Origin of the sequence: Bacillus sp. AFS053548 (assembly GCF_002575105.1) — a bacterium.
Classification (GTDB): Bacteria; Bacillota; Bacilli; order Bacillales; family Bacillaceae_G; genus Gottfriedia.
In genome coordinates this window covers 1-57,671 of sequence record NZ_NUHI01000005.1, presented here as the reverse complement: position 1 = coordinate 57,671, position 57,671 = coordinate 1, and the positions used below count along the sequence as shown (strand labels likewise).

The window sequence follows — 57,671 nt, the reverse complement described above, 5'->3', positions numbered from 1 at the left end:
ATTTTACAGGTCAGCTGAATTTTGCAAATGGTTTTGTTGCTATGCCTCATTTACCAAAAGGAATTTTAGTATATAACCCAATTGATTCAGTGAAAGACATTATTGAATATGGACTTTATAGCGTAATTTTCTCATTCTTACTTGTTATGTTATTCGATACAACAGGAGCATTACTAGCAATCGTTAAACAAGCAGGTCTTATCAAAAATGGTAAGTTAGAAAAAGGAGGAAGTGCATTCTCTGCTGATTCAATTGGAACAATTGTTGGTGCAATGTTAGGAACAAGTCCGACTGCAGCAACAGTAGAATCCTCTGCTGGCGTTGGTGCTGGTGGAAAAACTGGTTTAACATCATTAACTGTTGTGGTCCTATTTATAATCGCAGCATTCTTTAGCCCAATGATTGGTTCAGTATCAGAAGTTGCCGCAATTACAGCGCCTAGCTTAATTATTGTTGGCTGTTTTATGATTAAAAGTATTTCGGAGATTAAATGGGATGATTTTGAAGAAGCATTCCCAGCATTTTTAGTCATCGTTAGTATGCCATTAACATCAAGCATTGCAAACGGTATTGCTTTAGGCTTTATTTCATATCCGATCATGAAAATCGTTAAACGTAAATTTAAAGACGTACACCCATTTGTTTATATATTTGCAGTATTATTCCTAGTTCAATTAGTATTTTTTGCACATAAATAATAGAAAACATAAAAAGCAGGTAAAAGATATTGAAGTCTTTTCCCTGCTTTTTATTAACCTTTAATCATACTTATATATTAACTTGCTTTATATTTTTCTTCGCTTCTAATAGTCGATTTTAGTCTCCAATAAACGGGTAAACCAACAATTGCAATACCAATTGATACAAGTGCATCTATTGGTGCATTTATAATCGTACTACCGATGATGTAAAGTGTACCTAAAATTGCCACAATCGGAGTGATAGGGTATAAAGGCACTTTATATAATTTATTTCGACTTTTATCTTTTTTACGTAATATGAAGATTGCATTAAATGCTAGTCCATAAAATAAGAAGACTGCAAATATAGCCATATCAGATAGTCGATCTGGGTTCCAAAATATCATCATTGCTAATGCTAAAACAATTTGAAAAACAGTTGAGCCTACTGGCGTATTAAATTTAGGGTGAATACTAGATAATACTTTTGAACCAGGTAGGAAGTTTCGTTCTGCCATCGCAAATGTAACCCTTGGGAATGTAAGAATTTTGCCATTTAAACAGCCAAAAATAGAAACTAAAATTCCGATGGCAAGAATTTTCCCACCAATACTACCAAATAGTGAAGAAGCTGCCGCAGTAGCTGCATTAGGACCTAATTCAACAATTTTACTTGCAGATAAAACATGTAACATTGCGATATTAACAGAAAGATAAGCTAAAATAACAATAACAATACCAGAAATAATTGCTCTAGGAAGGGTCTTTGAAGGATTCTTCATTTCTCCTGCCATAAAACCTACATTCATCCAACCGTCATATGCCCATAAAGTCGCTAATACTGCTGCGCCCATACTAAGTGCTTGAGTAGAACTACCACTCTCTGCATTAAAAACTGATACGTCCCCTTGAAGAATACCAAAAACAGCAATTAAAATAATAGGAACTAGTTTACCTGCAGTTGAAATCGTTTGAATAAATCCACCAAGTTGAGTGCCTAGTATATTTAGACCACCAAGTAATATAATCGTGATAATACCAATAACTTTGCTACTTCCCTGAAAACCGAAAAAATCTGCCAACAAAGAACCGAAATAAAGACTAAGAGCACCCATAACGGCTGGTCCATAGACGAGGGTTTGTACCCAACCGCATAAAAATCCCCACTTCTCACCATAAACCTCTTCTATGTAAGCATATAATCCACCAGTTCTCGGGATTTTTACACTTACTTCAGCAATCGTTAATCCACTTGCTAGTGTAATAACGCCACCGATAATCCACGCTAAAAGAGCCATAGTGGAGTTAGCAGTTGAAGACAGTACGATCCCAGGTTTCATAAAGATTCCAGAACCAATTACTGTACCGATTACTAAAGACGTTGATACGAAAAAGCCAATATTTTTCTTTAAATTTACTTCTTTTTCCACATTATACGCTCCTTCCAGGACTATATTTATAAAATTAGAAAGATTATAGCACATTAATTTTCTAATCTATTTTTTTCTGAAAAGTTAAATTTATGTCTTATATATTTTTGATATAGTGGATAAGACCTATTAACCCTAATAAATCTTTCATAATATATATTCGTTATGACTAGATAACATATTGATAAAAGGTTATTAGTCGTAAAGATAGAACACTATAATGTAGGTATTTCAGACCGATTTTTAGTTAATCATGGAATGCGATCTATTCTGGAGGTGAAGACGTGGAAGTTTCTTTCGAACGTGTGGTAAATAATATATACGCTTTAGCAATATGGGATACGGAATGGAAGTCATATAATAATTGCTATTTTATAATTCAAGATAATGGAGTTACTCTTATTGATTCAGGAAAAAAGATCCATACTAAGTATCTTAGGAAAGCTCTGGTTGAATTGGGTAAAACCCCAGAAGACGTCCATCTCTTTTTAGCTACACATGGACATAAAGACCATATTGAAGGTTCTAGTATTTTTAAAAATGCTAAGAAGTTTATCCATTCAAATGATAATGATTTGATTGATTCACTTGAATTAACTCAGTTTAGTAATGACCTGGAAGCTTTTGAAGTAATAAAGGAGTTTGAGTATGATTTAGTTGGATACCATACTCCAGGTTCGGTCGTTTTTTATCATCGCTCATCAAAAACAGTTTTTACGGGTGATTTCATATGTTTCTTCGGTGATCCTTTATCAAAAGATGGACTAGTCTCTAAAGGAGATGACCTTAGAAATGAGTGGGTAAATTATTTGAGAGATGGTGGAGTGTCAAAAGAACACTTAGATCATTTTCTAGATGGACTAAAAAAAATAAATCAGTTTGAAAGTAGTGTAATGTGTACTGGGCATGGCGGTGTCCTAGTAGGAAATATTAAAAAGTTTATAAGTGAACTAATTGATGTCGGAGTTCAATATGGTAAAAGAGTATCAGACTGTTGACCGATTAGATCAGTCTTTTTTATAGGAAGTAGTGTATAGAAAGAGCCTAATTTTGCACTTTAGAAAGGTTAGATTGGAATATTCTTACCAATAATAAACTATATAGACTGTAAAAGGGTTTCTTTCAAATACTTAAAATTACTTTAATGGGAGTGCATTGTAATGAGGTTAAAAACATTAATTGGACTATTATTAGGTTCATTGACAACATTCTTCATTTTAAGTCTCTTAAGTAATAAACTTACCAATAAAGAGTACTGGTTTTATGCAACAATTTATCTTGTCTTTATGGTTTTAGCGTACTTGGCAATTAACTTAATTAGAAAAGTTAAGTCATCAAAGAAGACTGATTCATTTTGAATCAGTTTTTTCAACGTGTTGAAATAAAACATAGTCAATAGTGAAAAACGGAAGTCTAAGTATGTAATTAAGCAAAATATGGAAAGAAACTTACTCATAGCAGGCTTTAGTGGAAATCAACCAATTGACTGCTAGTTGACAAACTCATTTTTCAACAGTTTTTTCTATTTACCTGTTTTATCAAATTTCCTACTATAAGAAAAATAAATAATGATAATATTGATAATAAGTAAATCTGATACTAGGAGATAGAGTATGGATCAAATTCTTTTAGTTTTTATGGCGGTCGCTGAAAAAAGAAATTTTTCAAGAGCGGCTGAAGAGTTACATATGACTCAACCATCCGTTAGTCAGCAAATTCAATTACTTGAGAAGCATATTGGTGCAAAGCTTTTAATTAGAACAAATAAATATGTTCAGCTAACGAAGGCTGGAGAAATTGTCTATTTGCATGCTAAGGAAATAACTAGTTTATACAAGCGGATGTCGACACTAGTGAATGATCTGATGAATGAGGCTAGTGGTCATCTTAAAATAGGTGCAAGTTATACTTTTGGTGAATATGTATTACCGCAAATTTTAGCGGAAATGAAGAGACTTTTCCCGAATGTCATTCCATCAGTACAAATAGGGAATACTCGAGAAATTGTTCAGGCCGCATTAAGTTATCAAATTGATATTGGTATAGTTGAAGGCGAAGCGACTCATACAAATTTAAATATACAACCTTTTGCAAATGATGAAATGTATATTATTGCTGGAACTAAGAGCGAAATATATGCTATTGAAGTTGTGACATTGAATCAAATTGAAAATGAAACATGGATTGTTAGGGAAGAAGGATCCGGAACAAGGGAAGCAACTGAACGATTATTTGAATTATTAAAGATACGTCCTAAAAACATAATTGAATTTGGTAGTACACAATTAATTAAAGAGGCCGTTGAAGCTGGTATGGGAATTACCTATTTATCTGAGCTAGCAATAAAAAAAGAAAAGCAGTTAAATACAATTGATTACCTAAAAGTAGAAGGGACACCTATTCAACGGAATTTTTCAATTATCACAGATAAAATCGAACTTCAAACGAAATCGTTGGAAATATTTATTGAGTTAGTTAAGAAATATTATGAGAAATAAAGTAGGAATCCTTTTTTTATATAGTTGAACATATAGTAAAACAAAAAGTGTTCAAACGATAAAAAGATAAAGGATAATCATAATGACATTCAAAAAACAAAAGGGTAAAACAGTATTAATTACTGGACCAACAGAAGGAATCGGCTATGAGTTAACAAAATTATTTGCAAAAGATCATTTCAACTTAGTATTAGTTGCTAGGAATAAAATTAAATTAGAAGAAATGGCTAATTCATTGATGAAGCAGTTCAATATAAAAGTACTGGTTGTTACAGAGGACCTTTCTAAAGTAAATTCTGCTAAGTCTATTTTTGATCAAGTTTCAAAATCACAAATGGAGATTGATATTCTAGTAAATAATGCTGGAGTTGCCCTATACGGAGACTTTGGTCGGACTGATTTAATGAAAGAGTTAATGATGCTTCAGCTAAATATTGTTACTTTAACAGAGATCGTAAAATACTTCTTACCAAATATGCTTCAAAAAAAAACGGGCCAAATTATCAATATTGCATCTACTTCAGCTTTTCAACCAGGGCCAAAAATGTCTGTCTATGCAGCTTCAAAGGCTTATGTACTATCATTTAGTGAAGCTCTTTCAGAGGAATTAAGACATACTGGAGTTACCGTAACAGCTGTTTGCCCTGGACCAACTAGAACGGGAATAATAAATTCATCCGGTGGAAATAATTCAAGGTTGTTTAAAGGTGAAATTATGACCCCAAAAAAAGTTGCGAAGTTAACTTATAAGGCAGTTAGTAAGAAGAAAACTGTTGTTATTATAGGTATTAAGAATAAAATATTAGCGCAATCTGTTCGATTCATTCCACGATCAATCGTTAGAAAACTTGCAAAAAAACTATTAGAAGAGAGATAAAAAAAATACAGTCTAATTGACTGTATTTTTTAGTTGCTATTTAATTATGCATTACCCATAATAATCTGTTCAAGTGTATTTGCTACATCTTGTGCACTATCTGAAACTGCTTCTAACATTTCATAAATTTCTTTGAACTGAATTATTTTGATTGGATCTTTTTCATTTTTAAAAAGCTCTTTAATGGAAGTGCGTAATAACGCATCACACTGTGACTCATAATCTTTTACTTGAATCGCATGTACGCGCATTTCTAATAATTTCTTCCGTGAAAGTAACTGAATTGCTTTTAAGATTTCATTGGCAGCACTGCGAATATTTTTAACAAACTTCACCATGAATTCATCAATTTGAACAATGGAGTACATTTCGAATGTTGCGGAACATTGCTCCATTCCGTCTAGTACATCGTCCATTTTATTAGCAAGTTCTAGTATATCTTCACGTTCGATTGGTGTAATAAATGTTTTATTTAATTCAACAATAATTTGATGAATATATGTATCACCTTTTGTTTCATAAGCCTTCATTTCTGCAGAGAATGTTTTTAAATCAGTAGCATTTTTTATTTTAAAGTCATCAAAATAAATCGAACATTCATTTACATTATTTGCAATATTTAAGAGCATTTCAAAGAATGTATCATTTTTTTTACCGAGTCTCAAGTAGGGTTCCTCCTAAAAAACAGATTGATTCTAATCCTTAATCCTTACATTATGTTGCTCAAGAGTATGAAATATTATAAATATGATTCTTAAAAAACAGGTCCAGTTCGATCAATTTTTACTTTTACGGAAGTTTTGAACTTAACATTTTTATATTCCTTTTCCCATTTTATTTTTTTCCATAGATCTGGATAAGAGCTAGATAAAATTCCTCCGATTCCTAATGCATCACAATTAGCTTCCAATAATGATTTAGTGATTTCATCAGACTGTTTAGTAAGAATTCGTGAAACATCCTTATTTAATTTGGCTTTGTTTAGCTTTTCGGCTATCTTTCCTGTATAGCTAATAATTGTTAAATCAAGTGTTAGATTTAGCTTACAAGTTATTTTCTTTGTCTTTTTATCTACTTTTACATCTAAATCCCTTTTCATATTTTTTACTCTATAAGAAATTGTTTTTCGATCCCCTAACTCTACAGCCATCTCACTATATTTAATTAGTCGATCCATTAGCAGCAATAAAAGACTTCCTTTTCCATTAGGTAAGCTAATTCCTGAAAATTTATCACCATTAAATAGGTCTATTCCACCGATTGTAATTTTATCATTTTCGTCTTTTTTTACAAAAGGTAAAACGATATCTCGACCTTTATCTGTAACTTGTGTCCATGCTGTAAAAGCAGTTACTTTCGGAATCTTTGTAGTATCTTCAGCTGCCTCTAGTCCTTTTAGTATGATAAATGCAATTGGGCTAGTTCCAGGATCGATTGTAATAAGGTCTGAAGCCTTATCTTCTGCTATAACAATTCTCGTAGAAACATAGGCTTGTCTAGGGCGATAAAAAAGTTCTAAAAAAGGGTAAATTCCTTTTCTAGCAAGGTCGCGCCCTATTAAGATTATATGTGCTTTACTTACATCAATTAGGCCAGGTAGTTTATTGTTAATATCAATTTCCATTCCTGATATAGCAGGTCGCTTTACTTTAACAAGTTCGTCCTTAACTTCAAACTGTCCTCCACCTTTGTTTTCAATATTTAATGCTCTAACTGTAGCTAATATATTATCGTCTTGATCTAAATCGAAGCTAATGCCATTAACCATTTTCTTATTTACCAATAGATTTTGATCCCAACAGCTAGCTAAAAAAAAGGTAAACAAACATAAGGTTATCAAAAATGATTTTCTTATAATTGTTCACTCCTTTCAGTTTTTGAAATGATGAAGGATAGACAAAACAGAATGAAGGGAAGTCCAAATACAACCACATAGCTTAAATAAGTGACATATTTATCAAAGATAGCTAGTTGATCTTCATCAAAAGGTATAATTGTTAAGAAAAAAATTAAGATTCCACTAATAACTACATTTTTTTTAAATGATTTTTCTTTACTAATACTTTTAGCTGATAAAAATAAGTAAAGGATTACAGAGGTCGTCATTGGCACAATCCAGACCGATAAAAAAATCAAATCTAAGCGGTCCATCATTTCAAATGAAAGGGCTTTAAATATATATAAAACAGGCTCCCTAATTTGCAAAAGTTGTGTTGGACTAAAGCTTAATAGGCAAATAAAGGTAAAATATGTATAGAATAATGTCACAGAGAAATTGGCAAGACTAACAGTTTTTAATATTCCTTTTTCAGTATCAAGCACAAAAGGAAAAATTAGTAAAAGACTTTCAAATCCTAATATCGAAAGTAATGATTTATGACTTCCTAAAATTATATTTTTTACTCCTGATTGACCGATTGGTAGAATATAGTGAAAATCTTTTGGTAAATAAAAGGTAAAGAACGATAGTAAAAATAAAAGGATGATTAGAACCGATGCTAATACAAAAAATCTTGCTATGATTCTTAGGTCGCTAATTGTTAAATAAATGCTTGATAAAATAATAATTAGTGATAGTACCCATGTTGGAGTTAACGGTAATAACCAAAGGGATATGCTTCTGATAAAAAGAGCACAAGCAAGACTTCCAATCATAATAAAATAGATATATATAAATAAGTTACAGAACTTTCCTAGATATTTACCTAAAATTTTTTTTGTAATATCTGTATATGTAGTATTTGGATATCTTTTTAGTAAAAACCAGTAAATAAATAATGTAATTTGAACAGCTACTCCTGCAATTAAGGTAGAGATCCACCCATCACCTTTGGCCGTACTTTGAACCGCATTTGGTAATGAGAGTAGTCCAATACCAATTTGACTCTGGACAATAAAAAAGTAGAGCTGTAATTTAGAAATCGAGTTACTATTTGTTATCATTTTTTCTTCCACACCCTAGATATTCTTTGCTGTACAATCTTTTGGGGACGTGTATCAGTTGGTCTTGTATTTTGCTTCCATGAAGGGAGTCTAAAGAAAGTATCCTTTATATCTTCCTTGCGAAAAGGTGCCATTGGAGAAAAGTAGGGCATGCCAAAAGATTTTAATTTGCACATATGCATAAAAATTAACATTAGTGTTAGTGTAATCCCAAAGAAACCTAGTATTGAAGCCATAATCATCGTCGGAAAGCCCAATAGCCTCATACTAGTACCCATCTCACTAACTGGTGCTACAAACGAAGCAATTGCTGTAAAACCAATTACGACGATCATCGTGTTTGATACTAAATGCGCTTCAACAACAGCGGTACCAATAACTAGACCACCAACTATACCAATTGTTTGAGCGATAGGAGAAGGTAGTCTAATAGCAGCTTCCTTTAGTAGTTCTAATATGATTTGCATTGCAAAAGCTTCAACGAGAGGGAGAAACGGTACAAACTCTAAAGAAACCCTAATTGAATAAAGAAGACCTAATGGTAGTACTTCAGAGTGGAAGGATACGATCGCAATGTATATAGCAGGTAAGCTAATTGCAACGATAAAGCTAAATACCCTAATAATTCGAAAAAATGAACCAATCAACCATCGATGATTATAATCATCGGGAGCTTGATAAAAAGCGAAAAAGGTAATTGGTACAATAGAAACTGTTGGATTCCCATCTACAAGTAAATTTATTTTTCCGTCTAAAAGATAAGAAGTAGCTCGGTCTGGTCTTTCTGTATTTAATACTTGTGGAAATGGTGAAAACGTACTATCCTCAATCAATTCTTCTAGTTGTCCAGTTGAACGAAGACTGTCTAATTCAAGACCTGAAATTCTTTCTTCTATGACCTCGACAAGTTTTCGATTTACAATGGAATCAATATAAACCATAGCAACTTTAGTATTCGTAATCTTACCAATCGTAAAATACTTAATCTTTAACTCAGGTGTACGAATTCTTTTTCTTAGTAATTGTATATTTGTATTTATATTTTCGACAAAACCATCGTGAGCACCATTAATATTTTGTTCATTAGCAGGTTCTTGAATTGCACGTTCTTTATCATCAGGAGCTGCTGCTAGTATTCCTTTTGAACAATTTTCTTCTAAAATTAGACAAAATCCGTTTAATAAACTATCTCCTAATTCAGAGATATTTGATGAGTTTTTAATCTCATATGATTTGACGATATTGCCTGTCTCATCTTTTTTTTCTCTTAGAATTGGTTCGATAATAAATGATTGAAGTGCTTCAATTTTTATCATCGATTCAAGAAACAAAACGGCAAAAATCTGAGTATTTTTATGAATAATCTTAACGACTAAATCTTCTGTATGCCTTAAATATTCTTGAATGATTTCAATATTATTTTTAAGATTATTTGATAAAACTTCTTTATTTGACTTAATTGTTGTTGTATCGGTTCTCATATTGATACCTCTTTGATGGAAGGTCTAATTGGGTTTGGGTTTATTCTTTCCAAAATTAGGTTGTGTATGCAATGAAGACTCGTATGAAAAATCATTTGCGATTCCGTTTTTTAGATTAACAAAAATGTAAAATATTAGTTTTCTAAAAAGAAGAAAAATCGAATCTTGTAGAAATAAACATGTTGACTTTTTATTTTTTGCATAATAATATAAGGACAATTAATTTAAATAAACATCCATAATTACTTTGCTTTGACGAAGAGTAGTAACGATTACGGAAACTAAAGAGAGCTGATGGTTGGTGCGAATCAGTGTGAAAGTAATCGCGAATGGACTTCCGAGCATTCAAACCGAACCTTAAATAAGTAGTAGGCTTTGGCGAGTAGTCTTCTCGTTACAAAAGACGGGTATTCAATAGAAAATTGATTGGATACCGACAAAGCGAGCTGTTAATCAGCTAATGAAGGTGGCACCACGGGTCTCTCGTCCTTTTTTAAGACGGGGGGCCCTTTTTGTATTTCTTAAAAATTAAATACTAATAAATCGCTGAGTAAGAAGAGTAAATATTGGTGAATGTCACAGAGAGTTAGACAATGGTGGGAGTCTAATACAGGAACCTTTATCGAATGGGCTTACGAGAGGCATCTTGAACATTAAAGTAGGGATGCACGGATTTCCACCGTTAAAAGGATAGGGTATCGGAATTATTTAAGTAACTAATTCCCGTATCCGAAAAGTGGGATTCAGATCAATCTGATCCAATCTGAGGTGGTACCGCGGTAGCAACTAATCGTCCTCTATATGCACAATCTTTGTGCGTATAGGGGACTTTTTTTATATTCATCATTAACTTTTGGAGGTCGAACAAATTGTCAGTACAAAACAAAGCAGAAATAATCATTGAAACGATAATGGGGGATTTGTTTACACCGATTTCATTATTTAAGAAATTGACCGCTAGCAAAAAGTTTTTATTTGAAAGTTCATTTAAGCATAAAGATTCTGGCCGTTATTCATTTGTTGGTTCAAAACCAGCTTTTGAATTGATTGGGACAAATCAAAATGGTCAAATCATCTATAAAAATGGTCAAAAAGAAGAGTTTGTTGGAAATCCTCTTTTAAAGCTGAATGAGTTAATACCAAAGCAGGATTACTTAAAGGTATTGGATATCCCTTTCATTGGTGGGGGAATTGGGTATGTAGGATATGATATGATTCGCCAGTTTGAAGAAATCGGTGATGAGCTGGAAGACGTTATCGGAATGCCAGATCTCCATTTAATGTTTTTTGAAGTCATTATTGTATTTGATCATTTGGAACAGAAAATTCATTTAGTTGGAACAAAGCTTTCCGATGAAACAACATTAGAAGATTTGAAGAGCGAAATTCAGAATTATAAGCAAGTAATTTTATCTAACTCAAATCAAGAGGAGCAAATAAAACCGGTTGTATTTTCTACTTTCGAGTCTGAAGTTAGTAGAGCTGACTACATTTCCAAAGTAGAAAAGGCAAAGTCATTTATTCAAAAAGGAGATATTTTTCAAGTCGTTCTATCACATCGAATGGGAGCAAAATTTGAAGGGAATCCATTTGACTATTATCGAAAATTACGAATCCAAAACCCGTCACCATATATGTATTATATCGATTTTGGTGATAGCGTTGTTGCTGGTACTTCCCCTGAAAGCTTAATAAAAGTTAAAGATAATCAGGTCATAACGAACCCAATTGCCGGTACGAAACGAAGAGGGAAAACGGTTGAACAAGACTTAATGATCGAAAGAGATTTATTACAGGATGAAAAGGAACTTGCCGAACATAAAATGCTTGTTGATTTAGGAAGAAATGATCTAGGCAAAGTTTGCGAGTTTGGAACAATCCAATTAGAAAAATATATGAACGTTGAGAGATACAAATATGTCATGCATATCGTTTCCGAAGTTAGTGGGCAATTTAAAAAAACACATACTTCACTTGATGCTCTTATTGCTTGCTTACCAGCTGGAACCGTATCTGGTGCGCCTAAAATTAGAGCAATGGAAATCATTAATGAATTAGAGAGTTCAAAGCGAGGGGTATATTCTGGTGCAGTCGGTTATGTATCCGTTAATGGAAACCTTGATTTTGCATTAGCTATTCGAACGATGATTTTAAAAAATCAAATGGCCTATATTCAAGCAGGAGCAGGCATTGTTTATGACAGCAAACCCGAATATGAATATGAAGAAACCATTAATAAACTAAAAGCTTTTTTGGAGGAAAATCATGATTTTAATAATTGATCACTATGATTCTTTTACTTACAATCTTTATCAATTTCTAGGAGAGCTTGGCGAAGAAATGAAAATCGCTAGATATGACAAAATTTCGATTGATGAAATAAAAGAAATGAATCCAAAAGCAATCATTCTTTCTCCGGGACCTGGCAAGCCCGAGGAGAAACAGGAAACGAATGAACTCATTAAAACTTTTCATAAAACAGTCCCAATACTGGGCATTTGCTTAGGGCACCAAGCAATAGGTTATGCATTCGGTGCAAAAATTATTAAAGCTATACAAATCAAACATGGCAAAACATCGAAAATTAGGCATGATGGTAGCAACTTATTTGCCTACATGTCACAACCGTTAGAGGTTATGCGATACCATTCACTGGTAATTGAAAAGGAAACGATACCGCCATTATTTGAAACTTTAGCATTTTCAATGGACGATCAAGAAATCATGGCCATCAAACACAGAAAATACCCAATCTACGGTATGCAATTTCATCCGGAATCTATTGGAACAGAATATGGAAAACAACTTTTATTAAACTTTTTAAATGAAATAAGGGAGGAATTAAAAGATGAAAGAGTACCTTCAACGCTTAGCTAATCGAGAGTCGTTTACAGTAGAAGAAATGCAAGTAGCTGTCGGTAGGATTTTACAAGATGATCAAATATCAGATAGTGAAATCGCAGCATTTCTAGTTGCTTTAAAAACAAAAGGTGAAACAGTAAACGAAATTGCAGGACTAGTAAACGCGATTCGAAATCATACGGTAGGATTTACTAGGAAGTTTCATAATGTCATTGATAATTGTGGGACAGGTGGAGATAATTCATCGAGCTTTAATGTGAGTACAACATCAGCGTTTGTTATTGCAGGAAGTGGAATTCCAATTGCAAAGCATGGAAATCGTAGCATGTCTAGCAAAACAGGTAGCGCCGATGTATTAGAACAATTAGGTGTGGAGCTATCGATTCCAACACAAGCTTCCGAGGAGCTTTTAGATGAAATAGGAATTACCTTTTTATTTGCTCCATATGTTCATCCAAGATTGAAAAAAGTTATGAAGGTTAGACGTGAGCTACAAATTCCGACCATTTTTAACTTAATTGGACCTTTAACAAATCCAGTTGAATTAGAGACCCAACTATTAGGAATTTACAGAAGAGATTATTTAGAAGTTTTTGCAGAAGTGCTAAATAAATTAGGACGTAAACGAGCGATTGTATTACACGGTGCAGGGCATTTAGATGAAGCATCGTTAGCTGGTGAGAATCATATCGTCCTACTAGAAAATAATGAGATGAAAAAGATGACACTTCATCCGGAAGAAGTTGGATTAACTTATTATCCAAATACAGAAATCAAAGGTGGAGATGCAAAGAGGAATGCAGATATTCTTCTTCGAGTACTAAAAGGAGAAAAAGGAGCTTTTAGAGATACGGTTTTATTAAATGCTGGTTTAGCAATTTATACTTCAGGGATTGTCAATCAAATTACAGATGGTATTAGGAAGGCTGAAGAGAGCATCGATTCTGGTGCAGCTTATGAGAAATTACAAAAACTAGTTGAAAAAACTAGCAAACTAAAAAGAGAGGTTATTTAAATGGAAACCATTTTAGATCGAATCATTTCTCAAAAACAAATCGAAATTAAAAGTTTAAGAGCGATTAGCCGGAAAATAACAGACCAAGCAAAGAATTTATCATTAATTGAACAATTAAAAGTTGCAGACCATTTATCGATTATTGCGGAATTTAAACGAGCATCACCATCAAAAGGTGATATTAATACAAATCTTAATCCAGCAGAACAAGCAAAGAAATATGAGGGAAATGGAGCAGCAGCAATATCTGTTTTAACTGATACGACTTTCTTTAAAGGTTCCTTTAAAGATCTGAAAATTGTGCGTGATTCCGTTAATATTCCGATATTGTGCAAGGATTTTATTATCGATCCAGTTCAAATAGATATCGCAAAAGAGCATGGAGCAAACATTATTTTACTAATTGCTGCTGCATTACCTTTTACAAAACTAAATCATTTATATCAATATGCGAAGCAGCAAAATCTCGAAGTATTGATGGAAGTACATGACGAGGAAGATTTAGAAAAAGCACTAAAAATTAGGCCCGATCTATACGGCATTAATAACCGAAACTTAAAAACATTTGAAGTGAATCTAGGTGTGACAGAAAGACTAGCACCACTTATTCAAGCGGATGGAGGTTTCATTATTAGTGAAAGTGGAATTTTCAATCAGTATGATGCAAAACGTGTAAGAGATGTTGGGGCAAACGGAATTTTAGTCGGAGAGGCATTAATGAGGAGCAATGAATTATCATCAAACATGAGCGAGCTGATGGTTCCTATTCTAAAGGAGGCTAAGCAGTGAAAGTGAAAATTTGTGGCATTACCGATTTAAAAACAGCTAAATGTGCAATAAATGCAGGAGCTGATGCCATTGGATTTGTATTTGCAGAAAGTAAACGTCAAATTGAAATTTCTGAGGCAAAAAAGATCATCGAGTTACTGCCAGATTCGGTGTTGAAGATTGGCGTTTTTGTAAATGAAACAAAGGAGACATTAGAATCCATCTATGAGGAAGTTGGTTTAACACATCTTCAGCTACATGGAGATGAAACGCCAGAATTTTGTCGTTCATTATCCTTTCCAGTAATCAAAGCATTACGAGTTCAATCGGAAAAGGACGTTGAAAAAATCGCAGAATATGATTGTGATTATATTTTAGTTGATAGCCCGAGTGGAAAATACCGTGGCGGAAATGGAACAACATTTAACTGGGACCTTGTTAAATCAAAGAAAATAGATAACTTGATTTTAGCTGGTGGATTGACGATTGAGAATGTAATACCTGCAAGTAGCGTCGTAAAACCAATAATGGTTGATGTAAGTAGTGGAGTCGAAACGAACGGGAAAAAAGATGAAGAAAAAATAAAAAGTTTTATAAAAAAAGTTAAATTAGGAGGAATTTAAATGTCTACGTACACACTTCCAGATGTAAAAGGTCATTTCGGTATGTATGGAGGGAAATATATACCTGAAACGCTTGTTCAAGCCATAACAGAATTAGAAGAGGCTTATTCAAATATTAAAGATGATCCAGCGTTTAATGAGGAAATTGAAAGCTTGTTAAAGGATTATGTAGGCCGCCAAACACCTCTTTACTTTGCAGAAAATTTAACTAAGCATGCTAACGGAGCTAATATTTATTTAAAACGTGAGGATTTAAATCATACTGGTGCTCACAAAATCAACAACGCAATAGGTCAGGCATTACTTGCGATTCGAATGGGGAAACGAAAAATTGTTGCTGAAACAGGAGCGGGACAACATGGCGTCGCAACTGCAACAGTTTGTGCTCTATTAAATTTAGAATGTGTTATTTTCATGGGTGCTGAGGATGTTCGAAGACAAGAGCTGAATGTGTTCCGAATGGAATTACTAGGCGCAAAAGTGATTAGTGTTGAATCCGGAAGTGCGACACTAAAGGATGCAGTAAATGAAGCCCTTCGTTACTGGGTTGCAAATGTAGATGACACTCATTATTTATTAGGATCAGTAATGGGGCCACACCCTTTTCCTATGATGGTAAGAGATTTCCAAAGTGTAATTGGAAAAGAAACAAGACAACAATTTTTAGCGAAGAAAGGTAAACTTCCTGATGCAGTAGTAGCTTGTATTGGCGGAGGAAGTAATGCAATTGGTATGTTCCATCCATTTATAACGGATGAAAGTGTAAAGTTATTTGGAGTAGAAGCCGCTGGGCATGGAATCAATACAGATAAGCAAGCAGCATCTTTAACAAAAGGCGTACCAGGCGTATTACACGGTGCATTAATGTATTTACTTCAAGATGAAGATGGTCAAATACAAGAAGCTCATTCTATTTCTGCGGGACTTGACTACCCCGGAGTAGGTCCTGAGCATTGTTATTTGAAAGATATTGAACGTGTAAAATACGAATCAATCACAGATGAAGAAGCACTTGAAGCATTCCAATTACTAGCAAGATTAGAAGGAATTATCCCAGCATTAGAAAGTGCACATGCAGTTGCATACGCAATAAAGCTAGCAGCAACGATGAAGAAGGATGAAAATTTAGTCATCTGTTTATCTGGTAGAGGCGATAAAGATGTTCATACCGTTCGTGAGCGATTAAAGGAGGGCAAATAATAATGAATCGAATTGAATTCCAATTTTCAGAACGACTAAAAAAAGGTGAAAAGCTATTTATTCCTTATGTAATGGCAGGAGATGGTGGTCTTGAAGTATTAGGGGGAAGACTTGCTTTACTAGAAAAATTTGGCGCATCAGCAATCGAAATAGGTATACCATTCTCAGACCCAGTAGCAGACGGACCAGTAATTCAACAAGCGGGAATTCGAGCATTACAAGCTGGTACAACATTAAAAGCTGTAATTGAAAAAATAAAAGAAGTTCGTAAATTAATTTCTGTACCTTTAATCGTCATGACATATATGAATCCCATTTTAGCTTATGGAATTGACAGGTTCGTATCGGACCTTCAGCAAGCAGGAGTGGACGGATGTATTATTCCTGACCTACCAATCGAAGAAGAAGAAATTATCATTCATCAACTTGAAGAATTTGGAGTAGAACTAATTCGTTTAGTCACAATGGCTACGCCAAAAGATCGAATCATTAAAATTGCTAAAAAAGGAAGAGGTTTCTTATACACAGTAACAGTAAAAGGGATTACTGGTGTTCGAAATGAGCTAGACGATAGCCTATCATCCTTTTTAAAAAGTGTTAAAGAAATTAGTAATAAACCTGTAATAGCTGGATTCGGTGTATCTACCCCAGAACAAGTAAAGGAATTAAGCCAAGATTGTGATGGAGTCATTGTTGGTAGTAAAATTGTTGATTTATTTAATCAAAATAAGATCAATGAAATTAAACTTTTAATGGAATCAAGTTTAGTAAGTGAAGAAGTAATTTAATAAAAAGTGAATCAGGCTATATTAATTAGTGGCCTGATTTTTTCATGTAATTTTTGGGGTATTTTATTGAACTTAACCTTGCTAAGCTCTGAAATATAACGGAATCTAGTTAATAATTAGTCTGTGTTAAGCTTTTTAGATGAAAAAGATTGATTAAGATTGATAATATCATCTGATTTTAGTGGGATTTCATCTAAAATACGGTAAGCGGTATGGGTATTATTAGCGTTTAATTGCGATTTTCATAATTTTAATTGCAGATTTACCAATTTTAATTGCAGATACAACATTTTTAATTGCGATTATCGAATTTTATTTGCAGTACCTCAAATATTTCAAAATGATCCAAAAGTATCCACAAAAAATAGACTGTTCCTAAAAAACTCAACTACAAACTATCCACTAATTTTACAGTTCTCAACATTTTTATGGGAAGTTTTCCACATAATAGCGGAGTATCCACAAAAAACTAACTCCAAAAAAATATAACTCCAAACTATCCATAGAAATTTATATAATTTAAAAAAGTTTTCCACAATTGAAGAGTATGTTCATTTTTCTCTCTAGGACATATGTCCTTCCCAAACAACCATCCAATATCGTTTAATAATGAAGAAATCAATATGACAGGAGAGAAAAATATGAAAGGAATTTTATTAGCAATTGTTGGTGGAGCATTCATTACACTACAAGGGGTTGCAAATTCACAAATTAGCAGTGATATTGGTACTTGGCAAGCAGCTACAATTACACAGTTTACAGGTTTTATTGTAGCTTTATTCGTACTACTATTAATAAAAGATAAAAAATTAGCTGAAGTTAAGAAAGTGAATCCAATTTATTTATTAAGTGGGGCACTTGGAGCATTTGTTATCTTTTGTAATGTGACATCAATTCATATTATTGGTGTGACATTTTCAATTTCTGTTCTTTTAATCGCACAGCTAAGTTTAACATTTATCATTGATAGTAGAGGGTGGTTCGGAGTCAAAAAGCTTACTATTAGTCCGTCACAATTTATTGGAATTGGTATGATGTTGATCGGTGTGATTGTGTTAGGTTCTTAAAAGTAAATTTACAGGAGGTGAAGTTAACTTGAAAATCACTAGTGATATTGAACAAATTAATCATTTTTTAGCTGAACATAATATTGAAGCAGTTTTTAATGAGGATTTAAAAGCTCATATGACTCTTAAACAATTCATGCAAGGAGACCTTATTTGTTCTCAAGGAGACTCACCAAAAAATTTGTTTATTTTAGTAAAAGGGAAAATCAAAGTTTATACTTCTTCAGCGGAGGGTAAAACATTAATTCTATCATTTAAGACGCCTCTTGAATTAATTGGAGATATTGAATATGTAAGAGGCTCTAACTATATAAATACGGTTGAAGCCATATCTGCGGTTGAGATGATTGCTGTAGATTATCACTGGTTAAAAAAATTTGGTAAAGACTATGCACCGTTTCTTCAATTCTTATTAGAAATCATAACGGAAAAGTTTCTTATTAAGTCGAATTCAATGAGCTTTAATTTAATGTATCCAGTAGAAGTTAGACTAGCAAGTTACTTATTATCGGTTTCATACCATGAAGCGAATTCTTTACAAAACGATAATTTAAATCCAATCAATCTTAAAGACGCAGCAAATCTAATCGGAACGAGTTATCGACATGTTAATCGAGTTATTCAACAGTTCTGTAAGGATGACCTAGTAGAGCGAAAAAAAGGGAGTATCCTTATTAAAGATCGAGCCGGTTTGAGTATTCTTGCAAGTAATAATATATACGAATGATAGTTTTAGGAATCATACAGAAATTTTTTGGAGGTGCAATTTATGCTTTATGGATTAATATTATCTTTAATAGCAGGATCACTAATTGGTTTACAAAATATATTCAATAGTAAAGTTAATGAACGGGCGGGAATATGGGTAACAACTACATTTGTATTAGGAATGGGCTTTTTAGCTTCTTTCGGAATGGGGCTTTTATTTGAAGGTAAGGAATTATTTGTTTTGCATAATATGAAAAATTGGTATTGGATTAGCGGAATAGTCGGTGTAGGTGTTGTTTTCTGCTTAACGAATAGTACTAAAATTCTTGGACCAACTTATGCGATATCAATTGTTCTCACATCTCAATTATTTTTTGCAATGTTATTTGATTCTATGGGATGGCTAGGTCTTGAGAAAGTTCCGTTTTCTCCTAAGCATCTAATTGGTGTTTTGCTTATAATAAGTGGTATATTAATTTTTAAATTAAGCGGAATAAGTTTCAAACGTATTAAGCTAGTTAAAAATCAATCTAGTAAAATATGAATTAAATAAATAGAGATGGGGAAATGTTATGAAAACATACAAAACATTATTATTAGATGTAGATGATACATTATTAGATTTTGGTGCAGCGGAAAAAGTAGCATTACAATCTCTATTTATAGATCAAAATATACCATTAACAGATGAAATCAAATCAAGGTATAAAGAGATTAACCATGGACTTTGGAAGTCATTTGAAGAAGGTAAAATAAGTCGGGATGATGTGGTGAACACACGTTTTTCAACCTTATTTAAAGAGTTTGGTATTGAAGTTGACGGTTTTCTGCTGGAACAATCTTACCAAAGTTATTTAGGAGAGGGAAATCAATTAGTTGAAGGTGCATATGAATTACTTACAAGTCTTCAGCATGAGTTCGAATTATATATTGTCACAAACGGAGTTTCAAAGACACAATATAAACGTTTGAATGCGGCGGGTATTTATCCTTTCTTTAAAGACATTTTCGTTTCTGAGGATACTGGTTATCAAAAACCGATGAAAGAATACTTTCAATATGTATTTGATCGAATTCCAAACATTGAATTAGATAAGACATTGATTATTGGAGATTCATTTAGCGCGGATATAATTGGTGGGGCAGGGTCAGGAATTGATACTTGCTGGGTCAATCCAAAAATGCTTTCAAATGACTCAGATGTAGTTCCAACCTATGAAATACAAAAACTAGATGAACTTTATAAAATTTTAAATATTGAACAGAAGGTTTTGGTTACTTCATCTAACTAATGACCGCTTAAAAGGCAAGGTTTTCAAACATTCTGAATATGATTTTGAACTGTATTACACACTGAAGCAAAAGGTTTTATCCTTTTTGCTTTTTTATTTTGCCGAATATTGATACAAACATTAAAAATAGTTAATAAAAATATGATTGACTAAAATCTGAAATAGCCTTATTATCAAGAGGTGATAATGATTATCATTTATATTTAAGGGGAAAATCAACGATGAAGCAGACTCTTATTAAAGTAACTTTAACAGCTTTACTATTACTAGTTTTACCATTTAAAACCTTTGCTGCAAGCCCTGAAGAGGATTTAACACATGCAAATTCTTTTGTAGAAAGTGCGATCCAATCTGCTCAAAAAGGAGATTTTAAATCTGCTGAGCAGGAATATAAAAAATTCAACGACGAGTGGCTTGATAAAGAGGATGGAATAAAAAATAAATCGATTGATGCGTATGGCAAAATCGAGGAAGCTATGGGAATGGTTCAGTATAACCTAGCTCAAAAAACAGTGAATCAAAGTGCACTTGTTACTGCACTTAAAGAATTAGAAGAGGTAAATGAAAAGTTTATTTCTCATCAGTTCGCTAGTTCAAAATTAGATTCAAAAAGTACTGGTAGTGTTGAAGATTTAATCGAAATATTAAACAAAGCATTATCAGATTTAAAAGATAATAATGTATCAGGAGCAACTTCGGAGATTGATCAATTTAGAAAATCTTGGATCAATATTGAAGGTGTTGTATTAACACAATCTCAAACAGTTTACACTGACGCTGAAAGAGATATGGTTACTTCATATGCAATGCTAACTGCTAAAACGCCTGATGTGAAAGCGGCTACAAAAACAATCACACATATGCGTGATTATCTATTACCATTAGCGTCTAAAACTAGTTATACAATGTTAGATGCTATAACAATTTTACTTAGAGAAGGCTTAGAAGCATTACTAGTAGTTGTAGCATTACTAGGTTTTATTAAAAAGTCTGGACAAGAAAAGAAAAGTAAGTGGATCTGGTTTGGTGTTGGAGCTGGATTAGGTGTCAGTATCATACTAGGTGTTATCGTAAACATTTTATTCTCAGCAGGTGCTTTTGGAAGTAATAACTTCTTAATCGCAGGCTGGACTGGAGTATTTGCTGCTGTCATGCTCTTATATATGAGTTACTGGTTACATAGCAAATCTAATACGAAGCAATGGCAACAATATATTAAAACTAAGAGTGATAAAGCATTAAATACAGGTAGTTTATTATCTTTGTCAATTCTTGCGTTTTTAGCAGTTTTCCGTGAGGGAACTGAAACTGTACTATTCTTTATTGGAATGGCATCTTCAATTAAGCTATCAACTTTATTAATAGGAATTGGGTTAGGATTTGCAATTTTAGCAATACTAAGCTACTTAATCTTAAAGGTTGGCCTAAAAATTCCAATGAGACCGTTTTTCCTTGTCTCAAGTATTTTAATGTTCTATTTATGCTTTAAATTTGCGGGTATGGGAATTCATGGTTTACAGCTATCTGGATTACTTCCGGCGACGCAAGCTCCTATTCCAACAATTGATTTCTTTGCGATTTATTCAACTTGGGAGAGCTTTATACCCCAAATGATCTTGTTATTAATAGCTTGTATTGCAGTGATTTATAATAGATTCTCAAATAAAAACAATAAAAAAAGTAGTAAAAATTCGGGGGGAACGAAAAATGTTATCTAACAAAAAACTAGTAGTAGCAATGGCTTTAGGACTATCTTTAACTTTATCTGCATGTGGAACGAAAACAGACGATGCAATTAAAACTGGTTCTGATGATATGATCAAAACGATTTCAGAATTAAAAACACAAATTTCGAATAATGATGAAGCAAAAGCGAAAGATAGCGGAGAAGCACTTGAAAAATCATGGGAAAAATTCGAAGACTCAGTAAAAGATAAAGACAAATCACTTTATGAAAAAGTTGAAACGCCACTTCATATTATTGAAGCAGGAGTAAAAGTAACCCCATTGAATGCAGATACACTTAACCAAGCTGGTGACGAATTAGAAAGTGTATTAAAAGAAGTTAAAGATCTAAAATAATAAACAATTAATTAATCATTGTTTTCCAAAAAAGCCTACATTGAATGATCTTTGTAGGTTTTTTCTTGGTTTTATTCACTCAATTTTGAGAATTTTTTCTTAAGTTAACCTTTTCATAAAAGCAGGTAGACAATTAACTTGACTTAACTTAAGATATAGATATTGATAAGGATTATCATTATTAATTGTTTATATATAATAAGTTTTGATCCGGGGGAATCACTTATGTTACTTTCAGAATTAAAAAAAGGCGAAAAAGCTAAAATAACAGATTTGTCATCACTAGGTGAGGCAGTGAAGAGACGTCTTTTAGATCTAGGGATAAGTGAAGGGTCTATGGTCTGCTTACAATGTACAATGCCGTTCAAGGGACCTTGTATGATTGAAAATTGCGGACAATCACTTGGCATTCGATTTCTAGATGCATCAGGGATAAAGGTAGAAAAAATATGTTAAATATAGCGCTTATTGGAAATCCAAATACAGGAAAAACTTCTCTATTTAATAATTTAACAGGTACATACCAATACGTAGGAAATTGGAGTGGGGTTACCGTTGAAAAAAAGGTAGGGACTATTAAAAATAAACTTGGAAATCTAATTGATTTACCAGGTATCTATTCTCTAAGCCCTCTTTCAAAAGATGAGGCCGTTGTTTCACATTTTTTTGTAAATGAAACATTTGATGGGATGATTAATATTGTTGACGCTGCTCAATTAGAGAGAAATTTAATGCTCACTCTTCAACTTCTAGAGTTTAATAAATCAATGATTATTGGTCTAAATATGGTTGATGTTGCTAAAAGGAGAGGGATTTCAGTTGATCCTTCTAGTATCTCAAAGATATTACAAGTACCAGTTATTCCAATTGATGCTAGATCGGGTAAGGGAACAAACGAGGTAAATGAATTAATAGAGACAATTCCTCAATCTGAAGTTGAGTTTGAAATTGATTATGGAATAATTATTGAAGACGGTATTAAAAATATTATGGCTCTATTACCTTCAACTTTATCTATTCCTAAAAGATGGACTGCAATACAAATCTTAGAGGACAATAAAGAGGTAATAGAATTTATAGCTTCATCCTACGATTTTAGTAAAATTGACCAAGTAATTAGCATAACAGAGGAACAATTAAACAGTGAACACGGCGTGTCACCTTCAAAATGGATTTATTCTGTAAGAAAAGAAGTGATTTCAAATTTAATTGGTAGATCTGTAGAGAAAGAATCTAATGAAGCAGTTACTTTAACTGATCGCATTGATCGATTTGTTACACACCCAATTTTGGGTATTCCTATTTTCCTAGTGACAATGTTTTTAATGTTTAAGCTTACTTTTGATTGGTTGGGGTTACCTTTATCTGACGCATTAGATGGTTTTTTATCAGGACATGTAACAGACTGGCTAACAAACGGTTTAAATGCAATACATGCATCAGATTTTATAAAAGCAGTTATTCTTGACGGTATTGTTGCCGGTGTTGGTGGAGTTTTAGTCTTTGTTCCACAAATTTTTATTTTGTTTTTATTAATATCATTCCTTGAAGATTTTGGATATATGTCTCGAGCGGCTTTAGTAATGGATCGCTCGATGGAAATGGTTGGTTTAACAGGAAAGGCATTTATACCTATGATTATAGGGTTTGGTTGTAATGTACCCGGAGTTATGGCTGCTAGAACGATTGAACAGCCTAGAGAGAGATTACTCACCATTTTGTTAACACCGTTAATGTCTTGTTCGGCGCGTTTACCAGTATATGCACTATTCGTTGGCGCGTTTTTTGCGAAAAATCAAGCAATAGTTGTTTTTTCACTGTATATACTCGGAATAGTAGTTGCATTAGTATTAGCTAAGGTCTTTTCATCTACTATATTAAAGGGTGAGTTTTCATTATTTGTCGTAGAACTCCCACCGTACCGTATGCCACAAGGTAAAGCTTTGTTTAGAAGCACATGGGATAAAGGTAAAGGGTTTATTCGAAAAGCAGGTACGTTTATTTTTGGTGGTTCTGTAGTAATATGGTTATTATCTTATATGGGACCAAGTGGTTTAGGTGTTTCGATGGATGATAGCTTTTTAGCAATGATTGGCGGAATACTTACACCAATACTGGCACCTTTAGGTTTCGGGACATGGCAAGCAGGTGCTTCTTTACTAACAGGATTTTTAGCGAAAGAGGTTGTCGTATCTGCCATGAATATTATCTATCATGTGCCGAATGCAAATTCTTTACAAGGAATATTGTCAACACAGTTTTCTGCACTTTCTGCTTTTAGCTTTATGGTATTTGTCTTATTGTATGTACCATGTCTTGCAACTGTAGCGACAATTCGTAAAGAGACAGGTTCAGCTAAATGGACGTATTTCTCAGTTGGATATGCATTAGTTATTGCGTATATATTAGCGCTAATTATCTATCAAGTTGGAAGTCTCTTAGGCTACTAAAGAAAGGGGTATCTACTTATGATTGTCAATATTATAATAGGGGCTCTTATTTTTGGATATGCAGGGTGGACACTTTTACGATATGTAAAGAAAACAAAAAAAGGTAAATGTGGTTCTTGCTCAATCGCAAAAACTTGTAGTTCAAATTGTGATACAAATTATTCAAAAATAGAAATATAGCGTTAACTAGAAAAGATTAAAATTAAAGTAATCTGTCTAAATACTTGAATAAAGTAGAAGGATTCATTAAGATGATAAAGTAATCAACTTAAAAAATTGAATAGTACTAGGGGTGCCGTAAATGTTCGGCTGAGATTAAGACACGGGAAGTCTTTGACCCTTTAACCTGATCTGGATAATGCCAGCGTAGGAAAGTGAACGGTAGAATGCATATTTTGTATTCATAACATTGATTTGTTCGAGCACAAGTCCTTATGGGATTTGTGCTTTTTTGTATTTAAAATCAAGTTTCATCTTCTATCTGTAAGATCAAAGAGTTCTATTCATGAAATAGGGGGAAGAAAATTGAAGAAAGTATTAACGATAGCAGGCTCTGATTCAAGTGGTGGTGCAGGTATTCAAGCGGATTTAAAGACGTTTTCAGCTCATCGTGTATTTGGAATGAGTGTTATTACAGCAGTAACAGCCCAAAATACGCAAGGAGTGTTTGCAGTACAAGATATGACACCAGAGATTATTGCTAGTCAGTTAGATGCAATTTTTACTGATATTGAAGTCGATGCTGTAAAAATTGGAATGGTATCTCAAATAGAGACGATTAAAGTCATTGCTGAGAAACTAAAGCAATATAAACCAAAGCAAATCGTAGTTGATCCAGTTATGGTTTCAAAAAGCGGATTTGACTTATTAAGTCTGGATGCAAAGGAAGTTTTAATTCAAGAGTTGATTCCGTTAGCAACTGTTATTACGCCAAATCTTCCTGAAGCAGAAGTTATTACTGGTAGAAAAATTACAACGATTGAAGAGATGAAAGAAGCTGCTATTCAAATTCACTCATTAGGTGCTAAGAACGTCCTTGTAAAGGGTGGTCATCTAGAAGGGGAAGCTACTGATATTTGTTTTAATGGTGAGGAGTTCACAAGCTTTAATAGCGTGAGGATCAATACAATTAATACCCATGGTACAGGTTGTACTTTATCTTCTGCCATTACATCTAATTTAGCAAATGAACTTGAATTAAATGAGGCAATTAGAGAGGCGAAAAACTATATAACATTAGCAATCCAACATTCCTTTTCAATCGGAAAAGGGGTAGGTCCTGTACATCATTTTTACTCATTGTATCAAAAGGCAGGAGTTCAATATGTCTAATCAAAATGCAAAAATGACGAAGTGGAACTTTACAACACTGTGGTTTGGTGCGGCAGTTTCTGTAGCAGAAATTATGACTGGTGCCCTAGTAGCACCACTAGGTTTTAAGAAAGGTATGACGGCCATTTTAGTAGGGCATTTACTTGGAACATTATTGCTTATTTTAGGTGGAGTCATTGGTTCACAGCAAAGATTGTCAGCCATGGAATCTACAAAAATTTCATTTGGTAACTATGGTAGCTATTTGTTTTCGATTTTGAATGTTCTACAGTTACTAGGCTGGACAGCAATTATGATTTTAACTGGAGCTCGCTCAATCAATTTAGTTACAATAAAAGATTATCGGTTTGACCACCTATGGGTTTGGTGTTTAGTAATTGGAGTATTAATCGCAATCTGGTTGTACTTTGGACAAAATGCTTCTAAAAAACTTAATAGTTTAGCGGTTGGTTTACTATTTGTTTTAACAATTGTGCTTTGTTTTGTCATTTTTAAAAGTGGTAAAATCTTAACTCAACCAAGCACTTCTGGATTATCTTTTGGAGAAGCAGTTGAATTGTCGGTGATTATGCCATTATCTTGGATTCCCTTAATTAGTGATTATACTCGATTTGCAAAGACAACAAAGGATGGTGCAATTGGTAGTTTTATAGGTTATATGTTTGGTAGCTCTTGGATGTATATTATTGGATTAGGCGCAGCGTTAGCATTTAATGAAGTAGACCCGGTTGCTGTTTTAATGAGTGCAAATCTAGGATTATTTGCAGTTGGTATCGTCGTCTTAGCGACTGTTACAACTACTTTCATGGATGCTTATTCTGCCGGAATATCAGTTACAACTATCTTTCCGAAGCTAAATGGAAAACATATAGCTCTTATCGTTACCGCTATTGGAACAATATTGGCTGTTATTTTCCCAATCGAGAAATATGAAGGATTCTTATATACAATAGGTTCTTTTTTTGCACCGTTGTACGCAATTTTATTAACAGATTACTTTATTCTAAAAAGAACAAATATAAGAAAATCGTTGAAAATTGATTGGCTTGCATTTATTACATGGATTTTAGGGGTTTTCATTTATCGCAAGTTTGTCCAATTAGATTTCTTCCTTGGAGCTACTGTTCCAAGTATGATTTTAATTTGTGTGATTTATATAGTTGTCCAGTTTGTTATTAATAAGCTTGTTCCAAAGCGAATCGGGGGAGAAAAAAATGTTAACTATGAATGAAATGAGTCAAATTCTTGAAAGCGTGAAAGAGAAAAAGCCTTTAGTTCATCACATTACAAATTATGTAACTGTAAATGACTGTGCAAATATGGTGTTAGCTCTAGGTGGATCTCCAGTTATGGCCGATGATTTAGCCGAAGTAGAAGAAATGGTATCTTTTGCTTCATCACTTGTTATTAATATTGGAACATTAAATGAAAGAACAATTCAATCAATGATTAAAGCTGGTAAAAAGGCTAATCAATTAGGCGTACCAGTAATATTAGATCCTGTTGGTGTAGGAGCAACAACTCTACGTACAGAAACGACAGCTAAACTATTGAAAGAAGTACGTTTTGCAGTAGTTCGTGGAAATATGTCAGAGATTAAAATGATTGCTGGCTTAAATGTTCAAATTAAAGGTGTTGATTCTGTAGCTGGTGAAGAAGACGGTGTTGAAATTGCGAAATCTCTTTCAGCGAAATTAGGCTCAGTAGTTGCAATTACAGGTGTAGTAGATATTATTGCAGAACAAGACCGAGTATGTACCATTTCAAATGGGGATAAAATGCTAGCTGATGTAACTGGAACTGGATGTATGAGTACATCATTAATTGGAACTTATGCTGGTGCAACGAATGATTATTTCCTAGCAGCTGTTTCCGGTATTACTACAATGGGACTATGTGGAGAGCTTGCTAAGGCTCGCTTAACTGAAGGACAAGGAATTGGCACATTTAAAGTAAACTTATTTGATGAAGTATCTAAAGCTTCTGTTGATACACTTCTAACAGGGGGGAAAATCGAATGGCTATAACTAAAAGTAAAATAGATTATAAGCTTTATTTAGTAACGGATCGAGATGTATTAGGATCGAGAGATTTAGTTCAATCTGTTGAGGAAGCAATTAAAGGTGGAACAACAATCGTACAAATAAGAGAAAAGAATTGTAGTAGTCTAGACTTTTACAAAATTGCTATGCAAGTAAAAGAAGTAACTTCAAAATATAATGTTCCATTGATTATTAATGATCGTTTAGATATCGCTTTGGCAATTAAAGCGGATGGATTACACATCGGACAAGAAGACTTACCTTTAACCGTAGCTAGAAAGATTGTTGGAGAAGACATGATTATTGGCGTTTCTGCAACAACATTAGAAGAAGCAATGCTTGCGCAGGAACAAGGTGCGGATTATGTTGGAATTGGCTCGGTATACCCAACAAGTACAAAATTAGATGCGAAGTATTTAACACTAGACGAATTACGAAACATACGTGAAGCGATAAAAATTCCAATCGTAGGAATTGGTGGGATTAATGAAGAAAATGTTTCACAATTAATGGAAACAAATATTGATGGTGTTGCGATTGTTTCTGCGATATTAGGGAAAGAAGATATTAAATCGGCTGCTGAACATTTGAGTGTGCTGGTTAAAAAATAATAAATTAGTATCTGGGGTATCTATTTCATCGTTATTGATGGATAGGTGCCTTTTTTTGAGTTATGTTCCGTTCATTGCAGTAGCCAATAATGTAATTAGTGTCCTGACTAATTGGAGTTTAGCGAGAAATGAAAAAGGGGCCATCCTTGGCCCTTTTTTCATTATTATTTAATTAACATTGGTAGATTTGTACTGATATAGGAGGAATCAAAGCAAGTTTGCTAGTTTTCCATTTGAAAAGAACAACTGTAATACGATTTTTAGTGTAAAATACCCTAACTGGCATGGGTAATTTTTCATTTTAATTGCAGATTTGCCATTTTTATTTGCACTATGCCGTTTAATTGCAACATTTCCTGTTTTATTTGCACTAATGAACTTCTTATTTGCAATCCCCCGTTCAATTGTACTTTGGACTAAATTTCCACCATCCTTCCACTTTTCCTAACATTTCCTCTCTTGTCTCAATTTGTCGAACATAGATTAAAGGAAAATGGTAGAAAATAGCGAATATTATCAATTGTAAGACTAAAATATTTATTTCTTATACACGAGATAGGGGACTCCACTGCTATTTGCTGCAGTTGGAGGCATTCTTACGTTTTTTAAAACGTACCTAAATATTAAAAGGAGAGTGACTAACACATGGATTTTTTATTATCTAAAGAACAGCAAATGATTCAAGAAATGGTACGAGATTTCGCGGCAAAGGAAATTGAGCCTTTTGCAGAGGAACTTGATCGTGATAGCAAATTCCCGATTGAAACGTTCAAAAAAATGGGTGAATTAGGTTTATTAGGAATTCCGTTCCCTGAAGAATACGGCGGTAGCGGTGGCGATACAATTAGTTATGCGTTAGCTGTAGAGGAAATAGGGCGTGCATGTGGAGGAACAGGTTTAAGTTTTGCTGCAACATGTTCATTAGGTGCCTCTCCAATTTACTATTTTGGTACAGAGGAACAAAAGCAAAAATACTTAGCTCCAATGGCGCAAGGAAAAACACTTGGAGCTTTCGGTTTAACAGAGCCAAATGCGGGTTCTGATGCTGGTGGAACACAAACAAAAGCAGTTTTAGAAGGTGATGAGTATGTGATTACTGGTGAAAAATGCTGGATCACAAATGCTCAGTATTCTAACACAATTATCGTAACTGCTTATACTTCTATTGATGAAAAAGGAAAGAAAAATATTTGTGCGTTTATCGTACCAACTGACTCAGAAGGATTAACAATTACAGATCCTTATGACAAGATGGGTGTCCGTGCTTCTAATACGACTCAAATCGTTTTAGATGGCGTACGTGTTCCAAAAGAAAATATTCTTGGCAATCCTGATAAAGGTTTTGGCCAATTCTTATATACATTAGATGGTGGTAGAATTTCAATTGCAGCACTTGCAGTAGGTATAGCACAAAAGGCTTTTGATAAAGCATTAGTATATGCGAAAGAACGTAAACAATTTAAACAACCTTTATCTAGTTTCCAAGCTATTCAATTTAAATTAGCTGATATGGCAATGGGAATTGAGTTAGCGAGAAATATGGTGCATAAAGCTGCGTGGTTAAAAGACAATGGAAAACCGTTTGCGAAAGAAGCGGCATTCGCTAAGTTATACGCATCTGAAATCGCTTCCAAAATTGCGAATGAATCATTACAAATTCATGGTGGATATGGCTATATGAAGGAGTATGGAATCGAGCGTTTAGTGCGTGATGCTAAGTTACTTGAAATTGGTGAAGGTACATCAGAAATTCAACGTATGGTAATTGCACGTCAATTAGGATGTCGATAAGGAGAGAGAATATGATCAAAATACTTATTGCAAACCGCGGGGAAATCGCATGTAGAATTATCGAAACATGTAAAAAGCTTCGTTATCAAACTGTGGCAGTTTATTCAGATGCTGATAAAGAAAGTTTGCATGTTAAGTTAAGTGATGAAGCTTTTTCTTTAAAAGGAAATCATACGAAAGACACGTATTTAAACGCAGATTTAATTATACAAATTGCAAAAGAAAATAATGTAACAGCAATTCATCCTGGATATGGCTTCCTATCAGAAAATAGTGATTTTGCTAGAAAATGTAAAGAAGCAGGTATTTTATTTGTTGGTCCTAAGCCAGAGCATTTAGAGATGATGGGCGAAAAAATAAGAGCTAGACAAATAATGGAGCAATTAAACATTCCGTTAATAAAAGGAAATTCTCATCCAATTCAATCGGTTGAAGAAGCACGAGAAATAGCAGAACAAATTGGGTATCCTGTTATGTTAAAAGCTTCTAGTGGTGGCGGCGGTATTGGTATGAAGTTAATCGAAAACGAAGCACAGCTAGAAAAAGAATTTTTAACAACACAAACGAGAGCACTTCAATTTTTTGCGAATGATGATGTATTCATTGAAAAAGCGATTATTAAACCGAGACATATTGAAGCACAAATCGCTGCTGATACTCATGGCAACGCTGTTTTCTTATTTGAAAGGGATTGTTCAATTCAAAGAAGAAACCAAAAAGTTGTAGAGGAAGCACCATCACCGTTCCTTTCTCCACAAGGTAGAAAGAAACTGGAAGAATATGCCCTTACGATTGCTAATCAAATGAAATATGTAAACGTGGGGACAATTGAATTTTTAGTTGATGAAAAAGAAAATATTTATTTCTTAGAAATGAATACTAGATTACAAGTTGAGCACGGTGTAACGGAAGGAATTACAGGAATTGATCTAGTTGAATGGCAGTTCCGTATCACATTTGGTGAAGCACTTCCAATTCGTCCAACTCATGTAGAAATGAATGGTCACTCTATCGAAGTAAGGGTATATGCTGAGGATCCTAAAACTTTCTTCCCATCACCAGGAACAATTCAACACTGTAACTTCCCAGAGGAGATTGGTGTACGTATTGATACGCATCTTTATGATGGATGGGTTGTATCACCGTTTTATGATCCACTTTTAGCGAAAGTGATTGTTACGGCTAATACAAGAAAAGAAGCAGTAATTCAACTGCACAATTATCTTAAAAAGGTAGAAATTGAAGGTATTAAAACAAATCTGCCGTTTTTGATTGATATTCTTTCAACGAATGCATTCCAAGAAGGCGACTATACAACAAGTTTTATTAGTGAATATCAAAAAGTGAAATGAGGTAATTAAAATGGAAAACTTAACTGCAATGATGGCTGGAAGCGTATGGAAATGTCTTGTATCTGTAGGGGATGAAATTAGTAGTGATCAAGATTATGTAATCTTAGAATCTATGAAAATGGAAATTCCGCATGCTGCTCCTTACAAATGTAAAGTCGTAAATGTGTTCGTTAACGAAGGTGATTTTGTAAACGAGGGCGACTCTTTAATTCAAGTTGAAAAACTAGGTTAGGAGTTATTAGTGATGAAGCTACCTCAATCGGCTTTTATAAGAGAAGTAGGTCCACGTGATGGCTTGCAAAATGAAAAACAGTTTGTTTCCACTGAAAAGAAGCTTGAGTGGATCAATTTATTAGTAGAGAGTGGTTTATCTTATATTGAAGTTTCTTCGTTTGTGAGACCAGACTGGATTCCTCAATTAAGTGACTCGGTAGATCTATTTACAAAGCTTAAGAAAAAAGATGGGGTTACTTATGCAGCTCTTGTTCCTAATAAAAGAGGGTTAATGAGTGCATTTGAAGTAGATGCAGATGAAATTAATTTCTTTGTATCTGCTAGCGAAACACATAATTTAAAAAATAAAAACGCGAGAATCGAGCATTCAATGAGCGATATTCGCTCAATGATTACAGAATGTAAAAACAATAAAAAGACTACTAGAGCATATATTTCAACTGTATTTGGTTGCCCATATGAGGGTGCTGTAGACCAAATGAAGGTGATCCAACTTGCAAACCAATTACTTGAGTGTGGAATAGATGAAATTTCTCTAGGCGACACAATTGGAATTGCTAATCCGCTTCAGGTAAATCAATTTTTAGAAAATCTAGTTAAAGAAGTACCAGTTAATCGAATTGCAATGCACTTCCATGATACATATGGTCGTGCTGTTGCAAACCTATATACTTCTTTACTATTTGGAATTGAAAAATTCGATTCATCAAATGGTGGACTAGGTGGTTGTCCATATGCACCAGGAGCTAGTGGAAATGTAGCTACTGAAGATGTTGTTTCACTACTTCATAATTTAGGTATTACAACTAATGTGGATGAAAAGAAACTTCATCAAGCTACTTCATATATCTCTGAACAAATGAACTTAACACCAGTTAGTAAGCTATTTTCCGTATGGAATGGTTCAAAGGAGAGTATTTAAATGGAATCAAGTTTATTAGTAAGTGATATCGGTCATATTAGAATTCTTACATTAAATCGTACAAATGCAGCTAATTCATTATCGCGTGAGTTACTAGATGCTCTTCACGGCCAAATGGATGAGTTAAAAAAATCATCTGTACGTGCTGTCATATTTACTGGTAGTGGATCATCTTATTTCTGCAGTGGTGCTGATTTAAAAGAAAGAAGAGGCATGACTGAGAGTGAGGCTCGAGAAACTGTTGAAAAAATCGGGACACTTTTTGAAAAAGTTGAAAGATTACCTATGCCAACAATAGCAGCAATCAATGGAGTTGCCCTAGGTGGAGGACTTGAACTTGCTTTAGCATGTGATTTAAGAATTGCTCATAAAGAAGCAATCGTTGGTTTACCAGAAACATCTTTAGCGATTATTCCAGGTGCTGGTGGTACACAAAGACTTCCACGTTTAATTGGACTTGGAAGAGCGAAGGAACTAATTTTTACTGGCAAACGTTTAAATGCACATGAGGCTGAAGGCTACGGCATTCTAGAACATGTTGTTGAAATAGATGAATTACAAAATAAGGCGCTTGAAATATGCGAAACAATCGCAAGTAAAGGTCCTCTTGCAATCCGTGCAGCAAAAAAGGCAATTCAACGCGGTTTTGATCTTCCTTTAGATTTAGGGCTAAGATTAGAAACTTATGAATATGAAACTTTACTGCATACAAACGACCGTATGGAAGGTTTAGTAGCATTTCAAGAAAAGCGTAAGCCGCAATATAAAGGAGAGTAATTGCATGTCAAACGAAGCAACATATCAAGCTCGAAAAGAACAAATACTTTCTGGTGGGAAAGAAAAATATCATGAGAGCAATGCCAAAATTGGTAAGCTCTTTGCAAGAGAAAGAATTAATCAACTTTTAGATAAAGACAGTTTTGTGGAAGATGGTTTCTTTGCGAACTGTATGAATGACGAATTTCCAGCAGATGGCATCGTAACAGGAATCGGTAAAATTAATGGCCGTACTGTATGTGTAATGGCGAATGATTCAACTGTAAAAGCAGGTTCATGGGGCGAAAAAACAGTAGAAAAAATTATCCGTATTCAAGAAACATGTTTAAAAATGCTTGTACCTTTAATTTATTTAGTGGACTCTGCAGGTGCACGTATTACGGACCAAGTATTTATGTTCCCAGGTAGACGTGGTGCTGGACGTATATTCCACAACCAAATTAAGCTATCAGGTCAAGTACCTCAAATCTGCTTATTATTCGGACCTTCTGCTGCAGGTGGAGCTTATATTCCTGCATTCTGTGATTCTGTATTTATGATTGAAGGTAATTCTTCAATGTACTTAGGTTCACCTCGTATGGCTGAAATGGTAATTGGTGAAAAAGTGTCACTCGAAGAAATGGGTGGAGCTAGAATGCACTGTTCAGTTTCAGGCTGTGGAGATGTATTGTGTGAGTCAGAAGAAGAAGCAATTGCTAAGTTAAAAGATTATTTATCTTACTTACCAACTAATTTCAAGCAAGGGGCTCCTGTTGTTGAGGCTAAAAATCCTGTTCAAAAGGAGAAGTCTTTAGCAGAAATTATACCAAGCAATCAAAACGTACCATTTTCTATTTATGAATTTATCGACCGAGTAGTTGATGAAGATTCATTCTTTGAAATTAAAAAGCTATTTGCACCTGAACTAGTAACTGGCTTTGCTAGATTAGATGGACGTAGCGTAGGAATTATCGCAAACCAACCGAGAGTTAAAGGTGGCGTATTATTCCATGATTCAGCGGATAAAGCAGCTAAATTTATTAATTTATGTGATGCTTACCATATTCCTTTATTATTCTTAATGGACGTACCTGGTTTCATGATTGGTACAAAAGTAGAGCGTGCAGGGATTATCCGCCATGGTGCAAAAATGCTTTATAGCATGAGTAATGCATCTGTTCCAAAAATCTCAGTTATCGTTCGTAAAGCATACGGTGCTGGACTTTACGCAATGGCAGGCCCTGCATTTGAAACAGACTGTGTCATTGCATTCCCATCTGCTCAAATCGCTGTAATGGGACCTGAAGCAGCCGTAAACGCAGTGTATGCAAAGAAAATTGCAAGCTTACCAAAAGAAGAACAAGCTGCCTTTATCCAAGAAAAACGTAAAGAGTATGCTGAAGATATCGATATTTACCGCTTAGCATCTGAACTAGTAGTAGATGTAGTCATTCAACCAGAAGAGCTACGTACAGAGCTAATTAAACGTTTTGCATATTACTCAGAATCATATGAAACTCCTTCTATGAAAAAGCATGGTGTTTATCCTGTATAAAGGATGATGAAACAGCCCTAGAGTTTGGGCTGTTTTTTTTTTGTATAGATATAAAATGAAACATATTAGGATTGAGCGGACAATATGAACAGTAGCGCTAACAGTTATATTATCAAGCTCTAAGTGGAACAATTTACGAATTAAACAAACGTTTGATTAAATGTTCTTAATTTGAATGAAGCATATTCTCCTAAAATTTTAGTTTAGAGGTAATTTATGTTTTATTAAGAAATTATAATAGTAATGGAAGTAGTTTTATAAACTTCTACTAAAGGGGGGGATTACATGAGTAAATTAGATCAGAAGCTAAAGGAATGGCATAAGCATAACTTACTAGACGAAGAATCATTAAATCGAATAGTTGAGTATGAAAGGCATCGGGCTAAAGCCGAAAAGCAATCATTTTTAGGAGATATTATACCATTTTTAATTGCATTACTTGTAGCATTTTCAATTTTAGCGCTTGTGGGCAGTAACTGGAACGAATTTAGCCAAACCATGAGACTAGTCATTATTTTTGTAACACTATTAGTTTTCCATGCAGTTGCATTTATAAGCTATCAAAAGGGTAAAGAATTGTTTGGGAATTGTTTAAACTTTATTAATGTAATTGGGTACGCATGTGCATTTGTTTTAATTGTACAAATGTATCAATTTACTAGTGACAGTCCAGTATTTTTGATCACTTGGACAATGCTCGCATTCCTTTACTATTATGTATTGAAACATAACATGTTCTATTATCTTTTCTTAGGAATCGGATTTTTTAGTTTGAGCTATAGTACAGGAATAGAAACTGCCCATGTTTATCTTCTTCAAATTCCATTGCTACTTTGCTCCATTTATTTCTTGAAAATAATGAAGAATCGATGGAATGCTAGCTTTAATTACACATTTCTAGGCTATATTGTCATTATGTTTTTCCAGACATTTTCAGATCGCCAATATATGACGCCGATTATTCTAGTAGTGTTTATTCTTTGGTATTTAAATGAACGTGGGATGATTAATTATGTTATTTTACCTGTATTTACTATATTTATATGGTTATTCACATTTTTCACTTCATTATTTGGAGGATCATATGATGTAATCCACGAGTTACAAAAGGAATTTTCACATGGATTTTTAAAGCCGATTGCAGTGCCACTGTTTGATACAATTATTCTATTAATCCTTTTATTAGCAATCTATACTGTGTACAAGAAGTGGAAGGACAATATACCGTTTAATAATTATCTTTGGATCTTCTTGTTTATATTCGTATTACCAATATTAGGGGTAAAAGATCAATTAGCCAATATGATCGTAGGCGTATTAATATTATTTGCTTATTCATGTATACGTTTATTTAAAGGTGTATCAGGCCAGGAAAAGGGAAGCATTATTATTGGTTTTATAACATTTGCTTCACTCGTAATTGGAATTTATACAGGATTTGCCATTTCATTTATAAGTAAATCAATAGTGTTTATTATCCTTGCAGTAGTATTATATTTCGTCTATACCCAATCGAAAAAAGCAAGAGGTGATGAACATGCAAAATAAGAAGAAATTACTTTTGCTTTCAATCATTCAATTTGTTTTATTACTAGCTTTACTTGGAAACATTATGTATTTTAAGCAATCAGCCGATACGTTTAAAATAAAATCACAAAGTTTGGACCCAGTGGAACCTTTATTAGGACATTATGCAGCCCTATCGTATGATTTTGACTCAATAACAATGAAGGATTGGAAAGGTAATGGTAAGCCGAAAGAAGGGGAAAACGTTTATATTGTCTTTCAAAAGGGACAAAACGATATTTATCAATTAGATTATGTAACGGATCATCGTCCAAAACATACAAAATATATAAAAGCAACTATTCAATACACATATATTGGAGAAGAAAAAGAAATTGTAATCAACCATAATCTAAGTCGTTTTTACATTCCAGAAAGCCAAATGGACAAATATAATCGAAGCGGATCTAAGTATATTGTTACAGTCCAACAAAAAGGAGATCGATCAGTCGTTAAAGCTGTTGATGTTCAATGAAATAACTTTTTAATATAAAAAAGAGCTCACATCATAAGAATGAGCTCTTTTTGTATTACGCTGAAATTTCATCACGTTTTAATAAATTAGCTTTTGCTAAACGTTTTCCAATAATAACACCTAATGCAGATGCTACATAGGCTTTAACTAATCCAAGAATAATGAAAGGATAAAAACCGAAAGCCATTGCATCGTGCCAGCTTAGAGAAGCTGCAATTTTTAACCACACAGTACCAAAAATTAATGTAACAAACATTCCGATTGTGTTTGCAATCATTGCATTTAAGACTGTGAACTTAGTTTTTTCAATATAGTAAGCGATGATGAAAATAGTTGGAATAAATCCAATTAAATAACCGCCCGTTGAACCGACTAGTACACCAAACCCTGCAGCACCACCTGCGAAAACCGGAATTCCGATTGCTCCAAGTGCTAAATAAAGAAGTAACGAGATTGTTCCGTATTTTTTACCTAAAATCGTAGCTGCTAAGCCGATTGCTAATGTTTGTCCTGTGATTGGAACAGGAGAAAAAGGTAAAGGAATAGATACTTGAGATAGTATACCAATAATTGCTGCAAATAAAGCTGAATTAATAAGCATTTTTAATCTTTCTTGTTGCATTGCTATATCTCCCTCTCTTTAATGTTAACTTTTTTTATTCGTTAGTTAACATATTATAAATTAATTATATTTTATATAAGAAGATTGTCAATATGATTAAATTTAAAGGATATAAAATCATTAATTTTGAGAAATTTTAAATGAAAGGAATTAATCGAAAAGATTTGATGAGCAAGAATAGATAAAAAAAGAGTAATTCGAATACGATTACTCTCCTTTCAAATCTATTATTTTTTTCTGCATAATTTAATTAAGAGCGAGTTCTTTTAATTATTAATTTTTAAATCTGAAAAAACTATGTAAACTAATCGACCCATTTTGAGCATGTAATTTTAAATTGCAGTATGTTTACTCAAATACCATTACCATATGTTAGTTAACTCATAAAAGGAAACCTATCTAGACATTTATTAGAGAAGTTAGTAAATATGCCTGGGGTAAATTTTATTGATATAACATTATCTTCTTTTCTTTCAAAAAGATGAAGCTAATTTAAACATGTGTAAATTTTCAACGAGAAATTTAAGTAAATATTAAAGAGTGAAAATAACTTTGGCATGAATAAGATTATGGTACTAGTAAATAACCTAGATAATAGCCTTTTTCGTTTTATTGATTTCCAAATCCTTGTTTAGGCTAGACAGAAAAAGTATGTTACTACTATAAAATCGAGATATGTAATTAACACTTAGTTTGTGAGTCTAAAGTATATATTTCTAATTAGATATTTCTATAGATAAGGGTTTTGATTATATTGGAATAATAAATACTTTAAAAAAATAGTATGGATAAGTGTTGACATTTACGAAAAATAGGAATAAAGTATGTATTAATTGAATCGCGAAAAGCAAAGATAGGAATTAAAGTAGTGGAGTTTTCCCTGTAACAGAGAGCTGGTGGTCGCTGCAAACCAGTACATAGAACACATGAATTACGATCCTAGAGCATCTTCCTCGAAACGAATTGTGAGGGGAAGACGGTGAAGAGCCGTTATGAAATGAAGATATTAGTATCGTTTTTAATACTAATAATTTAGGGTGGTACCGCGAAAAGACTATTTCGTCCCTACTGTGCAAACAGTAGGGACTTTTTTATTTTAAGAAAATAATTTAATTAAATAATAAGCAATGAATGGAACTAAAGTAGTGAAGTTTTCCCTGTAACAGAGAGCTGATGGTTGGTGCAAATCAGTACATAAAACGACATGAATTACAATCCACGAGCATCTTCTTCGAAACAAAATTGTGAGGGGAAGACGGTGAAGAGCCGTTATGAAATGAAGATATTAGTAAGTTTTAGTAAAACAGCTAATAACTAGGGTGGTACCGCGAATTTAAAGTTCGTCCCTACTGTGCAAACAGTAGGGATTTTTTTATATGCAAAAATCTTGGATACATGTATAGATGTAACGGAATAAGCTACAAGAGTGGTGAACATTATGATTTTTGAAAGGAGTGATGTGTTTGGTTGATTACGACTATAAATACCGAATAAAAAAAGATTTTGTAGAAAGAAGGAGTAATTTGGAAAAAGTAGAAATGGTTAAATGATGGAAACTTGCTTAAAAATGCTCAAAAAAAGCTTTTAGCAAGATATAGATAGAACGGGTATTTTTAAGAAAGTAGAGTAATAGATTTTTAAGTGAAATAATTTTTAAAAAGGGGAATTGATGACATGAAAGAAGCAGCTTTTGAAACAAAAATAATACCACCTCATTTGAAACAGTACTTATCGGAGCAAAATTATGATCTTTACACGCCAATTGATCATGCTGTATGGCGCTATGTAATGAGACAAAATCATCATGCATTAAAAGATAAAGCACATTCTGCATTTGTCGATGGACTAAAGATGTCAGGAATTGAAACGGAAAAAATTCCAAATGTAGCTGAAATGAACGAGTGCCTTTCAAAAATTGGTTGGGGCGCAGGAATCGTTAATGGATTAATTCCAGGTGCTGCATTTTTTGAACTTTTAGCAAATGGTATTTTACCAATCGCAACTGAAATTAGACAAATCACGAATATAGAATATACACCTGCTCCAGATATTATTCATGAGGCTGCAGGACACGCGCCTATTCTTTTTGATCCTGTATTTAGAGAATACGTACAAAAAATTGGTTCAATTGGGGCAAAGGCATTTGCTACAAAAGAAAAACAAGAACTATTTGAAGCAGTTAGAAATTTAACGATTGTAATGGAAGATCCAAAATCGACTCCAGAAGAAAAAGCTGCTGCACAAAAATTAGTTGAAGAAAGACAAAAAGCAATTGTTGGAATTTCAGAAGCTGAAAAAATTTCACGCGTATTCTGGAGAACAGTTGAATATGGTCTAATAGGTGAAGCTGATAATCCAAAAATTTACGGTGCTGGTTTATTATCATCAGTAGGTGAAAGTACACATTGCTTTACAGATGCAGTTGAAAGACTACCTTTTTCTATTGAAGCTTCTACATTACAACCGAAAAATATAACTGAAATGCAAGCACAATTATTCATATGCAAAGATTTCGAAGAGTTAATGCAAGGCGCTGAAGAATTAGCAAGCACGATGGCATTCCGTGTAGGTGGAACAGAAAGCTTAGATAAAGCTCTTAAATCGAAAAGTGTTGCTACATTTGAATTAAATTCTGGATTAAGTGTAACTGGTATTGTTCATGCAATCGTAAAAGACGAAAACGGTGAAGCAATTTACGTTAATACAACTGGCGAAACAGCACTTTCAATAAACAATAAGCAATTAGAAGGTCACGGAAAAGACTACCATGCTAAAGGATTTGGTACACCAATTGGACTTCTAAAAGGAAATATTGAATTAGAAGAATGTGATGATGCTGCACTTAAAAATTTAGGAATTGTCGTAGGGAACTTTGTTGATTTAGAATTCTTAAGCAATGTAAGCGCTTCCGGTAGAATTGTGAATATTATTAAAAATGAAGACAAAGTTGCATTAATCTCATTTGAAGACTGCACTGTTACTTACGAAGGAAAAGAATTATTCAAGAAAGAATGGGGAACATTTGATATGGCAGTTGGTTCTCGAGTTGACTCAGCATACCCTGGTGCAGCTAACCCATCTTCTTACTTTAGTGATTCAATTAAAGAAGTAGAGTTCATAATGGAAGCACCAGCCACATTAACTGAATTAGAAAAATTATATAAAGAAGTTAGAGTAATTAGAGAAAAGAATACATTCTGTGATGACTGTATTTCTAAATTAATTGCTGTGCATAATGAGCTTAATCGTGAACACCAAAGTGATTGGTTATTACGTTTAGAATTACTTGAAATTGCAACAGTTAATGCTAAATTAGAGCAAATTGTTGAGCCACTAAAAGCTGAATTGGAAGCATTAAGAAAAGAGGATTCTTTAAAGAATCTTATTACAAATGGCTTAAAGCTAGTATAATATGAAGAATATTAGGAAAAGCGTTACTTCTATAGAAGTAATGCTTTTCTTATGTATTAGTTCTGGTAATCTAAAGTTATAATTTCATAATGAGGGAGGTGTTAACAGTGGGATTTGAAATAAAAGGAATTGATCATATTCAATTAGTTTGTCCAAAGGGTGGAGAGGACGAAGCTAGAAAATTTTATAATGAAATTTTAGGTATGAAGGAATTGCCAAAGCCGGAAAATTTAAAAGGCAGAGGTGGATGCTGGTTTATTTGTGGTAATCAAGAAATTCATATTAGTATTCAAGAAGATTTTATAGCACCTAAAAAAGCTCATCCTGGTTTAATTGTTACAAATATTGAGGCCTTAAGAGAGGAACTTCTTCAACTCGATTTTGAAATCAAAGAAGAACCACCGATAGAAGGTCGTACTCGATTTTTTGTAAATGATCCGTTTGGGAATAGAGTCGAGTTTTTAGAATTTCATTAAGCAATAATTGATTAACCACTGTAAATTGACAGTGGTTTTTATTTTTAATTAAATTAAATTGTTAATTTTAAGAAAATTGATATGATTTAATTATCATATACAAAAGAAGGTGCTTTATGGCTAAACAATTAAAATTACCTAAAGAGTTACAAATTTATAAAGAAACAATTGAGTCTACTGTTAAAGATTCAGTTGAAGTTGAACCAATAGTAAGGAAGACTTCTTTAAGAGAAAGTAAGTTTTCAGGGGATCCTTATTTTCCAGTTAATATGGAGTACCCAATGGATGAAAATGGGGAGCCTATGAAATTGCTTGCTCAGATTAATTTTTCTGAGTTACCAAAAATAGAACATTTTCCAACATCGGGTCTACTTCAATTTTTTATAGCCATTGATGATGTATATGGACAAGATTTTGATCAACCAACAAGTCAAAAAAGCTTTAGAGTTATCTATCATGAAAATATAAATGAAACAAATCTAATTGAAGATTTTTCTTTTATAACAGGTGATGTAGAAGATGAGTTTCCAATTGGAAAAGAAGCTGCAATGAAGTTTGAATTAACAGCCCAACCAATATCCCCTGAAGCAATGGACTTCGAGAAAATCGATTTAGATGTGCCATTTGATGCAGAAATTGACAATGATGATTATGAAGAGCTAGGTGAGCTTTATTTTGAGTATTTTAGTGGAGATGGTCATCGAATTGGTGGGTATCCATACTTTACTCAGTCAGACCCGAGAGGATATATTAAAAAAACTGAAAGCCACTCGATCTTGTTATTACAAATTGATAGTGATGACACAATTGAATGTATGTTTGGCGACGTTGGTGTAGCGAACTTTTTTATTAAGAAAGAAGATTTATTAAAAAGGGATTTTACTAATGTTCTATACACTTGGGATTGTTGTTGAATAGTACTAGATGAAAGAGAGCATTATCCCGCTATAAGCAGGAAGTAATGCTCTTTTTATGGAACTAGTAATAAGTGAATGAAAGAATCCAAATTTAAGTAGTCGTACTTGTAAAAGTTGCAAGGAGGTTTGTTATGAAATTTATCGCGTTCGAAAATATACACTTAGATGAAGCGGCTAGTCTTTTGGCTATCCGTCATATGTATGACCGAAGTATAAACCCTGAATTACCGTCTAAATTTGAAGAGGCTAAGTATGCTAAGAAAGCTATTGAGGCACTTTTTAATGAAAAGGATAGTTTTGGTATTGCAGCGATAAATGATTCCAAGTTAGTTGGCTATATGATTGGTTCAATTCAAACAGATAAAAATCGAGAAAGGCATACTTGGATTAAATATGCAGGGATGGCCATAGCAGAAAGTGAAGATGAAGAATTATATCGTGAATTATATGCAGTGTTTGCCAAGAAAATGGTAGAGCTTGGTTCGTTTAATCATTACGTAATGGTACCAAGTGGAAATAAGTCTACTATAGATGCTTGCTTTCATTTAGGATTTGCCTATGAGCAGGTTCATGGTATACGTGATTTGTCGGTTTCGTCGGATAAAGTATTTGAAGATATACAGATTCGAGTGGCTACTAGTGAAGATGAAAAAAGAATACGTGATTTAGCAACTGTGATTATGGAACATCAAGCGAAGTCACCGGTATTTGCACCAGGGTTTATTGAAGAAAGAGATGACTATCAGGAAGGTTACGCAGGAATTATTAATGATGAAGCTGCAACGTTATGGTTAGCGCTCTATCAAAATAAGATTGTAGGTTTTCAAGTATTTGAATCAGCGGCAGCATCAGATGAGAATTTATTAATACCTGAATCTTGCATTAGTTTAGTAGTAGGGGCAACGGTCGAATCTTCTCGCGGAATGGGTGTTAGTACGGCCTTATTACAGCATGGACTTACTTTTGCTGACAAAGAAGGCTATAAACTTTGCGAAACAGATTGGAGAATAACAAATTTAGAATCCTCGAGATTCTGGCCAAAAAATGGTTTTAAACCGATAGCATATCGTCTAGTTCGTAAGATCGATCCAAGAATAATTTGGGCAACAGGCGTTTAATGGGTCAGGAAAAAGCAGGGAAATTAGGGAGTGTAGGAAACAGATGAAATTAGTTGGTAATAATATATATTTAAGACATTTAGAAGTTGCAGATGCAGAGGATTTTTTATCATATGAAATTCGAAATAGAGAGTTTTTTAAACCTTTTACATATATAAAAGACGAGAGTTTCTATACTTTGGAAGCTCAGCAGGATCGTATTAAGTCATATAAAGAGAAAAGCGACAATGACCTGTATTATGGCTTTGGTATCTTTTTAAAGGAAACAGACGCTTTTATAGGTTTTACGATGCTAGCAGAGGTTTTAAGAGGAGATTTACAAAGTTGTTTTGTTGGTTATTCTTTAGATGAACAACAAAATGGTAAAGGATATACAACTGAAGCTGCAAAGTTAGTTGTAGAATATGCCTTTAATGAATTAAAATTGCATCGCATTGAAGCAGGTGTAATGCCGCATAACATTGGTTCAATAAGAGTATTAGAAAAAGCGGGTTTCCATAAAGAGGGAATTGCTAAGAAAAACGTTCGAATAAATGGGAATTGGGAAGATCACCAAATGCTAGCTATAATTAATGAAAATGAATAACTATCTAACTTTTGGAGGGATTAATATGAGTATTATTAGTTATCCAGATTTATCAAGTAGACCACATAATCTCACTGTGGAACGAGTAATGGAAAATTCTATAGATGTGTTGTATGAAGCTTGGACAAAAAGATTTGGTGATTGGTTTGCTGCACCAGGTTCAGTGATTATGAAGGCAGAGGTTAATTCTGTATTCTTCTTTGAGACGCATTTTGAAGATAAACGCCATCCTCATTATGGTCGCTTTTTAAAGCTTGAGCACAACCAACTTGTTGAGATTACTTGGTTCACTTCTGGATCAAAAACGGAGACTGTAGTCACTGTAGAGTTTTCAACAAATGAAAGTGGAGCAGCGGTTATTAGATTGACACATGCAGGATTCCCTGATGAAATATCAAGAGACCAACACGAGCAAGCGTGGCCAATGGTGCTTGAACAACTTGATCGTCGAATGAAGGAATTAGCATAAGTATGAAAAAAGAATCATTTCTTTTAGAGCTACAAGTATTAAAAGAAATTGCTGAAATATTAAACGAGGGTACTGATTTGAACAGTACCCTCAATTGTGCCTTAGCCAAATTAGTTCAAGTTACGGGTCTAGATACAGGATGGATTTTTTTAATTGATAAAAATGGGGACTTTGAATTAGTCGCTTCACATGAATTACCTCCAGCTCTTATGAACGAAGAGGCTAAGCCTATGTGCAATGGGGATTGTTGGTGTGTAAATAAATATAATACTGGCAGACTTAATAAGGCATCTAACATTATGGAATGTAAAAGATTAGAAGACTCAATTATTCATAATTGGGGAGAAACAAATGGTGTCACCCATCATGCGACTGTACCACTACAAGCAGGAGAAGAATCTTTTGGTTTATTAAACGTTGCTGCTTCTAATAAATTAAAATTTGATCAGGAAGAATTGAATTTACTAGGCGCAGTTGCGTTGCAAATTGGAACAGCAATTAAACGAATTCAATTAACTGATAAGGTAAAAGAGTTTGAGTTGATTCAAGAAAGAAATCGTCTTGCAAAGGACTTACACGACTCAGTTAGTCAATTATTGTTTTCGATTAATGTGACTGCTAAAGCAGGTGCAAATGTATCCGACAGTCCGAAGTTAAAGGATACATTTAGTCATATTCAACAAATTGCCCAAGAAGCACAGGCAGAAATGAAAGCCTTAATATGGCAGCTTAGACCACAAGGTATTGAAAAAGGCATAGTTAGTGCATTAATTAACTATGGTGAAATGCTAGGATTAAAAGTAATTAGTAATGTAAGAGGAACAACGATCTTACCTTCTAAAATAGAAGAAACATTATGGCGCGTAGGTCAGGAAGCGTTTAATAATTGTAGAAAACATTCAGGACAAAATACGGTGAATTTACAGTTATCAATCAGTACAAAGAAAGTAAAAATGACGATTCGAGATCAAGGTGTAGGTTTTATATGCCCAAAGGATGTACAAATTCCAACATTAGGTTTGAAAAGCATGAAGGAAAGAGTCGAATCGATAAAAGGGTCGTTTTTAGTTGAAAGTGATTTGAATAAAGGAACTAAAATTACGACGAATATCCCTTTTTAAGAAGGAGAGTTTTATGTCTATTAAAATATTAATTGCTGATGATCATCATGTAGTTAGGAGAGGGCTTATTTTTTTCTTAAATACGCAAGATGATATCGAGGTTATTGGAGAAGCATCGAACGGAGAAGAGGCATTAAGCTTAGTAAAAGAGTTAAGACCTGATATTGTTATCATGGATTTAGCCATGCCAGTTCTAGATGGAATTGAAGCAACCAAAAGAATAAAAATAGAGGGCTTAGCAGTTAAAGTAATGATTTTAACTAGTTTTTATGATCAAGATCATATTTTACCTGCTATTGAAGCGGGTGCATCCGGATATTATTTAAAAGATAGTGACCCAGATGAGCTCGTTTTCGCAATCCGAAAGATACACGGTGGGGAAAAACAGTTTCATTCGAAGGTTACGACACAATTAGTTTCCGCTTTAACTGGGAAGATAGAAACGAAGAACGATGAGTCATTTCAAGACAAATTAACTAAACGAGAAATGGATGTATTGAAGGAAATTACGAGGGGAAAGAGTAATAAAGAAATAGCAGCGTCTTTATTTATTACAGAAAAAACTGTAAAAACCCATGTTTCGAATATTTTAGCCAAGACTCAGCTTCAAGATCGAACTCAATTGGCACTATATGCAGTACGAAATGGGATTTTGAAATAGACAGTAGTAAGTCACAGATTTTTATTTTTTAATAGAAAGGAAGAGTGTTATGCGAATTCTTGTATTAGGAGCTGGAGGAATTGGCGGCTACTTTGGAGGACGCTTAGTGGAAAAGGGAGAAGATGTTACATTTCTAGTACGAGCTAATCGAAAAAAACAGCTAGAGGAAAATGGTTTAGTCATTCGTAGTGTGAATGGTGATTTTTCATTTCAACCGAATTTAATTACTGCAAAGAGTCCTGCAGAGATTTTTGACATTGTACTTTTCTCGACTAAGTCATATCATTTAAGCAACGCCATTCTGGATGTAAAACCGTTCGTAGGTGATCAAACTGTTATTTTACCACTTTTGAATGGTATTGCTCATCTAAATCCCTTAAAACAGGCATTTGGTGAAGATAAGGTTATAGGCGGTTTATGTTTTATCGAAACAACTTTGAATGAAGCCGGGGAAGTTGTTCAAACAAGTAAAGCTTCAAGACTTGTATTTGGTGAATTCTTAAGCAAAGAAACTGACCGTATTAAAACAATTGCTGATGCATTTAGCGGTTCAAAAGCTGACTTTGTCCAAAGTAAGAAGATTGAACGCGATATGTGGCATAAATATTTGTTTATTACTGTAATGTCTGGCGTTACGTCTCTTATGCGTGCCCCAATCGGTCCAATTAGAGAAAGTGACGGTGGAAGAGCAACGATCCGTGAATTATTTGAAGAATGCGCTAATATTATGAGATCCCATGGTGCACCAATTTCTGAAAATATTGTGGATGAGCATATGAAATCAATCGATGCTCTTGGATATGATATGAAGTCCTCTTTGCAGAGGGATATGGAAAAATGGTCATTGGTAGAAGGGGATCATTTGCAAGGGTATTTACTAGAACTTGCAAAGAAAAAGGATATTACTGCTAAATTACTTGAACTAGTTTATCAAAATATTAAAGTTTATCAACAAATGAATCAAGAGCGTAGTAATCGAGAAACCGAACGTTTATCAGTTTGAAATCTACAACTTTAGTTGTAGATTTTTTTCATTTTTGTATACTCCTAAACGAGTAGAAAAGTTCTATCAAACGACTGAAGTTCGGACTTTATTAATTGACTATACTAAAGGTACGAATTAAAGGAGTGGAAAATATGAATATTATAATGATTAATGGTAGTCCAAGAAAAGAAGGTCGTACCGGTAAATTAACTACAATCATCTCAAAAAAATACAATGTAAAAACAATTGATTTAAGTGAACTGGTATTACCAATTTATAATGGTCAAGAGGAGCAAAATGAAATAGCTAATATCCAAAAACTAAGATCACAGCTAGAAAATGCTGATGCTATGATCATTGCAACACCGGAATATCATGGTGGAATGAGCGGAGCATTAAAAAATGCTTTTGACTTTTTATGTAGTAAGCATTTTAAAGATAAGCCAGTTGCAATATTGGCTGTAGCCGGAGGAGGAAAGGGTGGCATTAATGCACTTAACAATATGAGAATTGTTTTAAGAGCATTATATGCAAATGTTTTATCGAAACAAGTTGTGATTGATCCATTAGACTTTATATCAGAAGGTACTGCGTTAGAAGAAAATACATCTTATTCAGTAGATAGCTTATTTCAAGAATTGAAGCTCTATATACAAATATCAAAAAAGCTAAATGAAGAATGGGCAGCATCAAACTATTAAAGGATAAGGTGATGACAATGGAAAACTGGGTTCAGTTAAGAATTGCAAGACCTACAAACCAATTAGCTGAAATAAGTAAGTTCTATGGAGAGGGGCTAGGCTTAAAACGTGTGGGCGGTTTTCAAAATCACGACGGGTACGATGGAATCATGTTTGGTTTACCTAATGTTGAATACCATTTAGAATTTACTCAACATATTGATGGGAGCCCATGTCCTGCCCCAACAAAGGATAATCTCTTAGTATTTTATATACCTCATAAAGCTGAAATAGATCTTGTCAAAAACCGATTAAATCATATGGGTTATATTGAAGTTGAACCTGAGAATCCTTATTGGCTCGGAAAAAGTATTACATTTGAAGACCCGGATGGATGGAGAATTGTGTTAATGAATACTGAAGGATTGAGGAATACTTAGGATTTCATAAAAAAACGAAGAGGGTGTCCCAAAGCTTTTTAGGGAACCCTCATTTTTATACCTATAAATAAGGTTTGAATAATAATTAAAAGAAGATGCATGTCGAAATTAAGTTTTAGAGCTGCAAATGAGTGATTGAGAATTGCAAATAAGGAGTGCATGCAGTTTTGCTAGTTTTATTTGCGATTTATAAATTTTAATTGCAGGCCACTGTTTATTTGCAACAAACTACCATTTAATTGTGCATAACTGCAATTAAATCCCAAAGAAACGCAAATAAAATTAAAAATTACCCATACCAGTTAAGGTATTATGACTTGAATATTGGCTAATAGTAGATACTTTCAGATAGAATGCTAGCAAATCATGCAAATCATGCTCTAATTCTTACTAAATCGAATAAAAAATTATTAAAATCTGTGGATATCTTTAAAAATGATCGATTGTATCGGCTACTAATAAATGGGTTGGCTGAGATACCTCCCAAACCACAAAATAATAATTATGTATATTATATTGAATGAAATATACATAAATTGAATTTTTCGATTTCCCTATACTAATGGTCTATCAATTAATGTTGCGAATTCAAGATCGTGTTCATGATCATCATTGATCGTTGTCATTCCTTTGACAAAATGAACATGCTTACCATTTCCTACAGGTATTGGGGGGCCAGTTTCAATAATAACCTCGTGATGATGATCTAGAAAATCTGTATTTACTACTATTCGGTGTATATGACTGTGTCTTCCTTTGGGAATGACTTCACTTGTCACTCCAGCAAAGCGATGATTATGTCGATCGTCATCTTCTTCTGCTAATTTAGTACTAGCTACAAATTCATGTACATGTGTTTGAGGTTTTTCTTCTTTCTGTTTTTCTTCTGCCTCTTCGTTTGATACTTTTTCTACTTCTTCATTAGACTCTCTTTCTCTTTCTCTTTCTCTTTCTCTTAGTCTTTTTCGATATTCAAACGGGTCTCGTTTCATAAAATGACGCCCCTTTCAATAAAGATTGTCTTCCTTTTTTATCTTATTAGCACTCGTAAATAAATATGTTTCTTAAACACTCTAATTAACGTGTTTTTTTTATTTAGAAATATTGAATCACTTTCATAAAAAAGGTAAAATAGTATAAAAACTTATTAAAAGAAGGTGTTTAGAGATAGATACTTACGATTTAAAAATTATTAGTCGTTTAATGGATAATTCTAGAATAAAGTGGGCGGATTTAGCTAGTGAGGTTGGCTTGTCAGCTCCGGCTACTGCTGAACGTGTTAACCGATTAGTTGAACAAGGTGTGATTAAAGGGTTTGGTGTGCTAGTTGATGCAGAAAAAGTTGGAAGTGAATTAACTGCGTTTGTAGCTGTCTCGCTTGAGCGACCTGAAAATAGAGCTCCTTTTTTAGAGCTTGTTAATCAATTAGATGAAGTGCAGGAATGTCACCATATTGCGGGTGAAGATGATTATTTACTAAAAATAAGAAGTAGAAATACAAAAGACTTGGATCGAGTAATTAGCCATGAAATAAAAGGATTAAAGGGCGTAATAAGAACAAAGACAACCATTGTAATGGATTCAACGAAAGAAACCTTTCGACTGCCATTACAAAAACATAAATTTTCTATAGAGTAGGAGGGCAACATGAATCTTGAATTTTATATTAAAGGATTAATAATTGGCTTATCAATTGCTGCACCTGTTGGCCCAATTGGAGTAATGTGTATCCGTAGAACTCTAGCTTATGGAAGAATGGTTGGTTTAGTTTCTGGTCTTGGGGCTGCGACTGCTGATGGTATATATGGTTTAGTTGCAGGCTTTGGATTAACTGTCATTATGAATTTTTTGATTGGTCAGCATTTTTGGATTCAGTTAATCGGTGGTGTCTTCCTTTGTTATTTAGGTCTAAAAACACTTATTTCAAAAGCCAGCTATACTCAATCTGATACGCAGAAGAAAAATCTAATTAATGCGTTTTTATCAGTTTTATTTTTAACGCTGACAAACCCAATGACAATTCTATCGTTTATCGCCATTTTTGCGGGATTAGGAATCTCGAATTCAGATAGCAATATTGTTTCTTCTGTCATTTTAGTATTAGGTGTTTTTTGTGGTTCAAGTTTGTGGTGGGTAATTTTAAGCAGTGGTGTGGGACTATTTAGAAATCGAATCAATGATCGGTCTTTAACATTAATTAACCGTTTATCAGGTGTTATTATTATTATTTTTGGTGGCATAGCTTTATATGGATTAATGTAAAGTAAGCGTAAGAGGGCATTAAGATGTTATTAATAAAAAGTTTTATTTTAGGTTTATCCGTTTCAGCACCTGTTGGCCCGGTTGGTTTATTGTGCATACAAAGAATTATATCTAGAGGAAAAACAGCTGGATTTATGACAGGATTAGGAGCCTCATCGGCTAATTTATTTTACGCAAGTATTGCCGCATTTGGTTTTTCCATCGTTTCATCATTTTTAATAGAGCAGAAATTTGTTCTTCGAATCGTAGGTGCAATATTTTTATTTTATTTAGGAATTAAAACCTTTCTAAAAAGACCTGCTAAATCTGCCTCAAATTTGGAGGGTGAAAGCATGGTTAGCATGTTTCTCTCTACATTTTTATTAATGATTACAAATCCTGTAACAACTTTAAACTTTGTAGCAATGTTTGCAGGACTAGGTTTTGACCAAGGTTCTACATCAATAGGATCGGCAGTTTCACTAATTATAGGTGTTTTTTTTAGGAGCGGTTTCTTGGTGGCTTATTTTAAGTAGTGTAGTTAGTTTGTTTCGAAATAAAATTACAAATCACTTAGGATCAGTAAATAAAATAGCTGGTTTAATGATTGTTGTTTTAGGAATTATGTCATTTATTAAGTAAAGAAGGAAGCTATATACTAGTAGCTTCCTTTTATTTTTTGATTGTTTCTTGTTCCCTAGTATCAAATGGATCGTCTTTTATTTATTGTAAAAAAACATGACATACCAAATTCCAACCGTTAGGAATGCACCTAATGCAATAAATATTGCTTTATATACCCAATGGGGCAAGAAGAATAATATAGCACCTATTCCACTAACACCATTTCCTCCAACTCCACTATTTTTTAAACCTGCATGAGCTTCTTTTTTATACATAATTCCAAAGACCAGTAAAAACAAACCTATTATCGTAAAGCAAATTAGATAAGCAATATCGTTTCCATTCATATTCTTCACCCTTTTTATTAATCTTTTTTATAATTTAAGGATAAATTACCTTTTATTGTTGTTCAACCATTTTTTTCCAATTTCAAGTTAATTTTAACCACTTAGGCACTGGTCTGAGTTTCCTTCTAATAGTAGCCGTTAACGATTTTCTAGCGTTTAACTTGCTTTATTAAATAAAAAAATATATTCGAGCATAATTTTGTGTAAAATAAATAGTATTGACAATTAATAAATGTTGTAACTATAATAGTTACATCGGAGGTTGAATCCTATGAAAATCAGTAGTCGTTTTACCGTTGCTGTTCATATTTTATCTTTGGTCACGATTGAGAATAGTACGCTTTGTACTTCCGAATGGATTGCAGGAAGTGTAAATACAAATCCAGTCGTAATTAGAAGAGTAATGGGAAAACTTAAGAATGCTGGCTTAATTCAAGTCCGTCGAGGAACAGGTGGAGCTACACTTCATAAGTCTCTAAGTGAAATTACTCTTTTAGATGTTTATAGAGCGGTTGAAGTTGTAGAAGAAGGAGAACTTTTTCAATTTCATGAGAAACCGAATCCGAATTGTCCAGTCGGTGCAAATATACAAGCTGTGCTAGAACTGATCTTAAATCGAGCACAAGAAGCAATGGAAAAAATACTGGATGAAGTTACTATGGAAGAATTAGTTACAGTATTAAGTAAAAAAATTGGATAATATCATTCAATTTTTTTTGTAAATGATGTAACTATTGTTGTTACATCGGATATTATATTTTTTTAAACTTGTTGTAACTGTTTTAGTTACGACTATGAGTTCAAAACAACTTTTAAAAATTTAAGGAGGAAGAAAAAAGATGAAAATTGGTATTATTGGAGCAACAGGAAAAGCAGGTAACCTTATTTTAAAAGAAGCAGTAGAAAGAAGTCATGAGGTAACAGCAATCGTGAGAAATGCTTCTAAATTAACAAATAATGAAGTATCAGTATTGGAAAAGGATTTATTAGATTTAAATTCAGCTGACTTAAAGCAATTTGATGTTGTTGTAAATGCATTTAAAGCAGCTGAAGGTCATGAGAATCTTTATATTGAAGCTGGGAATGTTTTAATAAATGGTTTAAAAGGTATTAACGATACTAGATTAATTGTAGTTGGTGGAGCTGGAAGCTTGTATGTTGATGAAGAAAAAACGATTCAATTAGTTGACACTCCTGAATTTCCAAAAGAATATTATGCTACTGCATCAAATATGACAAAAGGTCTTCACGACTTACAAAAAACAACTGATATTAAATGGACATTTATTAGCCCAGCGGCATTTTTTGATCCGAATGGTAAACGTACTGGTGCTTATCAAAAAGGAAAAGACAATTTTATTGTTAATAAAAAAGGGAATAGCTACGTAAGTTATGCTGACTATGCAATTGCATTATTAGACGAGATTGAAAATCCACAGCATATTAATGAACGATTTACTTTGGTTTCTGAAGCAGAATAAGTCTATGAAGCGATTCTTTATGAGAATCGCTTTTCTTATTTATAAAAAAAAAGACCTCATTGTATGAAGTCCACCAATTATTGCCTATATTTGTTTCTTTTTATAGCCATAAAAATACATACTTAGAGGCCACCAAATAACTGCAAAAATTGGATATACAGCCCAAATTGTATCTGGGGATGAAATGATATTTACAATGATAAAGAAAAGACTAATTAGTATGCTAGCTGTAAACGAAAATGCTACAAATGAATTTCTATTCGCATGATAAATTGATAATGGCCACCAAATAATTGCAAATGCCGGATAAATGACCCAAGGATAATCTGGAGAAGCAATAAAATTCAAAAACCCATAGTATGCGATCGTAATGATACTGCCAAGGAGAGCAATCGGTAGTATTCTAGCATTCTTACCTAAATACATGAGAATTGGCCAACTAATAATTGGAAAGGCAGCATAGAAAAACCAAAGATAATCAGGTGAGTGAACTAAGTTCTCCGTTAACAAGAAAGCTAGTAGTACGATGCTACTAAAGAGTGAGAATTGCTTCATCGATCTTTTTCCAATGAAATATAAACTAATTGGCCAAAATAAAATGAAAAAACATGGGTAAATGAACCAAATCGTGCTAGGAGATGTAATAAAATTAACGAGCATAAAAAAGACCATTGTCATAATACAGCCTGCAGTTGCAAAACCGATATAATTTTTCACTGTTCTTCACCTCACTTTTTACGTTGCCAGTAGAAATACATTGAAAGGGGCCACCATAATAGACCGAACGTTGGGTACACAAACCAGATAGTCTTCGGAGTGTAGTAAAAATTAATAAATAAGAAGAAAGCGATTAGTAAGCCACTACCCCAAATTGAATAGGATAAATTTAGTTTTGCAAAATTTGCTTTCTTGCTATCTAGTTTTTTAACACCAAGTTCTCTCTTTAATTCCTCGATGTCTCCAAATTCTACAATTGCTTTGTTTATAGCATCTTCTTCTTCCTTACCATTTTCCATTAAAAACATAACTTTTTCTTCTAAGTTCTGAATGATCTCTTGTTTAACTATTTCTGACTGTTCAGTTTTAGGAACATCTTTAAATAGTTCTTCAATATGTTTTCTAATTTTTTTCATTCTATCTCCTCCATGAATAGATCAATTATTTCTTTTACTTCCTGCCATTCTTTTACTAATTCACTTAAATATGCTTTACCTAATGAAGTAATTTTGTAATATTTTCTTTTTCCACCGTGTGTAATATCACCAAAATAAGCTTCCACTAATTCCTTTTTTTCTAAGCGCTGAAATACAGCGTATAATGTTGCTTCTTTTATTTGAAACCGATTGTCTGTCCGTAATCCAATTTCTTGAGAAATCTCATATCCATAGCGGTCTTTCTCAGAAATGAGCTTTAATATGATTGAGTCAAGATGTCCGCGTATGATGTCGCTTCTAACCATAAGTCACCTTCTATAATATTATTCTATCTGATAGAGTAATGTTAACAATAATTACTCTATCTGTCAAAGTAATTTTATGTTTTTATGGTAATGACTATTCGAGAGAAGTGAAATAAGCCAGTCCGAAGCCTAAAAAAATTATTTTTTCTTTGTCCTGCTCTACTATATGTCACATTTTTTGTATTTCATTCGTCTTAATTAGTGAAGAAAAGGAAAGGGAGAGATAATATTATGAATTTAAATCAAATAGATGGTCATCAAAAATGGGATGTTACTGTATTAGGTGGTGGTATTGCGGGGTTAACTGCTTCGATTTACTTAGCTCAATCAGGTAAAAAAGTACTTCTATTGGATAAAGCATCTAAATTAGGTGGGAGAGGTATTTCTAATACAATTGGCGATGCGCATTTAAATCTTGGAGCACACGCATTATATACAAACTGTATCGAAATTTTAAATGAAGTAGGTGTTACTGTTTCTGGTAAACTTCCAAAATTGAGTGGAGCATTTATTCTTGGAGATCAATCTAAACAAATGAAAATAATTGAGGCATTTAATTTATTTTTGAGTAATCATTTAAAATGGAAAGAAAAAATGGAATTTATTCGATTTTACCGACATATTCGTAAAATGGATTTAGATGAAATCAATGATATTAGTTTAGAAGAATATTTAAATAGAATAATAACAAGTCATCGTGTAAAGAATTTAATTTTAGCCTTTATACGCGTATCTACGTTTACTAGTAATTCTGAAATAATAAGTGCCGGAGTGGCAATAGGTCAGCTTCGTAGCGCTAAAGTATTGTATATAAACGAAGGATGGCAATCAATTGTTAACGACCTAATTAAAAAGGCGAATCAACTTGGTGTTACGATTCAAAATAGTACAGTAGTGTCTAAAATTACTGGCTCTTATCCAAACATAAATCTTATCTTGAAAAATGATACTAGGATCAACACCAGCTGTTTGCTATCGACAATTAATCCAATTGATTTAGTTAAGTTAATCGATGAGCCAATCTCTGATTCATTTTTGCAAAAATGTAATCAAATGATTCCAGTAAAAGCTGCATGCCTTGACCTTGTAATGAAAGGTTTACCAAATCCAAAACTTAACTTTGCTTTAGGTGTTGATCAACCATGGTATTTTTCAAATCATTCAACAGTAGCTAAATTATCGAATAAAGAAGGCGAAATTGTAGTTCATCTAATGAAATATTTAAACTCGGTCAACGAAACAGATTCTGTAAAAGATGAGGAAGAACTAGAAAGCTTACTTGATTTACTTCAACCAGGTTGGAGAGACTATGTAATTTCACGTCGCTATCTTCCTAAGCTTATTGTTTCTAACGACATAAAAAAGCCATTTCATAAATTAGAAAATCATCTATCAAATAGTGAAGTTGGCCTAGAAGGGATTTATGTTGCAGGAGACTGGGTAGGGGAGACAGAACTTTTATTGAATGCATCACTAAAGAGTGCAAAAATTGCTACTAAACTTATAAATGAGAAGCTTGAACTTCAACTAATTTAAAATAGAGGAGAAGATACTTCATGGAAGTAGATTATCTATATTCTCAATATAAACCACTTTTATTTTCAATAGGATATAGTATGCTTGGTTCGGTTGAAGATTCGGAGGATTTGGTGCAGGATACTTTTCTCACAGTTCAAAAGATGAATCAATCAACCACAAAAGAAGAGCCGAATAATATAAAAGCATTTCTATGTAAAATTATGACAAATCGTTGCTTGGATTTATTAAAATCCTCAAAAAATAAACGGGAAGTTTATATAGGACCGTGGCTTCCAGAACCGATTATTCAACACTTACCTGAAGATTTACATGATGATCCGATGGAAAAGATGGTTTTAGATGAAACGATAACCTATGCATTTTTAGTTTTACTTGAACAGTTAAATCCAACCGAAAGAGCAGTATTTGTATTACGTGAAGCCTTTCAGTTTGACTTTCGTACAATCGCAAATATTTTAAATAAAACCGAATTGAATTGCCGTAAAATTTTCAGTAGACTTAAGCGTAAAGTTCAAAGTAAGGATGTAGTTGAAAAACGTAATTTAAATCAAGAGCTAGCCATTGCAAAACGATTTATTGAAGCTGCTGAAACAGGTAATTTAGATATGCTAATATCACTTTTAACGGAAGATATTACACTAATTACTGACGCCGGTGGCAAAACGAAAGCTGCTCTTCGTCCAATCAATCTACAGAAAAATGTTATTGCATTCCTTGTTGGAGTGAGGAAGAAGATTAACTCCCCATCCGAAACCGAAATTGCTTTGATCAATAATCAAATTGGATTAATTGTTAAAAGTGAAGGCGAGGAGCCAACCGTTATTTGTTTTGAAATTGAAGGAGAGCGTTATCGAAGTATTTATATGCTTCGAAATCCGGATAAGATAAGATTTTTAGGTTGATTATCAGGTAACATTTTAAACATTAGAACAGGGTGTCCCACTTTTTATGGGATACCTTGTTTTTATAAGGTAAGAAAATGAAAGCATCTTACTCATAGAGGGTTCATGAGTAAGTACGAAAGCAAAAATAAGAAAAATACTAACTCAAAAAAGTAAAAGGGGTAAGTCTAATGGTCTTATCCCTGTCAAGTA

General features: G+C 33.5%; 62 protein-coding genes, 1 riboswitch and 4 other annotated features (1 of these 67 running past the window's edge). Of the genes, 51 read left to right on the top strand and 11 right to left on the bottom strand.

Annotation, left to right across the window (positions count from 1 at the left end):
• Positions 1 to 698 carry the 3' portion of an NCS2 family permease gene (locus tag CN946_RS02175; RefSeq protein ID WP_098859708.1) on the top strand. Its footprint begins 604 nt before the window's first position, so only the last 698 of its 1,302 coding nucleotides appear in the window; the start codon falls outside the window, past its left edge; the stop codon is at positions 696 to 698.
• A 77-nt stretch (positions 699 to 775) separates the two neighbouring features.
• Here CN946_RS02175 and CN946_RS02170 read toward each other — a convergent pair whose 3' ends face one another.
• Positions 776 to 2,110 carry an APC family permease gene (locus tag CN946_RS02170; RefSeq protein WP_176547170.1) on the bottom strand — a complete coding sequence of 445 codons (1,335 nt, stop codon included), beginning with the start codon at positions 2,108 to 2,110 and terminating at the stop codon, positions 776 to 778.
• Positions 2,111 to 2,394: 284 nt separating this feature from the next.
• Between CN946_RS02170 and CN946_RS02165 the strand changes: the two genes are divergently transcribed.
• The 4 genes from CN946_RS02165 (at position 2,395) to CN946_RS02150 (ending at position 5,485) form a co-directional block, all read left to right on the top strand.
• Entirely contained in the window at positions 2,395 to 3,108 is a 714-nt protein-coding gene (locus CN946_RS02165; RefSeq protein ID WP_176547169.1) for an MBL fold metallo-hydrolase, read from the top strand.
• 162 nt (positions 3,109 to 3,270) lie between these two features.
• Complete coding sequence (locus tag CN946_RS02160; protein WP_098859705.1) at positions 3,271 to 3,468, top strand: hypothetical protein; 198 nt, start codon at positions 3,271 to 3,273, stop codon at positions 3,466 to 3,468.
• Between the two features lie 255 nt (positions 3,469 to 3,723).
• A complete protein-coding gene (locus CN946_RS02155; RefSeq protein WP_098859704.1) occupies positions 3,724 to 4,608 on the top strand; it encodes a LysR family transcriptional regulator in 885 nt (294 codons plus the stop codon).
• Between the two features lie 82 nt (positions 4,609 to 4,690).
• Positions 4,691 to 5,485, top strand: a complete 795-nt coding sequence (locus tag CN946_RS02150; protein ID WP_098859703.1) for an SDR family NAD(P)-dependent oxidoreductase — start codon at positions 4,691 to 4,693, stop codon at positions 5,483 to 5,485.
• Between the two features lie 44 nt (positions 5,486 to 5,529).
• Here the strand turns inward: CN946_RS02150 and CN946_RS02145 are convergent, their stop codons facing one another.
• The 4 genes from CN946_RS02145 to CN946_RS02130 form a co-directional block, all read right to left on the bottom strand.
• Positions 5,530 to 6,150, bottom strand: a complete 621-nt coding sequence (locus CN946_RS02145; protein ID WP_025671577.1) for a DUF47 domain-containing protein — start codon at positions 6,148 to 6,150, stop codon at positions 5,530 to 5,532.
• An 89-nt stretch (positions 6,151 to 6,239) separates the two neighbouring features.
• Entirely contained in the window at positions 6,240 to 7,325 is a 1,086-nt protein-coding gene (locus CN946_RS02140; protein ID WP_286133790.1) for a Ger(x)C family spore germination protein, read from the bottom strand.
• An 11-nt stretch (positions 7,326 to 7,336) separates the two neighbouring features.
• Positions 7,337 to 8,428 carry a GerAB/ArcD/ProY family transporter gene (locus CN946_RS02135; protein WP_098859701.1) on the bottom strand — a complete coding sequence of 364 codons (1,092 nt, stop codon included), beginning with the start codon at positions 8,426 to 8,428 and terminating at the stop codon, positions 7,337 to 7,339.
• Positions 8,425 to 9,909 carry a spore germination protein gene (locus CN946_RS02130; protein WP_098859700.1) on the bottom strand — a complete coding sequence of 495 codons (1,485 nt, stop codon included), beginning with the start codon at positions 9,907 to 9,909 and terminating at the stop codon, positions 8,425 to 8,427. The genes CN946_RS02135 and CN946_RS02130 overlap by 4 nt, the downstream gene beginning before the upstream one ends.
• 243 nt (positions 9,910 to 10,152) lie before the next feature.
• Positions 10,153 to 10,403, top strand: a binding site (T-box leader).
• 43 nt (positions 10,404 to 10,446) lie between these two features.
• Positions 10,447 to 10,710 (top strand) — a binding site (T-box leader).
• Positions 10,711 to 10,820: 110 nt separating this feature from the next.
• Between CN946_RS02130 and trpE the strand changes: the two genes are divergently transcribed.
• The 28 genes from trpE (at position 10,821) to CN946_RS01990 (ending at position 37,400) form a co-directional block, all read left to right on the top strand.
• A complete protein-coding gene (gene trpE, locus CN946_RS02125) occupies positions 10,821 to 12,191 on the top strand; it encodes an anthranilate synthase component I (protein WP_098859937.1) in 1,371 nt (456 codons plus the stop codon).
• Complete coding sequence (locus tag CN946_RS02120) at positions 12,175 to 12,786, top strand: anthranilate synthase component II (RefSeq protein ID WP_098859699.1); 612 nt, start codon at positions 12,175 to 12,177, stop codon at positions 12,784 to 12,786. Before trpE ends, CN946_RS02120 begins: the two co-directional genes overlap by 17 nt.
• On the top strand, positions 12,758 to 13,786 hold the full coding sequence (trpD, locus tag CN946_RS02115; protein ID WP_098859698.1) for an anthranilate phosphoribosyltransferase: 1,029 nt from the start codon (positions 12,758 to 12,760) through the stop codon (positions 13,784 to 13,786). The genes CN946_RS02120 and trpD overlap by 29 nt, the downstream gene beginning before the upstream one ends.
• Complete coding sequence (gene trpC, locus CN946_RS02110; protein WP_098859697.1) at positions 13,787 to 14,575, top strand: indole-3-glycerol phosphate synthase TrpC; 789 nt, start codon at positions 13,787 to 13,789, stop codon at positions 14,573 to 14,575.
• Positions 14,572 to 15,177, top strand: coding sequence for a phosphoribosylanthranilate isomerase (locus CN946_RS02105; protein WP_098859696.1), 606 nt, complete (start codon positions 14,572 to 14,574; stop codon positions 15,175 to 15,177). Before trpC ends, CN946_RS02105 begins: the two co-directional genes overlap by 4 nt.
• Entirely contained in the window at positions 15,178 to 16,377 is a 1,200-nt protein-coding gene (trpB, locus tag CN946_RS02100) for a tryptophan synthase subunit beta (RefSeq protein ID WP_098859695.1), read from the top strand.
• A 2-nt stretch (positions 16,378 to 16,379) separates the two neighbouring features.
• Entirely contained in the window at positions 16,380 to 17,165 is a 786-nt protein-coding gene (trpA, locus tag CN946_RS02095) for a tryptophan synthase subunit alpha (protein WP_098859694.1), read from the top strand.
• A gap of 641 nt (positions 17,166 to 17,806) precedes the next feature.
• The gene (locus CN946_RS02090; protein WP_098859693.1) at positions 17,807 to 18,232 is read left to right on the top strand and encodes a DMT family transporter; all 426 of its coding nucleotides are present in this window, start codon (positions 17,807 to 17,809) and stop codon (positions 18,230 to 18,232) included.
• Positions 18,233 to 18,260: 28 nt separating this feature from the next.
• The gene (locus CN946_RS02085; RefSeq protein WP_098859692.1) at positions 18,261 to 18,959 is read left to right on the top strand and encodes a Crp/Fnr family transcriptional regulator; all 699 of its coding nucleotides are present in this window, start codon (positions 18,261 to 18,263) and stop codon (positions 18,957 to 18,959) included.
• A 42-nt stretch (positions 18,960 to 19,001) separates the two neighbouring features.
• A complete protein-coding gene (locus CN946_RS02080; RefSeq protein ID WP_098859691.1) occupies positions 19,002 to 19,484 on the top strand; it encodes a DMT family transporter in 483 nt (160 codons plus the stop codon).
• Between the two features lie 28 nt (positions 19,485 to 19,512).
• Positions 19,513 to 20,232 carry a YjjG family noncanonical pyrimidine nucleotidase gene (locus CN946_RS02075; RefSeq protein ID WP_098859690.1) on the top strand — a complete coding sequence of 240 codons (720 nt, stop codon included), beginning with the start codon at positions 19,513 to 19,515 and terminating at the stop codon, positions 20,230 to 20,232.
• Between the two features lie 221 nt (positions 20,233 to 20,453).
• Positions 20,454 to 21,950, top strand: coding sequence for an FTR1 family iron permease (locus tag CN946_RS02070; RefSeq protein ID WP_098859689.1), 1,497 nt, complete (start codon positions 20,454 to 20,456; stop codon positions 21,948 to 21,950).
• Positions 21,940 to 22,314 (top strand): hypothetical protein, encoded by a 375-nt coding sequence (locus tag CN946_RS02065; RefSeq protein ID WP_098859688.1) that lies wholly within the window; start codon positions 21,940 to 21,942, stop codon positions 22,312 to 22,314. The genes CN946_RS02070 and CN946_RS02065 overlap by 11 nt, the downstream gene beginning before the upstream one ends.
• Positions 22,315 to 22,539: 225 nt before the next feature.
• Entirely contained in the window at positions 22,540 to 22,770 is a 231-nt protein-coding gene (locus tag CN946_RS02060; protein WP_097975109.1) for a FeoA family protein, read from the top strand.
• Positions 22,764 to 24,764, top strand: coding sequence for a ferrous iron transport protein B (feoB, locus tag CN946_RS02055; RefSeq protein ID WP_098859687.1), 2,001 nt, complete (start codon positions 22,764 to 22,766; stop codon positions 24,762 to 24,764). The genes CN946_RS02060 and feoB overlap by 7 nt, the downstream gene beginning before the upstream one ends.
• A gap of 18 nt (positions 24,765 to 24,782) precedes the next feature.
• The gene (locus tag CN946_RS02050) at positions 24,783 to 24,944 is read left to right on the top strand and encodes a FeoB-associated Cys-rich membrane protein (RefSeq protein WP_098233419.1); all 162 of its coding nucleotides are present in this window, start codon (positions 24,783 to 24,785) and stop codon (positions 24,942 to 24,944) included.
• A 98-nt stretch (positions 24,945 to 25,042) separates the two neighbouring features.
• Positions 25,043 to 25,154, top strand: a riboswitch (TPP riboswitch).
• A gap of 135 nt (positions 25,155 to 25,289) precedes the next feature.
• Entirely contained in the window at positions 25,290 to 26,096 is an 807-nt protein-coding gene (gene thiD, locus CN946_RS02045; protein WP_098859686.1) for a bifunctional hydroxymethylpyrimidine kinase/phosphomethylpyrimidine kinase, read from the top strand.
• Positions 26,089 to 27,327, top strand: a complete 1,239-nt coding sequence (gene cytX / locus CN946_RS02040) for a putative hydroxymethylpyrimidine transporter CytX (RefSeq protein ID WP_098859685.1) — start codon at positions 26,089 to 26,091, stop codon at positions 27,325 to 27,327. The genes thiD and cytX overlap by 8 nt, the downstream gene beginning before the upstream one ends.
• Complete coding sequence (gene thiM / locus CN946_RS02035; RefSeq protein WP_098859684.1) at positions 27,311 to 28,123, top strand: hydroxyethylthiazole kinase; 813 nt, start codon at positions 27,311 to 27,313, stop codon at positions 28,121 to 28,123. The genes cytX and thiM overlap by 17 nt, the downstream gene beginning before the upstream one ends.
• Complete coding sequence (gene thiE / locus CN946_RS02030; protein ID WP_098859683.1) at positions 28,114 to 28,749, top strand: thiamine phosphate synthase; 636 nt, start codon at positions 28,114 to 28,116, stop codon at positions 28,747 to 28,749. The genes thiM and thiE overlap by 10 nt, the downstream gene beginning before the upstream one ends.
• Before the next feature lie 645 nt (positions 28,750 to 29,394).
• Positions 29,395 to 30,540 (top strand): acyl-CoA dehydrogenase family protein, encoded by a 1,146-nt coding sequence (locus tag CN946_RS02025; RefSeq protein WP_098859682.1) that lies wholly within the window; start codon positions 29,395 to 29,397, stop codon positions 30,538 to 30,540.
• An 11-nt stretch (positions 30,541 to 30,551) separates the two neighbouring features.
• On the top strand, positions 30,552 to 31,892 hold the full coding sequence (locus CN946_RS02020; RefSeq protein ID WP_098859681.1) for an acetyl-CoA carboxylase biotin carboxylase subunit: 1,341 nt from the start codon (positions 30,552 to 30,554) through the stop codon (positions 31,890 to 31,892).
• Positions 31,893 to 31,902: 10 nt separating this feature from the next.
• Complete coding sequence (locus tag CN946_RS02015; protein ID WP_025568303.1) at positions 31,903 to 32,124, top strand: acetyl-CoA carboxylase biotin carboxyl carrier protein subunit; 222 nt, start codon at positions 31,903 to 31,905, stop codon at positions 32,122 to 32,124.
• Between the two features lie 12 nt (positions 32,125 to 32,136).
• On the top strand, positions 32,137 to 33,048 hold the full coding sequence (locus tag CN946_RS02010) for a hydroxymethylglutaryl-CoA lyase (RefSeq protein WP_098859680.1): 912 nt from the start codon (positions 32,137 to 32,139) through the stop codon (positions 33,046 to 33,048).
• The gene (locus tag CN946_RS02005; RefSeq protein ID WP_025671249.1) at positions 33,049 to 33,825 is read left to right on the top strand and encodes an enoyl-CoA hydratase-related protein; all 777 of its coding nucleotides are present in this window, start codon (positions 33,049 to 33,051) and stop codon (positions 33,823 to 33,825) included.
• Positions 33,826 to 33,829: 4 nt separating this feature from the next.
• A complete protein-coding gene (locus CN946_RS02000; RefSeq protein WP_098859679.1) occupies positions 33,830 to 35,359 on the top strand; it encodes an acyl-CoA carboxylase subunit beta in 1,530 nt (509 codons plus the stop codon).
• A 285-nt stretch (positions 35,360 to 35,644) separates the two neighbouring features.
• On the top strand, positions 35,645 to 36,907 hold the full coding sequence (locus CN946_RS01995) for a DUF2157 domain-containing protein (protein WP_098859678.1): 1,263 nt from the start codon (positions 35,645 to 35,647) through the stop codon (positions 36,905 to 36,907).
• Positions 36,897 to 37,400 (top strand): GDYXXLXY domain-containing protein, encoded by a 504-nt coding sequence (locus CN946_RS01990; RefSeq protein ID WP_176547167.1) that lies wholly within the window; start codon positions 36,897 to 36,899, stop codon positions 37,398 to 37,400. The genes CN946_RS01995 and CN946_RS01990 overlap by 11 nt, the downstream gene beginning before the upstream one ends.
• 55 nt (positions 37,401 to 37,455) lie before the next feature.
• Here CN946_RS01990 and CN946_RS01985 read toward each other — a convergent pair whose 3' ends face one another.
• Positions 37,456 to 38,022, bottom strand: a complete 567-nt coding sequence (locus CN946_RS01985; protein ID WP_069034947.1) for a biotin transporter BioY — start codon at positions 38,020 to 38,022, stop codon at positions 37,456 to 37,458.
• An 841-nt stretch (positions 38,023 to 38,863) separates the two neighbouring features.
• Positions 38,864 to 39,092 (top strand) — a binding site (T-box leader).
• A gap of 48 nt (positions 39,093 to 39,140) precedes the next feature.
• Positions 39,141 to 39,373, top strand: a binding site (T-box leader).
• Between the two features lie 323 nt (positions 39,374 to 39,696).
• Between CN946_RS01985 and CN946_RS01980 the strand changes: the two genes are divergently transcribed.
• The 11 genes from CN946_RS01980 (at position 39,697) to CN946_RS01930 (ending at position 48,886) form a co-directional block, all read left to right on the top strand.
• Positions 39,697 to 41,433, top strand: coding sequence for an aromatic amino acid hydroxylase (locus CN946_RS01980; protein WP_098859676.1), 1,737 nt, complete (start codon positions 39,697 to 39,699; stop codon positions 41,431 to 41,433).
• Positions 41,434 to 41,540: 107 nt separating this feature from the next.
• A complete protein-coding gene (locus tag CN946_RS01975; RefSeq protein WP_098859675.1) occupies positions 41,541 to 41,909 on the top strand; it encodes a VOC family protein in 369 nt (122 codons plus the stop codon).
• 116 nt (positions 41,910 to 42,025) lie between these two features.
• On the top strand, positions 42,026 to 42,823 hold the full coding sequence (locus CN946_RS01970; RefSeq protein ID WP_098859674.1) for a YwqG family protein: 798 nt from the start codon (positions 42,026 to 42,028) through the stop codon (positions 42,821 to 42,823).
• Positions 42,824 to 42,957: 134 nt separating this feature from the next.
• On the top strand, positions 42,958 to 43,944 hold the full coding sequence (locus CN946_RS01965; RefSeq protein WP_098859673.1) for a GNAT family N-acetyltransferase: 987 nt from the start codon (positions 42,958 to 42,960) through the stop codon (positions 43,942 to 43,944).
• Between the two features lie 43 nt (positions 43,945 to 43,987).
• Positions 43,988 to 44,530: a GNAT family N-acetyltransferase gene (locus tag CN946_RS01960; protein ID WP_098859672.1), complete on the top strand. Its 543-nt coding sequence runs from the start codon at positions 43,988 to 43,990 to the stop codon at positions 44,528 to 44,530.
• 25 nt (positions 44,531 to 44,555) lie between these two features.
• Positions 44,556 to 44,999: an SRPBCC family protein gene (locus tag CN946_RS01955; protein ID WP_176547165.1), complete on the top strand. Its 444-nt coding sequence runs from the start codon at positions 44,556 to 44,558 to the stop codon at positions 44,997 to 44,999.
• A gap of 2 nt (positions 45,000 to 45,001) precedes the next feature.
• Entirely contained in the window at positions 45,002 to 46,120 is a 1,119-nt protein-coding gene (locus CN946_RS01950) for a GAF domain-containing sensor histidine kinase (protein WP_098859671.1), read from the top strand.
• 13 nt (positions 46,121 to 46,133) lie between these two features.
• The gene (locus CN946_RS01945; protein WP_098859670.1) at positions 46,134 to 46,781 is read left to right on the top strand and encodes a response regulator; all 648 of its coding nucleotides are present in this window, start codon (positions 46,134 to 46,136) and stop codon (positions 46,779 to 46,781) included.
• 49 nt (positions 46,782 to 46,830) lie between these two features.
• Positions 46,831 to 47,784 carry a ketopantoate reductase family protein gene (locus CN946_RS01940; protein ID WP_098859669.1) on the top strand — a complete coding sequence of 318 codons (954 nt, stop codon included), beginning with the start codon at positions 46,831 to 46,833 and terminating at the stop codon, positions 47,782 to 47,784.
• A 134-nt stretch (positions 47,785 to 47,918) separates the two neighbouring features.
• The gene (locus tag CN946_RS01935) at positions 47,919 to 48,467 is read left to right on the top strand and encodes an NADPH-dependent FMN reductase (protein ID WP_098859668.1); all 549 of its coding nucleotides are present in this window, start codon (positions 47,919 to 47,921) and stop codon (positions 48,465 to 48,467) included.
• Between the two features lie 17 nt (positions 48,468 to 48,484).
• Entirely contained in the window at positions 48,485 to 48,886 is a 402-nt protein-coding gene (locus tag CN946_RS01930; protein ID WP_098859667.1) for a VOC family protein, read from the top strand.
• Positions 48,887 to 49,440: 554 nt separating this feature from the next.
• Here the strand turns inward: CN946_RS01930 and CN946_RS01925 are convergent.
• A complete protein-coding gene (locus tag CN946_RS01925) occupies positions 49,441 to 49,878 on the bottom strand; it encodes a YmaF family protein (protein WP_098859666.1) in 438 nt (145 codons plus the stop codon).
• 154 nt (positions 49,879 to 50,032) lie between these two features.
• On the opposite strand from CN946_RS01925, the gene CN946_RS01920 reads away from it, so the two are divergent.
• The 3 genes from CN946_RS01920 to CN946_RS01910 are packed head-to-tail and all read left to right on the top strand — an operon-like array spanning position 50,033 to position 51,663.
• A complete protein-coding gene (locus CN946_RS01920) occupies positions 50,033 to 50,524 on the top strand; it encodes an Lrp/AsnC family transcriptional regulator (RefSeq protein WP_353616182.1) in 492 nt (163 codons plus the stop codon).
• Between the two features lie 9 nt (positions 50,525 to 50,533).
• On the top strand, positions 50,534 to 51,148 hold the full coding sequence (locus CN946_RS01915; protein WP_098859664.1) for a LysE family translocator: 615 nt from the start codon (positions 50,534 to 50,536) through the stop codon (positions 51,146 to 51,148).
• Positions 51,149 to 51,171: 23 nt separating this feature from the next.
• Positions 51,172 to 51,663, top strand: a complete 492-nt coding sequence (locus CN946_RS01910; protein ID WP_098859663.1) for a LysE family translocator — start codon at positions 51,172 to 51,174, stop codon at positions 51,661 to 51,663.
• Between the two features lie 183 nt (positions 51,664 to 51,846).
• Here CN946_RS01910 and CN946_RS01905 read toward each other — a convergent pair whose 3' ends face one another.
• Positions 51,847 to 52,098, bottom strand: a complete 252-nt coding sequence (locus tag CN946_RS01905; RefSeq protein WP_098859662.1) for a hypothetical protein — start codon at positions 52,096 to 52,098, stop codon at positions 51,847 to 51,849.
• Between the two features lie 271 nt (positions 52,099 to 52,369).
• On the opposite strand from CN946_RS01905, the gene CN946_RS01900 reads away from it, so the two are divergent.
• Together CN946_RS01900 and CN946_RS01895 are read left to right on the top strand one after the other, a co-directional pair.
• Positions 52,370 to 52,798, top strand: a complete 429-nt coding sequence (locus CN946_RS01900) for an Rrf2 family transcriptional regulator (protein ID WP_098859661.1) — start codon at positions 52,370 to 52,372, stop codon at positions 52,796 to 52,798.
• Between the two features lie 139 nt (positions 52,799 to 52,937).
• Positions 52,938 to 53,579 (top strand): NAD(P)-dependent oxidoreductase, encoded by a 642-nt coding sequence (locus CN946_RS01895; RefSeq protein ID WP_098859660.1) that lies wholly within the window; start codon positions 52,938 to 52,940, stop codon positions 53,577 to 53,579.
• An 84-nt stretch (positions 53,580 to 53,663) separates the two neighbouring features.
• On the opposite strand, the gene CN946_RS01890 is transcribed toward CN946_RS01895, so the two are convergent.
• From CN946_RS01890 to CN946_RS01880, 3 genes are read right to left on the bottom strand one after another with little or no spacing between them, the layout of a single operon-like run.
• Positions 53,664 to 54,296 carry a hypothetical protein gene (locus CN946_RS01890; RefSeq protein WP_098859659.1) on the bottom strand — a complete coding sequence of 211 codons (633 nt, stop codon included), beginning with the start codon at positions 54,294 to 54,296 and terminating at the stop codon, positions 53,664 to 53,666.
• Positions 54,297 to 54,307: 11 nt separating this feature from the next.
• Positions 54,308 to 54,712: a permease prefix domain 1-containing protein gene (locus CN946_RS01885; RefSeq protein WP_098859658.1), complete on the bottom strand. Its 405-nt coding sequence runs from the start codon at positions 54,710 to 54,712 to the stop codon at positions 54,308 to 54,310.
• Positions 54,709 to 55,038, bottom strand: a complete 330-nt coding sequence (locus CN946_RS01880) for a PadR family transcriptional regulator (protein ID WP_097973583.1) — start codon at positions 55,036 to 55,038, stop codon at positions 54,709 to 54,711. The genes CN946_RS01885 and CN946_RS01880 overlap by 4 nt, the downstream gene beginning before the upstream one ends.
• A gap of 231 nt (positions 55,039 to 55,269) precedes the next feature.
• Here CN946_RS01880 and CN946_RS01875 point away from each other — a divergent pair, with 231 nt between their 5' ends.
• Both CN946_RS01875 and sigJ read left to right on the top strand, forming a co-directional pair.
• Positions 55,270 to 56,574: an NAD(P)-binding protein gene (locus tag CN946_RS01875; RefSeq protein ID WP_098859657.1), complete on the top strand. Its 1,305-nt coding sequence runs from the start codon at positions 55,270 to 55,272 to the stop codon at positions 56,572 to 56,574.
• Between the two features lie 20 nt (positions 56,575 to 56,594).
• The gene (gene sigJ, locus CN946_RS01870) at positions 56,595 to 57,479 is read left to right on the top strand and encodes an RNA polymerase sigma factor SigJ (RefSeq protein WP_098859656.1); all 885 of its coding nucleotides are present in this window, start codon (positions 56,595 to 56,597) and stop codon (positions 57,477 to 57,479) included.
• Positions 57,480 to 57,671: the final 192 nt, after the last annotated feature.

What these genes read in the sequence shown, in the direction of transcription:
- CN946_RS02065 (WP_098859688.1), top strand. Translation starts at nt 21,940, where the DNA reads ATGTTATCTAACAAAAAACTAGTAGTAGCAATGGCTTTAGGACTATCT.
- CN946_RS01940 (WP_098859669.1), top strand. Translation starts at nt 46,831, where the DNA reads ATGCGAATTCTTGTATTAGGAGCTGGAGGAATTGGCGGCTACTTTGGA.
- CN946_RS01950 (WP_098859671.1), top strand. Translation starts at nt 45,002, where the DNA reads ATGAAAAAAGAATCATTTCTTTTAGAGCTACAAGTATTAAAAGAAATT.
- CN946_RS01895 (WP_098859660.1), top strand. Translation starts at nt 52,938, where the DNA reads ATGAAAATTGGTATTATTGGAGCAACAGGAAAAGCAGGTAACCTTATT.
- CN946_RS01965 (WP_098859673.1), top strand. Translation starts at nt 42,958, where the DNA reads ATGAAATTTATCGCGTTCGAAAATATACACTTAGATGAAGCGGCTAGT.
- trpE (WP_098859937.1), top strand. Translation starts at nt 10,821, where the DNA reads ATGGGGGATTTGTTTACACCGATTTCATTATTTAAGAAATTGACCGCT.
- CN946_RS02130 (WP_098859700.1), bottom strand. Translation starts at nt 9,909, where the DNA reads ATGAGAACCGATACAACAACAATTAAGTCAAATAAAGAAGTTTTATCA.
- CN946_RS01905 (WP_098859662.1), bottom strand. Translation starts at nt 52,098, where the DNA reads ATGAATGGAAACGATATTGCTTATCTAATTTGCTTTACGATAATAGGT.
- CN946_RS01995 (WP_098859678.1), top strand. Translation starts at nt 35,645, where the DNA reads ATGAGTAAATTAGATCAGAAGCTAAAGGAATGGCATAAGCATAACTTA.
- CN946_RS01970 (WP_098859674.1), top strand. Translation starts at nt 42,026, where the DNA reads ATGGCTAAACAATTAAAATTACCTAAAGAGTTACAAATTTATAAAGAA.
- sigJ (WP_098859656.1), top strand. Translation starts at nt 56,595, where the DNA reads ATGGAAGTAGATTATCTATATTCTCAATATAAACCACTTTTATTTTCA.
- CN946_RS01955 (WP_176547165.1), top strand. Translation starts at nt 44,556, where the DNA reads ATGAGTATTATTAGTTATCCAGATTTATCAAGTAGACCACATAATCTC.
- thiM (WP_098859684.1), top strand. Translation starts at nt 27,311, where the DNA reads ATGTTAACTATGAATGAAATGAGTCAAATTCTTGAAAGCGTGAAAGAG.
- trpB (WP_098859695.1), top strand. Translation starts at nt 15,178, where the DNA reads ATGTCTACGTACACACTTCCAGATGTAAAAGGTCATTTCGGTATGTAT.
- CN946_RS02060 (WP_097975109.1), top strand. Translation starts at nt 22,540, where the DNA reads ATGTTACTTTCAGAATTAAAAAAAGGCGAAAAAGCTAAAATAACAGAT.
- CN946_RS01885 (WP_098859658.1), bottom strand. Translation starts at nt 54,712, where the DNA reads ATGAAAAAAATTAGAAAACATATTGAAGAACTATTTAAAGATGTTCCT.
- CN946_RS02150 (WP_098859703.1), top strand. Translation starts at nt 4,691, where the DNA reads ATGACATTCAAAAAACAAAAGGGTAAAACAGTATTAATTACTGGACCA.
- CN946_RS01985 (WP_069034947.1), bottom strand. Translation starts at nt 38,022, where the DNA reads ATGCAACAAGAAAGATTAAAAATGCTTATTAATTCAGCTTTATTTGCA.
- trpA (WP_098859694.1), top strand. Translation starts at nt 16,380, where the DNA reads ATGAATCGAATTGAATTCCAATTTTCAGAACGACTAAAAAAAGGTGAA.
- CN946_RS02015 (WP_025568303.1), top strand. Translation starts at nt 31,903, where the DNA reads ATGGAAAACTTAACTGCAATGATGGCTGGAAGCGTATGGAAATGTCTT.
- trpC (WP_098859697.1), top strand. Translation starts at nt 13,787, where the DNA reads ATGGAAACCATTTTAGATCGAATCATTTCTCAAAAACAAATCGAAATT.
- CN946_RS01925 (WP_098859666.1), bottom strand. Translation starts at nt 49,878, where the DNA reads ATGAAACGAGACCCGTTTGAATATCGAAAAAGACTAAGAGAAAGAGAA.
- CN946_RS02120 (WP_098859699.1), top strand. Translation starts at nt 12,175, where the DNA reads ATGATTTTAATAATTGATCACTATGATTCTTTTACTTACAATCTTTAT.
- CN946_RS01910 (WP_098859663.1), top strand. Translation starts at nt 51,172, where the DNA reads ATGTTATTAATAAAAAGTTTTATTTTAGGTTTATCCGTTTCAGCACCT.
- CN946_RS02010 (WP_098859680.1), top strand. Translation starts at nt 32,137, where the DNA reads ATGAAGCTACCTCAATCGGCTTTTATAAGAGAAGTAGGTCCACGTGAT.
- CN946_RS02155 (WP_098859704.1), top strand. Translation starts at nt 3,724, where the DNA reads ATGGATCAAATTCTTTTAGTTTTTATGGCGGTCGCTGAAAAAAGAAAT.
- CN946_RS02080 (WP_098859691.1), top strand. Translation starts at nt 19,002, where the DNA reads ATGCTTTATGGATTAATATTATCTTTAATAGCAGGATCACTAATTGGT.
- CN946_RS02160 (WP_098859705.1), top strand. Translation starts at nt 3,271, where the DNA reads ATGAGGTTAAAAACATTAATTGGACTATTATTAGGTTCATTGACAACA.
- CN946_RS01875 (WP_098859657.1), top strand. Translation starts at nt 55,270, where the DNA reads ATGAATTTAAATCAAATAGATGGTCATCAAAAATGGGATGTTACTGTA.
- CN946_RS02090 (WP_098859693.1), top strand. Translation starts at nt 17,807, where the DNA reads ATGAAAGGAATTTTATTAGCAATTGTTGGTGGAGCATTCATTACACTA.
- CN946_RS02005 (WP_025671249.1), top strand. Translation starts at nt 33,049, where the DNA reads ATGGAATCAAGTTTATTAGTAAGTGATATCGGTCATATTAGAATTCTT.
- thiE (WP_098859683.1), top strand. Translation starts at nt 28,114, where the DNA reads ATGGCTATAACTAAAAGTAAAATAGATTATAAGCTTTATTTAGTAACG.
- CN946_RS01880 (WP_097973583.1), bottom strand. Translation starts at nt 55,038, where the DNA reads ATGGTTAGAAGCGACATCATACGCGGACATCTTGACTCAATCATATTA.
- CN946_RS01960 (WP_098859672.1), top strand. Translation starts at nt 43,988, where the DNA reads ATGAAATTAGTTGGTAATAATATATATTTAAGACATTTAGAAGTTGCA.
- CN946_RS01945 (WP_098859670.1), top strand. Translation starts at nt 46,134, where the DNA reads ATGTCTATTAAAATATTAATTGCTGATGATCATCATGTAGTTAGGAGA.
- cytX (WP_098859685.1), top strand. Translation starts at nt 26,089, where the DNA reads ATGTCTAATCAAAATGCAAAAATGACGAAGTGGAACTTTACAACACTG.
- trpD (WP_098859698.1), top strand. Translation starts at nt 12,758, where the DNA reads ATGAAAGAGTACCTTCAACGCTTAGCTAATCGAGAGTCGTTTACAGTA.
- CN946_RS02025 (WP_098859682.1), top strand. Translation starts at nt 29,395, where the DNA reads ATGGATTTTTTATTATCTAAAGAACAGCAAATGATTCAAGAAATGGTA.
- CN946_RS02050 (WP_098233419.1), top strand. Translation starts at nt 24,783, where the DNA reads ATGATTGTCAATATTATAATAGGGGCTCTTATTTTTGGATATGCAGGG.
- CN946_RS01990 (WP_176547167.1), top strand. Translation starts at nt 36,897, where the DNA reads ATGCAAAATAAGAAGAAATTACTTTTGCTTTCAATCATTCAATTTGTT.
- CN946_RS01935 (WP_098859668.1), top strand. Translation starts at nt 47,919, where the DNA reads ATGAATATTATAATGATTAATGGTAGTCCAAGAAAAGAAGGTCGTACC.
- CN946_RS02135 (WP_098859701.1), bottom strand. Translation starts at nt 8,428, where the DNA reads ATGATAACAAATAGTAACTCGATTTCTAAATTACAGCTCTACTTTTTT.
- CN946_RS02000 (WP_098859679.1), top strand. Translation starts at nt 33,830, where the DNA reads ATGTCAAACGAAGCAACATATCAAGCTCGAAAAGAACAAATACTTTCT.
- CN946_RS01980 (WP_098859676.1), top strand. Translation starts at nt 39,697, where the DNA reads ATGAAAGAAGCAGCTTTTGAAACAAAAATAATACCACCTCATTTGAAA.
- CN946_RS02075 (WP_098859690.1), top strand. Translation starts at nt 19,513, where the DNA reads ATGAAAACATACAAAACATTATTATTAGATGTAGATGATACATTATTA.
- CN946_RS01915 (WP_098859664.1), top strand. Translation starts at nt 50,534, where the DNA reads ATGAATCTTGAATTTTATATTAAAGGATTAATAATTGGCTTATCAATT.
- CN946_RS02070 (WP_098859689.1), top strand. Translation starts at nt 20,454, where the DNA reads ATGAAGCAGACTCTTATTAAAGTAACTTTAACAGCTTTACTATTACTA.
- feoB (WP_098859687.1), top strand. Translation starts at nt 22,764, where the DNA reads ATGTTAAATATAGCGCTTATTGGAAATCCAAATACAGGAAAAACTTCT.
- CN946_RS01930 (WP_098859667.1), top strand. Translation starts at nt 48,485, where the DNA reads ATGGAAAACTGGGTTCAGTTAAGAATTGCAAGACCTACAAACCAATTA.
- CN946_RS01900 (WP_098859661.1), top strand. Translation starts at nt 52,370, where the DNA reads ATGAAAATCAGTAGTCGTTTTACCGTTGCTGTTCATATTTTATCTTTG.
- CN946_RS02020 (WP_098859681.1), top strand. Translation starts at nt 30,552, where the DNA reads ATGATCAAAATACTTATTGCAAACCGCGGGGAAATCGCATGTAGAATT.